At 73.3% G+C, this 56,538-nt stretch carries 49 protein-coding genes and 2 pseudogenes (2 of these 51 only partly in view); 15 read left to right on the forward strand and 36 right to left on the reverse strand.

Going from position 1 to position 56,538, the window contains the following annotated elements; translation table 11 throughout:
- From Ae505Ps2_RS25105 to Ae505Ps2_RS25125, 5 genes are all read right to left on the reverse strand, one after another.
- A protein-coding gene (locus Ae505Ps2_RS25105) for a translation initiation factor IF-2 N-terminal domain-containing protein (protein WP_075333147.1) crosses the window boundary here: on the reverse strand, window positions 1-3,212 show its 5' portion. It extends 292 nt beyond the left edge of the window; the window shows 3,212 of its 3,504 coding nt (coding positions 1-3,212); the start codon lies at window positions 3,210-3,212; the stop codon falls past the left edge of the window.
- A 166-nt stretch (window positions 3,213-3,378) separates the two neighbouring features.
- On the reverse strand, window positions 3,379-4,188 hold the full coding sequence (locus Ae505Ps2_RS25110; RefSeq protein WP_170917159.1) for a TIGR03936 family radical SAM-associated protein: 810 nt from the start codon (window positions 4,186-4,188) through the stop codon (window positions 3,379-3,381).
- A 41-nt stretch (window positions 4,189-4,229) separates the two neighbouring features.
- On the reverse strand, window positions 4,230-5,621 hold the full coding sequence (locus Ae505Ps2_RS25115) for an amino acid permease (RefSeq protein WP_212567706.1): 1,392 nt from the start codon (window positions 5,619-5,621) through the stop codon (window positions 4,230-4,232).
- 258 nt (window positions 5,622-5,879) lie between these two features.
- Complete coding sequence (locus tag Ae505Ps2_RS25120) at window positions 5,880-6,428, reverse strand: GNAT family N-acetyltransferase (protein ID WP_020627652.1); 549 nt, start codon at window positions 6,426-6,428, stop codon at window positions 5,880-5,882.
- Window positions 6,421-8,394 carry a TIGR03960 family B12-binding radical SAM protein gene (locus tag Ae505Ps2_RS25125; RefSeq protein ID WP_020627653.1) on the reverse strand — a complete coding sequence of 658 codons (1,974 nt, stop codon included), beginning with the start codon at window positions 8,392-8,394 and terminating at the stop codon, window positions 6,421-6,423. The genes Ae505Ps2_RS25120 and Ae505Ps2_RS25125 overlap by 8 nt, the downstream gene beginning before the upstream one ends.
- Window positions 8,395-8,580: 186 nt before the next feature.
- Here Ae505Ps2_RS25125 and Ae505Ps2_RS25130 point away from each other — a divergent pair, with 186 nt between their 5' ends.
- A complete protein-coding gene (locus tag Ae505Ps2_RS25130; RefSeq protein WP_233147473.1) occupies window positions 8,581-9,756 on the forward strand; it encodes an acyl-CoA dehydrogenase in 1,176 nt (391 codons plus the stop codon).
- Window positions 9,757-9,763: 7 nt separating this feature from the next.
- Here Ae505Ps2_RS25130 and Ae505Ps2_RS25135 read toward each other — a convergent pair whose 3' ends face one another.
- Entirely contained in the window at window positions 9,764-10,522 is a 759-nt protein-coding gene (locus Ae505Ps2_RS25135) for a helix-turn-helix transcriptional regulator (protein ID WP_075313031.1), read from the reverse strand.
- A gap of 189 nt (window positions 10,523-10,711) precedes the next feature.
- Here Ae505Ps2_RS25135 and Ae505Ps2_RS25140 point away from each other — a divergent pair.
- Window positions 10,712-11,041: pseudogene (locus tag Ae505Ps2_RS25140) on the forward strand (nuclear transport factor 2 family protein); the annotation flags it as partial.
- Between the two features lie 125 nt (window positions 11,042-11,166).
- On the opposite strand, the gene Ae505Ps2_RS25145 reads toward Ae505Ps2_RS25140, so the two are convergent.
- Both Ae505Ps2_RS25145 and Ae505Ps2_RS25150 read right to left on the reverse strand, forming a co-directional pair.
- Window positions 11,167-12,348 carry an acyl-CoA desaturase gene (locus tag Ae505Ps2_RS25145; protein ID WP_020627657.1) on the reverse strand — a complete coding sequence of 394 codons (1,182 nt, stop codon included), beginning with the start codon at window positions 12,346-12,348 and terminating at the stop codon, window positions 11,167-11,169.
- Between the two features lie 43 nt (window positions 12,349-12,391).
- Window positions 12,392-13,450, reverse strand: a complete 1,059-nt coding sequence (locus tag Ae505Ps2_RS25150; protein ID WP_083695107.1) for a ferredoxin reductase — start codon at window positions 13,448-13,450, stop codon at window positions 12,392-12,394.
- 87 nt (window positions 13,451-13,537) lie between these two features.
- Here Ae505Ps2_RS25150 and Ae505Ps2_RS25155 point away from each other — a divergent pair, with 87 nt between their 5' ends.
- Entirely contained in the window at window positions 13,538-14,338 is an 801-nt protein-coding gene (locus Ae505Ps2_RS25155; RefSeq protein ID WP_075311301.1) for a MerR family transcriptional regulator, read from the forward strand.
- Between the two features lie 70 nt (window positions 14,339-14,408).
- On the opposite strand, the gene dapA is transcribed toward Ae505Ps2_RS25155, so the two are convergent.
- The 12 genes from dapA to Ae505Ps2_RS25215 all read right to left on the reverse strand — a co-directional run bounded on the left by dapA (window position 14,409) and on the right by Ae505Ps2_RS25215 (window position 25,780).
- Window positions 14,409-15,287 carry a 4-hydroxy-tetrahydrodipicolinate synthase gene (dapA, locus tag Ae505Ps2_RS25160; protein WP_020627660.1) on the reverse strand — a complete coding sequence of 293 codons (879 nt, stop codon included), beginning with the start codon at window positions 15,285-15,287 and terminating at the stop codon, window positions 14,409-14,411.
- 78 nt (window positions 15,288-15,365) lie between these two features.
- Window positions 15,366-16,142: a hypothetical protein gene (locus Ae505Ps2_RS25165; RefSeq protein WP_075329676.1), complete on the reverse strand. Its 777-nt coding sequence runs from the start codon at window positions 16,140-16,142 to the stop codon at window positions 15,366-15,368.
- A gap of 75 nt (window positions 16,143-16,217) precedes the next feature.
- Window positions 16,218-16,742, reverse strand: a complete 525-nt coding sequence (locus Ae505Ps2_RS25170) for a GNAT family N-acetyltransferase (protein WP_075311299.1) — start codon at window positions 16,740-16,742, stop codon at window positions 16,218-16,220.
- A complete protein-coding gene (ndk, locus tag Ae505Ps2_RS25175; RefSeq protein WP_043281923.1) occupies window positions 16,739-17,149 on the reverse strand; it encodes a nucleoside-diphosphate kinase in 411 nt (136 codons plus the stop codon). The genes Ae505Ps2_RS25170 and ndk overlap by 4 nt, the downstream gene beginning before the upstream one ends.
- Before the next feature lie 45 nt (window positions 17,150-17,194).
- Entirely contained in the window at window positions 17,195-17,587 is a 393-nt protein-coding gene (locus tag Ae505Ps2_RS25180; RefSeq protein ID WP_075311297.1) for a Fic family protein, read from the reverse strand.
- Complete coding sequence (locus Ae505Ps2_RS25185; protein WP_051050452.1) at window positions 17,584-17,790, reverse strand: ribbon-helix-helix protein, CopG family; 207 nt, start codon at window positions 17,788-17,790, stop codon at window positions 17,584-17,586. The genes Ae505Ps2_RS25180 and Ae505Ps2_RS25185 overlap by 4 nt, the downstream gene beginning before the upstream one ends.
- Window positions 17,791-17,824: 34 nt before the next feature.
- Window positions 17,825-18,235, reverse strand: a complete 411-nt coding sequence (locus Ae505Ps2_RS25190; RefSeq protein WP_020627666.1) for a DUF4233 domain-containing protein — start codon at window positions 18,233-18,235, stop codon at window positions 17,825-17,827.
- The gene (locus tag Ae505Ps2_RS25195) at window positions 18,232-19,629 is read right to left on the reverse strand and encodes a folylpolyglutamate synthase/dihydrofolate synthase family protein (RefSeq protein ID WP_233147739.1); all 1,398 of its coding nucleotides are present in this window, start codon (window positions 19,627-19,629) and stop codon (window positions 18,232-18,234) included. The genes Ae505Ps2_RS25190 and Ae505Ps2_RS25195 overlap by 4 nt, the downstream gene beginning before the upstream one ends.
- Before the next feature lie 301 nt (window positions 19,630-19,930).
- Window positions 19,931-22,567: a valine--tRNA ligase gene (locus Ae505Ps2_RS25200; RefSeq protein ID WP_075311293.1), complete on the reverse strand. Its 2,637-nt coding sequence runs from the start codon at window positions 22,565-22,567 to the stop codon at window positions 19,931-19,933.
- Window positions 22,568-22,622: 55 nt separating this feature from the next.
- Complete coding sequence (locus Ae505Ps2_RS25205; protein WP_051050458.1) at window positions 22,623-23,966, reverse strand: acetamidase/formamidase family protein; 1,344 nt, start codon at window positions 23,964-23,966, stop codon at window positions 22,623-22,625.
- A gap of 45 nt (window positions 23,967-24,011) precedes the next feature.
- Entirely contained in the window at window positions 24,012-24,584 is a 573-nt protein-coding gene (locus Ae505Ps2_RS25210) for a hypothetical protein (RefSeq protein ID WP_139320212.1), read from the reverse strand.
- On the reverse strand, window positions 24,584-25,780 hold the full coding sequence (locus Ae505Ps2_RS25215) for an MFS transporter (RefSeq protein ID WP_075554048.1): 1,197 nt from the start codon (window positions 25,778-25,780) through the stop codon (window positions 24,584-24,586). Before Ae505Ps2_RS25215 ends, Ae505Ps2_RS25210 begins: the two co-directional genes overlap by 1 nt.
- Window positions 25,781-25,843: 63 nt before the next feature.
- Between Ae505Ps2_RS25215 and Ae505Ps2_RS25220 the strand changes: the two genes are divergently transcribed.
- Window positions 25,844-26,266 carry a PPOX class F420-dependent oxidoreductase gene (locus Ae505Ps2_RS25220; protein ID WP_075311289.1) on the forward strand — a complete coding sequence of 141 codons (423 nt, stop codon included), beginning with the start codon at window positions 25,844-25,846 and terminating at the stop codon, window positions 26,264-26,266.
- Window positions 26,267-26,361: 95 nt separating this feature from the next.
- Window positions 26,362-27,471 (forward strand): annotated as a pseudogene (locus Ae505Ps2_RS33730) (MFS transporter); the annotation flags it as partial.
- 983 nt (window positions 27,472-28,454) lie between these two features.
- Here the strand turns inward: Ae505Ps2_RS33730 and Ae505Ps2_RS25230 are convergent.
- The 9 genes from Ae505Ps2_RS25230 to Ae505Ps2_RS25265 form a co-directional block, all read right to left on the reverse strand.
- The gene (locus tag Ae505Ps2_RS25230; protein ID WP_075311285.1) at window positions 28,455-29,999 is read right to left on the reverse strand and encodes an alkaline phosphatase D family protein; all 1,545 of its coding nucleotides are present in this window, start codon (window positions 29,997-29,999) and stop codon (window positions 28,455-28,457) included.
- A gap of 66 nt (window positions 30,000-30,065) precedes the next feature.
- Window positions 30,066-30,212 (reverse strand): hypothetical protein, encoded by a 147-nt coding sequence (locus tag Ae505Ps2_RS32165; RefSeq protein WP_020625699.1) that lies wholly within the window; start codon window positions 30,210-30,212, stop codon window positions 30,066-30,068.
- A complete protein-coding gene (locus Ae505Ps2_RS25235; protein WP_075311283.1) occupies window positions 30,209-31,594 on the reverse strand; it encodes an OFA family MFS transporter in 1,386 nt (461 codons plus the stop codon). The genes Ae505Ps2_RS32165 and Ae505Ps2_RS25235 overlap by 4 nt, the downstream gene beginning before the upstream one ends.
- A 135-nt stretch (window positions 31,595-31,729) precedes the next feature.
- Window positions 31,730-33,019, reverse strand: coding sequence for an ATP-dependent Clp protease ATP-binding subunit ClpX (gene clpX / locus Ae505Ps2_RS25240; protein WP_075311281.1), 1,290 nt, complete (start codon window positions 33,017-33,019; stop codon window positions 31,730-31,732).
- A 171-nt stretch (window positions 33,020-33,190) separates the two neighbouring features.
- Window positions 33,191-33,853, reverse strand: a complete 663-nt coding sequence (locus Ae505Ps2_RS25245) for an ATP-dependent Clp protease proteolytic subunit (protein WP_051050275.1) — start codon at window positions 33,851-33,853, stop codon at window positions 33,191-33,193.
- 29 nt (window positions 33,854-33,882) lie between these two features.
- Entirely contained in the window at window positions 33,883-34,479 is a 597-nt protein-coding gene (locus tag Ae505Ps2_RS25250; protein ID WP_043280209.1) for an ATP-dependent Clp protease proteolytic subunit, read from the reverse strand.
- A gap of 294 nt (window positions 34,480-34,773) precedes the next feature.
- Window positions 34,774-36,252, reverse strand: a complete 1,479-nt coding sequence (gene tig / locus Ae505Ps2_RS25255) for a trigger factor (RefSeq protein WP_075554050.1) — start codon at window positions 36,250-36,252, stop codon at window positions 34,774-34,776.
- A 213-nt stretch (window positions 36,253-36,465) separates the two neighbouring features.
- Window positions 36,466-36,783, reverse strand: coding sequence for a hypothetical protein (locus tag Ae505Ps2_RS25260; protein WP_075311278.1), 318 nt, complete (start codon window positions 36,781-36,783; stop codon window positions 36,466-36,468).
- A gap of 74 nt (window positions 36,784-36,857) precedes the next feature.
- Complete coding sequence (locus Ae505Ps2_RS25265; RefSeq protein WP_020625706.1) at window positions 36,858-37,031, reverse strand: CsbD family protein; 174 nt, start codon at window positions 37,029-37,031, stop codon at window positions 36,858-36,860.
- A gap of 174 nt (window positions 37,032-37,205) precedes the next feature.
- On the opposite strand from Ae505Ps2_RS25265, the gene Ae505Ps2_RS25270 reads away from it, so the two are divergent.
- From Ae505Ps2_RS25270 to Ae505Ps2_RS25280, 3 genes are read left to right on the forward strand one after another with little or no spacing between them, the layout of a single operon-like run.
- A complete protein-coding gene (locus Ae505Ps2_RS25270; RefSeq protein ID WP_233147472.1) occupies window positions 37,206-37,790 on the forward strand; it encodes a sigma-70 family RNA polymerase sigma factor in 585 nt (194 codons plus the stop codon).
- Window positions 37,781-38,353 carry a hypothetical protein gene (locus tag Ae505Ps2_RS25275; protein ID WP_020625708.1) on the forward strand — a complete coding sequence of 191 codons (573 nt, stop codon included), beginning with the start codon at window positions 37,781-37,783 and terminating at the stop codon, window positions 38,351-38,353. Before Ae505Ps2_RS25270 ends, Ae505Ps2_RS25275 begins: the two co-directional genes overlap by 10 nt.
- Window positions 38,350-38,712 (forward strand): Asp23/Gls24 family envelope stress response protein, encoded by a 363-nt coding sequence (locus tag Ae505Ps2_RS25280; RefSeq protein ID WP_075311276.1) that lies wholly within the window; start codon window positions 38,350-38,352, stop codon window positions 38,710-38,712. Before Ae505Ps2_RS25275 ends, Ae505Ps2_RS25280 begins: the two co-directional genes overlap by 4 nt.
- A gap of 128 nt (window positions 38,713-38,840) precedes the next feature.
- On the opposite strand, the gene Ae505Ps2_RS25285 is transcribed toward Ae505Ps2_RS25280, so the two are convergent.
- The gene (locus tag Ae505Ps2_RS25285; protein ID WP_075554051.1) at window positions 38,841-39,659 is read right to left on the reverse strand and encodes a (2Fe-2S)-binding protein; all 819 of its coding nucleotides are present in this window, start codon (window positions 39,657-39,659) and stop codon (window positions 38,841-38,843) included.
- A gap of 501 nt (window positions 39,660-40,160) precedes the next feature.
- Between Ae505Ps2_RS25285 and gltB the strand changes: the two genes are divergently transcribed.
- Window positions 40,161-44,729, forward strand: coding sequence for a glutamate synthase large subunit (gltB, locus tag Ae505Ps2_RS25290; RefSeq protein ID WP_170917087.1), 4,569 nt, complete (start codon window positions 40,161-40,163; stop codon window positions 44,727-44,729).
- The gene (locus Ae505Ps2_RS25295; RefSeq protein ID WP_020624139.1) at window positions 44,722-46,173 is read left to right on the forward strand and encodes a glutamate synthase subunit beta; all 1,452 of its coding nucleotides are present in this window, start codon (window positions 44,722-44,724) and stop codon (window positions 46,171-46,173) included. Before gltB ends, Ae505Ps2_RS25295 begins: the two co-directional genes overlap by 8 nt.
- A gap of 94 nt (window positions 46,174-46,267) precedes the next feature.
- Here the strand turns inward: Ae505Ps2_RS25295 and Ae505Ps2_RS25300 are convergent, their stop codons facing one another.
- Window positions 46,268-46,522 (reverse strand): hypothetical protein, encoded by a 255-nt coding sequence (locus tag Ae505Ps2_RS25300; RefSeq protein ID WP_020624140.1) that lies wholly within the window; start codon window positions 46,520-46,522, stop codon window positions 46,268-46,270.
- A gap of 384 nt (window positions 46,523-46,906) precedes the next feature.
- On the opposite strand from Ae505Ps2_RS25300, the gene Ae505Ps2_RS25305 reads away from it, so the two are divergent.
- Window positions 46,907-47,305, forward strand: a complete 399-nt coding sequence (locus Ae505Ps2_RS25305) for a DoxX family protein (RefSeq protein WP_075311274.1) — start codon at window positions 46,907-46,909, stop codon at window positions 47,303-47,305.
- A gap of 102 nt (window positions 47,306-47,407) precedes the next feature.
- A complete protein-coding gene (locus Ae505Ps2_RS32785) occupies window positions 47,408-48,304 on the forward strand; it encodes a DUF2188 domain-containing protein (RefSeq protein WP_020624142.1) in 897 nt (298 codons plus the stop codon).
- 63 nt (window positions 48,305-48,367) lie between these two features.
- On the opposite strand, the gene Ae505Ps2_RS25315 is transcribed toward Ae505Ps2_RS32785, so the two are convergent.
- Window positions 48,368-49,528, reverse strand: a complete 1,161-nt coding sequence (locus Ae505Ps2_RS25315; RefSeq protein WP_020624143.1) for a PIN domain-containing protein — start codon at window positions 49,526-49,528, stop codon at window positions 48,368-48,370.
- A 54-nt stretch (window positions 49,529-49,582) separates the two neighbouring features.
- Here Ae505Ps2_RS25315 and Ae505Ps2_RS25320 point away from each other — a divergent pair, with 54 nt between their 5' ends.
- A complete protein-coding gene (locus Ae505Ps2_RS25320) occupies window positions 49,583-50,155 on the forward strand; it encodes a maleylpyruvate isomerase N-terminal domain-containing protein (protein ID WP_043278606.1) in 573 nt (190 codons plus the stop codon).
- Window positions 50,156-50,368: 213 nt separating this feature from the next.
- Window positions 50,369-51,493, forward strand: coding sequence for an alpha/beta hydrolase-fold protein (locus Ae505Ps2_RS25325; protein ID WP_075554052.1), 1,125 nt, complete (start codon window positions 50,369-50,371; stop codon window positions 51,491-51,493).
- A gap of 7 nt (window positions 51,494-51,500) precedes the next feature.
- On the opposite strand, the gene modA is transcribed toward Ae505Ps2_RS25325, so the two are convergent.
- Entirely contained in the window at window positions 51,501-52,298 is a 798-nt protein-coding gene (modA, locus tag Ae505Ps2_RS25330) for a molybdate ABC transporter substrate-binding protein (protein ID WP_075313024.1), read from the reverse strand.
- Between the two features lie 352 nt (window positions 52,299-52,650).
- On the opposite strand from modA, the gene Ae505Ps2_RS25335 reads away from it, so the two are divergent.
- Window positions 52,651-53,802 carry a hypothetical protein gene (locus Ae505Ps2_RS25335; RefSeq protein WP_075311272.1) on the forward strand — a complete coding sequence of 384 codons (1,152 nt, stop codon included), beginning with the start codon at window positions 52,651-52,653 and terminating at the stop codon, window positions 53,800-53,802.
- 28 nt (window positions 53,803-53,830) lie between these two features.
- Here the strand turns inward: Ae505Ps2_RS25335 and Ae505Ps2_RS34320 are convergent, their stop codons facing one another.
- The 3 genes from Ae505Ps2_RS34320 to Ae505Ps2_RS25350 all read right to left on the reverse strand — a co-directional run.
- A complete protein-coding gene (locus Ae505Ps2_RS34320; RefSeq protein WP_075311271.1) occupies window positions 53,831-55,087 on the reverse strand; it encodes a RecX family transcriptional regulator in 1,257 nt (418 codons plus the stop codon).
- Between the two features lie 2 nt (window positions 55,088-55,089).
- Window positions 55,090-56,142: a recombinase RecA gene (gene recA, locus Ae505Ps2_RS25345; RefSeq protein ID WP_020624149.1), complete on the reverse strand. Its 1,053-nt coding sequence runs from the start codon at window positions 56,140-56,142 to the stop codon at window positions 55,090-55,092.
- Window positions 56,143-56,401: 259 nt separating this feature from the next.
- Window positions 56,402-56,538 carry the 3' portion of a DUF3046 domain-containing protein gene (locus Ae505Ps2_RS25350; RefSeq protein WP_043278601.1) on the reverse strand. 58 nt of this gene lie beyond the right edge of the window, so only the last 137 of its 195 coding nucleotides appear in the window; its start codon lies off the right edge, out of view; its stop codon occupies window positions 56,402-56,404.

A 56,538-nucleotide genomic window follows, 5' to 3' on the forward strand; every position in this document is an offset into this window, starting at 1 on the left:
GGGGCCGCGTCCCGGGCCGGGGCCGCGGCCTGCGGGGCACCGGTGGGCTCGGCGACCACGGGGGCCGCGGAACCGGTCAGCTCCCCGCGCGGCTCGGCGACGACGGTCTCGTCGTCGGCCGGTGCGGGTGCGGGGGCGGCGTCGACGGTGGTGGTGTCGGCCGTGGCCGGCACGGAGACCCCGGTGGCTCCGGCGGCCGCGCCGTCGTCGCCCTTCGGGGTGCTGCCCGCGGCGACGGCCGCGACCGCCGCGGCGGCGTCGACGCGCTCGGTGTCGCCGGAGTCGTCCCGGGCACGGTCCCGGTCCCCGACGCGCCCGTCCGGACGGTCGGAGCCGTTGCGGTGGCCGGAGCCGTTGCGGTCGGCCTCCTGGCGCGCGGTGTCGTGGCGCGCGGTGTCCTGGCGACCCGGGTCCTGGCGGCCGGAGCCACCGTCACCCGGTTCGCCCTGGCCGGAGTCCCCGTTGCCGTTGCCGCCCCGACGCCGCTTGCGGCGGCCGCCGCCCTCGGAGTCGGCGTGGCCACCGTTCCCGGAGCCGCTGCCGTGCCCGTTGCCCGAGCCGTTCCCGTTCCCGTTCCCGGAGCCGTGCCCGTTCCCGGAACCGTTGCCGTGCTGGGCGCCGTTGCCGGAGCGGCCGTGCTGGTGGTCCGGCCCGGTGTCGGTCGAGACGATGACGCCCCGCCCGCGGCAGTGCTCGCAGGTGGTGGAGAAGTGCTCCAGCAGCCCGCCGCCGACCCGCTTGCGGGTCATCTGGACCAGGCCGAGCGAGGTCACCTCGGCGACCTGGTGACGGGTGCGGTCCCGGGCGAGGCACTCGGTGAGGCGGCGCAGGACCAGGTCCCGGTTCGCCTCGAGCACCATGTCGATGAAGTCGACGACGATGATCCCGCCGATGTCGCGCAGCCGCAGCTGGCGGACGACCTCCTCGGCCGCCTCCAGGTTGTTGCGGGTGACGGTCTCCTCGAGGTTGCCGCCGGAGCCGGTGAACTTGCCGGTGTTGACGTCGACGACGGTCATCGCCTCGGTCCGGTCGATCACCAGCGTGCCGCCCGAGGGCAGCCAGACCTTGCGGTCCAGCGCCTTGAGCAGCTGCTCGTCGATCCGGTACTCGGTGAAGACGTCGGACGGGCCGGTGTGGCGGTGCATCCGGTCGGCGAGCTCGGGCGCGACGTGCTCGACGTAGCCGGACACGGTGTCCCAGGCGTCGGCGCCGGACACGATCAGCTTCGAGAAGTCCTCGTTGAACTGGTCGCGCACGACCTTGACCAGCATGTCCGGCTCCTCGTAGAGGAGCGTCGGCGCCTTGGGCGCGCCGGGGCCGGTCTTGTTCGCCTTCTCCTTGACGACCTCCCACTGCGCCTGCAGCCGGCGGACGTCGCGTTCCAGTGCCTCGTGCGAGACGCCCTCGGAGGCGGTCCGGATGATCACGCCGGCGTCGGCCGGGACGATCTCCTTCAGCATCTCCTTGAGGCGCTTACGCTCGGTGTCGGGCAGCTTGCGGGAGATCCCCGCTGCGCCACCGGAGGGGACGTAGACCAGGAAGCGACCGGCGAGGGAGATCTGCGTGGTCAACCGGGCACCCTTGTGACCGACCGGGTCCTTGGTGACCTGCACCAGGACCTGGTCGCCCGAGGAGAGCGCCTGCTCGATCTTGCGCGCCTTGCCGTTGAGTCCGGCGGCGTCCCAGTCGACCTCACCGGCGTAGAGCACGGCGTTGCGGCCACGCCCGATGTCGACGAACGCCGCCTCCATCGACGGCAGCACGTTCTGCACGCGGCCGAGGTAGACGTTGCCGACCATCGAGCTGCCGGAGTTGCCACCGGTGATGAAGTGCTCGACCAGGATGCCGTCCTCGAGCACGCCGATCTCGGTGCGGTCGGCGCGCTGGCGGATCACCATCTGGCGGTCGACCGACTCGCGCCGGGCCAGGAACTCCGACTCGGACAGGATCGGCGGGCGGCGACGGCCCGCGTCGCGGCCGTCCCGGCGGCGCTGGCGCTTGGCCTCGAGCCGGGTGGAGCCGCGCACGCCCTGGACCTGGTCGTCGGAGGACGATCCGGAGTCCTGGCGGGACTCGCTGCGGGCCTCGCGGACCCGGGTGACGGTGTTGGGCGGGTCGTCCTCGGAACGGTCCTCGACCTCGGACCCCCCGCGACGACGACGGCGCCGCCGCCGGCGCGAGCCGCCCGAGGACTGGTCCTCGGAGTCGTCGGAGTCGTCCGAGGAGTCGGAGTCCTCGGAGCCGGCCCCGGTGGACCCGGAGTCCGCCCCGGAGTCCTCGGAGCCGGGGTCCTCGGAGTCGTCGGAGTCGTCGCCGCCGTCCTCGCCGAAGTCCTCGCCGCCCTTGCCGCGGCCACGGCCACGGCGGCCCCGGCGGCGACGACGGCGGTTGCCGTTCTCGTCGTCACCGTCGTCGTCGGAATCGGGCCGGTCCTCGGCCCGGTCGTCGGCGGAGTCCCCGGCCGGGACGTCCACACGGTCCGGGTCGCCGGCGTCGCCGGTGCTGTCGGCACTGGCAGCACTGCCGGCACCGTCAGCACTGTCGGTGCCGGCAGTGCCGTCGGTCACGGCGGCGTCGGTCGCGGCGGCGTCGGTCGCGGCGGCGTCGCGGTCCTTGCGGCGACGGCCCTTCCGTCCCTTGCGGGGGGCGCCGTCGCCGGGGCCGTCCTCGGCCTGCTCGGCCGCGGTGTCGCGGCCCACGGGCTCCGGGGTCGCGGCGGGAGCGGCACCCGGGGCGGCCGGGGCCTGGAACATCGGGACCGCGAAGACCGGGGCGAGCGCCGGTGCGGCCGCGCCACGGGCCCGGGCGGAGCCGGTCGTGAACGGGTCGGCGGGGGCCGCGGCGGCATCCGGGCCGGCGGCGGTGCCGGTGCCGGTGTCGGTGTTGCTGTCGGTGCCGGCACCGAGGTCGAGTGCGGCGAGCACCTCGGTGACCACCGGGTCGGGCGCGTCGGTGACGGCCGGCTCGGGGGCCCGGTCGGCCGACGCCGCGGCGGGCTCGGTGCCCGGACGCAGGGCGGCGACGACCTGCTCGGCCGTCGCCCGGGTGATGCTGGACTGGACGCTGCGGACCTCCTGGCCGAGCCCGGACAGGGCGGCGAGGACGTCTCGGCTCGCGGTCCCCAGCAGCTTGGCCAGGGCGTGGACCCGCATCTTCTCCGGCAGCTCGGAGAGCCCGCCGGTGTCACCGGCGGGCGTGTCGTTCACGGACATTCAGCTCCTTCGCCCCCGGGCGCCTCGCGTCGGAGGCGGCCACGCAGGGACCTTGCGCGTACGTTCCGCAGCACGCGCGGGTTGCGCGGTGCGGCACATCTGGTGTCGCTCCCCGATCTCCGGGGATGGTGCTCGACGCCGGACCGGAGGCGGTGCGCCGTCCGGGTCAGGAAGCGTCCGGCCGGGCCCGGGTCACCGGGACCGCACCGAGCGGATCCACCAGGTCGCCCGCGTCGTCGAGCAGGCCCTGCGCCAACCGGGTGGCCGTCACCGGTACCGGCGGCGCCAGGTCTGCGACGACGGTGAGCGCGCCCAGTACGTCATCGGGTCGAACGGTCGGTGTCGTCAGCCGTACGACCGCCGTCAGTATCGCACAGTCGGTGACCGGGGACGGCGAACCCGCCGACCCGGACGGGTCACGATCGCCCTCCGGGTCGTTCACCTGCGGTTCGACGAGCAGAGTGACGACGGCCGCACGCACGTCGATCTCCTTGCGGCCGGACGGGGTCAGCCGGGTCACCACGACCGACTCCTGCGCGGTGAACGCCTCGACCGCGGCCCGCACCTCCTCGACGGCGATGCCGCGGACCTCCAGCCGCCAGCGGGCGGCGTCGATCCGGTCGGCCAGCGCCGGCGGGACCGCGGTCGCGGCCGCGACGACGTCGAGCCCGTCGGGCAGCGCCTGGTCCATCGCCGCGCGGACCAGCTCCGGGTCGACCTCGCGGGTCAGGCCCATCTCGACGTACTCGGCCTCGCTGGCCGCACCGGTCGGGGCGGCCCCGACCCAGGACAGCCGCGGATGCGGGCTGAAGCCGTGCGAGTGCGCGACCGGGACGCCGGCCCGGCGGACGGCGCGCTCGAAGCTGCGGGCGACGTCGCGGTGCGACAGGAACCGCAGCCGGCCGCGCTTGGCGAAGCGCAGGCGGACCCGCTGCACCGTCGGGGGTGCCGGGTTCGCCGCCGCTCCTGCCTTCACGCGTGCCACGGCTCGGAGTCTAGAGACCGGGCCCGGTCCGGTCAGCCGCGGTGCGGCGGGTGCGGCCGGTCGGCGCGGACCGGGAAGGCGCCGGTGTAGCCCATCCGCTCCTGTGCGGCCTCGCGGACCCGGGTCCGCACCCGGAACCAGCCGATCGTCAGCAGCACCGCCAGCACCGGGATGGAGGCGACGGTGAAGGTCCCGACCGGGTAGTCGAAGCCCATCAGCACCAGCACCCCGAGCAGGAAGACCAGGACCGCGTAGCCGGTCCACGGCGAGCCGGGCAGCCGGAACGAGGGCCGGGTGAGGATGCCGGACTCGGTCATCCGCACGAACCGGATCTGGCAGAGCACGATCGTGGCCCAGCTGGCGAGGATGCCCAGCGAGGCGATGTTCAGCACGATCTCGAAGGCCTGCTCGGGGACCACCGCGTTCAGCCCGACGCCGAGCAGGGTGATCACCGCGGTCAGGCCGATGCCGCCGTAGGGCACGCCCGACTTGTTCATCCGGCCGGTGAAGCCCGGCGCCGACCCGTTCATCGCCATCGAGCGCAGGATGCGACCGGTCGAGTACAGCCCCGCGTTGAGGCTGGACAGCGCGGCGGTCAGAACCACCAGGTTCATCACGGTGCCGGCACCGGGCACGCCGATCGAGTCGAAGAACGTGACGAACGGGCTGACGCCCTCGCGGTAGGCGGTGTAGGGCAGGAGCAGGCCGAGCAGCACCAGCGAGCCGACGTAGAAGAGCGCGATGCGCGCGATCACGGAGTTGATCGCTCGGGGCATCACCTTCTCCGGGTTCTCGGTCTCCCCCGCCGCGGTGCCGACCAGCTCGGTCGCGGCGTAGGCGAACACCACGCCCTGGGTGATGACCACCGCGGCGAGCAGGCCGTTGGGCAGCAGACCGCCGTTGTCGGTGATCACCGAGATGCCGGTCTCGGCGCCCTGGATCGGGAACCGTCCCGCGAGGAACACCGTGCCCACCACCAGGAAGGCCACCAGTGCGATCACCTTGACCAGCGCGAACCAGAACTCCAGCTCGCCGAACAGCTTCACCGAGACCAGGTTCGCCGCCAGCACCACGACCAGGGCGATCAGGGCGATCAGCCACTGCGGGGCGTCGGAGAAGGCGCCCCAGAACTTCATGTAGAGCGCGATCGCCGTCACGTCGACGATGGAGGTGAAGGCCCAGTTGAGGAAGTACAGCCAGCCGGCCACGTAGGCCGCCTTCTCGCCGTAGAACTCGCGGGCGTAGGAGACGAACGACCCCGACGACGGCCGGTGCAGCACGAGCTCACCGAGCGCCCGCAGGATCAGGAACACGAACACGCCGCAGACCGCGTAGACCAGCGCCAGCGCGGGGCCCGCCGAGGCGAGCCGGCCGCCCGCACCGAGGAACAGTCCGGTTCCGATCGCACCTCCGATGGCGATCATCTGGAGCTGCCGTTTCCCCAGACCCTTGTGGTAGCCCTCCTCCTCGTGGGAGAAGTCCGGGCGGTTGCTGCCCGCCGGGTCGTGCGTCGTCGCCATGTGGTCCCCCCACGCCGGATCCGGACGCCGTCGCGCCCGGTGCGGCCAGACCCTAGTTCGACGTTTCCCGTGAGATCACGTGCCCCTGTGACCGTCGCGTATCCGATCCGGACACCACGGGACGGAGCCGACCGGACGGACGCGAACGCGAGGGCGGCCCCCTCAGTCGCCCAGGACCAGCAGGGTGTCACCGGCCGGCCGGAACCCGGCACGTCGGTAGAACGCGGCGCTGCCCGCGGTCGGGGCCAGCATCAGCCGCCGGTACCCACGGGCCCTGGCGTGGGCGACGACCGCGGCGAGCAGCGCCCGCGGCACGCCGGCCTCGGTGAACGCGGCCAGGACGAAGGCGTTGCCGACCTGCCCGCTGCGCGTGCCGCGGGCCCCGGGGCGGGGCATCTGGACGGTCTCCAGCACGTTGATCGACCCGACCGGTGTCCAGCCGGCACGGTCGCTGCCCGCCTCGGCCACCCAGAACGCGCGCCGCGGCTGCTCGACCCGCCACCAGGCGGCGAAGGACTCGGCGAACGAGGGGTCCTCGACCGGCCGCCCGGCGCGCTCCTCCAGCCAGAGCCGACGCAGCCTGCCGAGCGCGGCGACGTCGCGCTCGTCGGCGACCCGGACCCGCAGGCGTCTGCCGCCGTACTCCCAGGACGACCCGTCGGCGCCGGCGAGGGCCGGGTCCGGGATCGAGGACAAGCCGTTCTCAGTCACCCGGGCGTGCGTCCCCGAGCGACCCCGCGGCCGAGGCCGTCGGGTTGACCACGGTCAGCGGCAGCAGGGTGGTCCCGCTGGGGCCGACCTCGATGTCGGTCCCGGTGGACGGGCACACGCCGCAGTCGAAGCACGGCGTCCACCGACAGTCGTCCTGCTCGCGGCCGGCCAGCGCGTCCTGCCAGTCCTCCCACAGCCAGTCCCGCTCCAGGCCGGAGTCGAGGTGGTCCCAGGGCAGGATCTCGTCGGCCCCGCGCTCGCGGACGGTGTACCAGTCCAGCGACACACCCTGCGGCTCCAGCGCCTCGGCGGCGGAGTCGACCCAGCGGCGGTAGGAGAAGTGCTCGGACCAGCCGTCGAACCGGCCGCCGTCGCGCCAGACCTTCTCGATGACGGCGCCGACCCGGCGGTCGCCGCGGGCGAGCAGTCCCTCGATCAGCGATGGCTCGCCGTCGTGGTAGCGCATGCCGATGTTGCGCCCGATCCGCCGGTCGGAGTTGACGGCCTCGCGCAGCTTGCGCAGCCGGGCGTCGACGACCTCCGGGGCGCACTGGGCGGCCCACTGGAACGGGGTGTGCGGCTTGGGCACGAACCCGCCGATGGAGATGGTGCAGCGGACGTCGTTGCGCCCGGACGCCTCGCGGCCCGCCTTGATCACGCGGTGCGCCATGCCCGCGATCTCCAGGACGTCCTCGTCGGTCTCGGTGGGCAGCCCGCACATGAAGTACAGCTTCACCTGCCGCCAGCCCTGGGAGAACGCCTCGGCGCAGGTGCGGATCAGGTCGTCCTCGGAGACCATCTTGTTGATCACGCGGCGGATCCGCTCGGAGCCGCCCTCGGGGGCGAAGGTCAGCCCGGAGCGGCGGCCGTTGCGGGAGATCTCGTTGGCCAGGTCGATGTTGAACGCGTCGACCCGGGTGCTCGGCAGCGACAGCGAGGTGTTGGTGCCCTCGTAGCGGTCGGCGAGGCCCTTGGTGATCTCGGCGATCTCGGAGTGGTCGGCGCTCGACAGCGACAGCAGACCGACCTCGTCGAAGCCCGAGGCCCGCACGGCGGCGTCGACCATCTCCCCGACGCCCTGCAGCGACCGCTCCCGCACCGGGCGGGTGATCATCCCCGCCTGGCAGAACCGGCAGCCGCGGGTGCAGCCGCGGAAGATCTCGACGCTGGCCCGCTCGTGGACGGTCTCGGCCAGCGGGACCAGCGGCTTCTTCGGGTACGGCCACTCGTCGAGCTCGATGGTGGTGCGCTTCTGGACGGTGGCGGGGACCCGCTCGTCGACCGGGGTGACCGCGGCGATGTGGCCGTCCTCGGCGTAGGTCACGTCGTAGAGGGAGGGCACGTAGCAGCCCGGCGTCGACGACAGCCGCAGCAGCAGCTCCCGGCGCCCACCCGGGCGTCCCTGCGCCTTCCAGTCGCGCACGACGTCGGTGATGTCGCCGACGACCTCCTCGCCGTCACCGAGCGCGGCGACGTCGACGAAGTCCGCGACCGGCTCCGGGTTGAACGCCGCGTGCCCGCCGGCGACGACGACCGGGTGGGTCTCGTCGCGGTCGCGGGCGTGCAGCGGGATCGCCGCCAGGTCGAGCGTGGTGAGCAGGTTGGTGTAGCCGAGCTCGGTGGAGAAGGAGACGCCGAGGACGTCGAAGTCACCGACCGCGTGGTGGGCGTCGACGGTGAACGACGGCACCCCCGACTCGCGCATCAGGGCCTCGAGATCGGGCCAGACCGCGTAGCAGCGCTCGGCCAGCGCGTCGGCGCGCTCGTTGAGGACCTCGTACAGGATCTGGACGCCCTGGTTGGGCAGGCCGACCTCGTAGGCGTCCGGATAGAGCAGTGCCCAGCGGACGGCCGCGGAGTCCCACGGCTTGACCTGCGAGTTCCCCTCACCGCCGACGTACTGCACCGGCTTGGCGACGCGGGGCAGGATCGGCTCCAGGGCGGGGAAGACGGAGGTGGGTGCCACGCTGCACCAGGGTAGCCACCTCCGTTCGGGGCGAACCGGCGGGTCGTGTCCGACCGGACACGGACCGTCGGCCGCCCGCACACCGGCTGAGGCGCGGGTCACGGCGGCCCACGGGGCGGGAGACCTACGCTCGCCTCCCGACCCTGTTCCCCACGTGTGTCGTCCCCGAGCTCCCAGGAGACCCCCGTGTCCGTGACCGACGCCGAGCTGCACGCCCGGTTCCGCCCGCTGTTCGACCGGATCGCCGCCGGTGCGGTCGAACGCGAGCTGAACCGGCGCCTGCCCGTGGCGGAGATCGCCGCCCTGCGCGACGCCGGGTTCGGCGCCGTCCGGCTGCCGGTGGAGGCCGGCGGCGCGGGCGCCTCGCTGCGCCAGCTGTTCGGGCTGCTCGTCGAGCTGGGTGCGGCGGACTCGAACATCCCGCAGGCTCTGCGGACCCACCTCCTGTTCACCGAGCTGTGGTCGGCAGGCGCCGCGGACGACCCGGTGCTGCGCGGGCGGGTGGAGCAGATCGCGGCCGGACGGCTGGTCGGCAACGCCATCTCCGAGCGCGGCGGGGTGGTGCGCAACTCCGCCACCACGGTGCTCCGCCGCGACGGGGACAGGCTCCTGCTCGACGGCGAGAAGTTCTACTGCACCGGGACCCTCTACGCCGACCTGGTCGACGTCGTCGCCCTCGACGAGAACGGCGAGCGGGTGACCGTGCTGGTCGAGACGACCGCCCCGGGTGTCGAGCGGGTCGACGACTGGCGCGGCTTCGGGCAGAAGCTCACGGCCAGCGGCACCACCCGGTTCATCGCGGTGGAGGTCGACCCGGTCCAGGTGCGGCCCGCGCCGACCGACGTGCACCAGCCGGTCCGGCAGGCGTTCCTGCAGCTCGTCCAGCTCGCGGCACTGGCCGGGATCGCCCGGCGCGCCGCCGACGACGCCGCCGGCTACGTGCGCGACCGGCGCCGCAACTGGCCCTACGGCAACGCCGACCTGCCCAAGGACGACCCGCTGGTGCAGCAGGTCGTCGGCAGGGTCGACGCAGCCGCGTTCACCGTCGCCGCCGTGGTCGACGCCGCGGCGGCCTCGCTGGAGCGGGCGCTCACCGATCCCGGACACGGCCCGACGGCCGAGCTCGACGTGTACCGGGCCCAGTCGACCGTGCCCCAGCTGGTCCTGGACGCGACCTCGGAGCTGTTCGAGGTGGGTGGCGCCTCCACGGTCGACGTCGACCGGGCGCTGGACCGGCACTGGCGCAACGCCCGCACCCTCGCGGTGCACAACCCGATCGTCTACAAGCAGCAGGTGATCGGGGACTCGGTGCTGAACGGGACGGTGCCGGTGCTGTCGCTGTCCTCGGGTGTCGCGGGCTGAGCGGGGCTCAGCGGCCGGCGCGGCGGGTGAGGGCGGCGCGCGTCGCGTCGTCCGCGGGCAGGAAGGTCTCCAACGCCAGCTCGGCGAGGGTGACGTCGTGCGGTGCGCCGAAGGTCGAGATCACCGAGTGGAACGTCAACGTGCCGTCGTCGGTGTCGAGGACCAGCGGCAGCAGCACGTCCGAGCCCGGCGACGGCAGCGCGGTCTCCCCCGGTCCGGGGTAGCCCCGGCACTCGGCGAGCAGCGCGACGAGCCGCCGGTCCGCGGTCATCCGCACCTGCCGTTCGAGCCGGTGCAGCAGGTGCTCCCGCCACTGGGCCAGGTTGCGGATGCGCGGCGCGAGCCCGGCGGGGTGCAGGCAGACCCGGTGCACGTTCGGCGGCGGCCCGAGCACCGCCGGGTCGAGGCCGGTGAGCAGCGCCGAGGCCGCGGCGTTGGCGAGCCGGACGTCGCCCCACCGGTCCACGACGAGGGCCGGGTACGGATCGTGCCCGGCGACGAGCCGCGCCAGCGCGTCCCGCACGGGCGCGAGATCCGGGTCGTCGAGCGACCGCTCGGCGTAGGCGGGCGCGTAGCCGGCGGCCAGCAGCAGCGCGTTCCGCTCCCGCAGCGGGATCTCCAACGCCTCGGCGAGTGCGCCCAGCAGCTCCCGGCTCGCGCCCGAACGCCCGGTCTCGACGAAGCTGAGGTGCCGCGCCGAGACCCCCGCCGCCAGTGCCAGGTCGAGCTGACTGCGCCGGCGGCGGCCCCGCCAGAACCGCAGCATCTCCCCCGGTCCGGCGGTGCGGGCGGGGCGCGCGTCGGTGTCGCTCACCGGCCCGACGCTAGCCCGGCCCGGACGCCGCGACGACTACCTGCGGGGTAGGTGGATCCGATTACCCCGCAGGTCATCGCGCCGCGGCGCCGGCGGCAGCAGGCTCGGTGCCGACCGGACCACACCACCCAGGAGGTAGGGATGACCGACTTCACCACCCTCGCCGAGCGCTACGTCGCGACGTTCAACGAGGCCGACCCGGCGGCGCGGAAGGCCCGCGTCGCCGAGCTGTTCACCACCGACGTCCGCTACACCGACCCGCTCGCCGACGTCACCGGGCACGACGGCGTCGCCGGGTTCCTGGGCGCGGCCCGGGAGAAGCTGGCCGGGTTCGAGTTCCGGCTGGACGGCGAGGTCGACGCGCACCACGACCACGCGCGGTTCCGCTGGCAGGCGGCGCCGCCGGAGGTCTTCGCCTCGGGTGCCGAGCCCCCGGTGGTCGGGTTCGACGTCGTCGTGACCAACGGCGACAGCCGGATCGCGCAGGTGCACGGCTTCCTCGACGTCGTCCCGGACCTGTATGGCCCGCCCTGCGCCCACGACGGCGGCGGGCCGGGATCCGGTCCGCCGCCGCGGGACGAGCAGCGCGGCCGCGGTCAGCGCTTGCCGTTCGGCAGGGCCAGTCGGTTGATCGTGCCGAGCACCTGCATGTACTGCTTCCACAGCGGCCCGGTCGTGTACTCCAGCCCGTACTCCCGGCACAGCTCCCGTACCTCGGGGGCGATCTCGGCGTAGCGGTTGCTGGGCAGGTCGGGGAACAGGTGGTGCTCGATCTGGAAGCTCAGCTGCCCGGTCATCAGGTGGAAGAACCGGCCGCCGTCGAGGTTGGCCGAGCCCAGCAGCTGACGGACGTACCACTCGCCGCGGCTCTCGTCCTCGAGCTGCTCCTCGGTGAACTGCACCGCCCCGGTCGGGAAGTGCCCGCAGAAGATCACCGCGTGCGACCACACGTTGCGCACCAGGTTCGCGGTCACGTTGCCCGCGAGCACCGGCAGGAAGAACGGCCCGGCCAGCGCGGGGAACGCGACGTAGTCCTTCAGGATCTGGCGCCCGGTCTTGCGGCCGATCGACTTGACCTGCTCCCACACCCGGCTCAGCGGCTTCTGCCCCGCCACGACCTTCTCGACCTCGAGGTCGTGCAGCGCGACGCCGTACTCGAAGAACAGGCTGAGCAGGAAGTTGTAGAGCGGGTTCCCGAGGTAGTACGGCGTCCACCGCTGCTCCTCGGACAGGCGCAGGATCCCGTAGCCCACGTCGCGGTCCTTGCCGACGACGTTGGTGTAGGTGTGGTGCATGTAGTTGTGCGAGTGCTTCCACTCCGCCGAGGACGAGACGTTGTCCCACTCCCAGGTCGACGAGTGGATCTTCGGGTCACGCATCCAGTCCCACTGGCCGTGCATGACGTTGTGCCCGATCTCCATGTTCTCGAGGATCTTGGCGATCGAGAGCATGGCGGTACCGGCGATCCAGGCCGGCGGCAGGACACCGGCGAACAGCAGCGCGCGGCCGCCGATCTCCAGCGCCCGCTGCTTGCGGATGACGCCGCGGATGTACTCGGCGTCGGACGCGCCGCGCTCGGCGAGGACACGGTCGCGGATGGCGTCGAGCCGGCGGCCGAGCTCCTCGATCTGCTCGGCGGTCAGCTCGGTCGTGGCCTGCACGTCCTCGCGACGCGAGGAGGGCACGAGCTCCAGCACCGGGCGCTGCGGGTGCTGCTCGCGGCCGGTCTCCTCCGGGCCGGGCTCGAGGTGCGCGGGGTTCTCCAGGACGGCGGTCATGAGGACCTCCTTCGGTCGGAGCGGAAGATCAAGGGCGGAAGGATCAGGGAAGGTCGATGCGGGCGGGCCCGCACGCGGAGTTGATGCAGGTCTGGACGAGGTCGCCGGGCTCGCCGTGCGCCTCGCCGGTGCGCAGGTCGCGTACCTTGCCCTCGCGCAGCGGCAGCACGCACCCGAAGCAGATGCCCATCCGGCAGCCGCTGGGCATGAGCTTCCCGGCCGCCTCACCGGCTTCGAGGAGGCTCTGCCCCGGCTCGACGACGACGTCGCCGCCGCCGAGGTCGACGGTGCCGCCGGTGCCCTCGGTGGCGCGGGCCGGCGGGGTGAAGCGCTCGGCCACGATGCCGTCCCAGGCGCCCTCCAGGGCGTCGAGCAGGCCGTCGGGGCCGCAGGCGTAGACGGTGCGGTCCGCCCGGTCGGCGACGACGGTGTCGATCGTCGCGGGGTCGAGCCGCCCGGAGACGGCGCTGTGGCGCAGCACGACCCGCAGCGACGGGTGCCGCGCGGCCAGTCCGGCGAGCTCGGCGCGGAAGATCGTGTCCTCCGGCGTGCGGGCACCGTGCACCAGCACCACGTCGGGCATCGTCCCGGCGCGGTCGAGCGTGCGGAGCATGCCCATCACCGGCGTGATGCCGCTGCCCGCGGTGACGAACAGCAGCTTCTCCGGGAGCGGGTCGGGCAGGGTGAACTCGCCGGCGGCCTGCTCCAGCTCGACGATCGTGCCGATCGGCAGGTCGCGGACCAGGGTGGGCGACACGGCGCCGCCGTCGACCTCCTGCACGGTCACCGTGAGGTGCTCGGCGCCCTCCGGGGAGGTGAGCGAGTAGCTCCGGGTGAACCGGACGCCGTCGACGTCGACGCCGATGCCGACGTACTGGCCGGCGCGGTGCCCGGCCCAGGCCCACCCGGGTTCGATGGTCACCGAGACCGCCCGCCCGGTCTCGCGGCGACGGGCGACGACCCGGCCGCGCAGCGACGTCGTCGACCAGAGCGGGTCGACCAGGGTCAGGAAGTCCTCGGGCAGCAGCGGAGTCGTGAGAGCGCTCGCGGCGGCCAGCAGGCCCCGGCCCCGCGAGGTCGTGCCAGGAGCGGATCGGAACATGACATGAACTCTGCACCATCTGATGTCACATAGTAATCGCCCCCCTCTGATTCCCGTGTCACATGCTCGGCTGTTAATCTCCGTGTCATGGTCGAGGACCCGGAGACGGCGGACTGGCGCACCATCGACGAGCTGGCGCGGTCCAGCGGTGTCACGGTGCGCAACATCCGTGCCTACCAGTCCCGGGGGCTGCTGCCTCCGCCGCAGGTCAAGGCCCGCACGGGCTACTACGGCCCCGGGCACGCGGCACGTCTGGAGCTGATCCAGGACCTGCAGGACGAGGGCGTCAAGCTCGACACGATCAAGAAGCTGCTCGACACCACCGGCGGCTCCACCGAGCAGGTGGTGCAGTTCATCCGGACCGTGCGTGCGCTGTTCGCGCCCGAGGACCGGCAGATCGTGCAGCTCGCCGAGCTCGCCGAGCGGTACCAGAGCACCGACGTCGCCGTCGCCAAGCGCGGGGTCAAGATGGGCCTGCTGCGCGAGCTGGGCGACGACACCTACGAGGAGATCAGCCCGCGGCTGATGAACGCCGCGGCCGAGCTGACCGGGCTCGGCATCCCGATCACCCGCTCGCTCGACGTCGTGGAGCAGCTGCGCAAGCACGCCGACGCCGTCGCGAAGCTCTACGTCGACCTGTTCCTCGGCGAGATCTGGCAGCCCTTCGACGCCGAGGGCCGCCCGGACGACCAGTGGCCGCGCGTCTACGAGACGATCGAGCGGATGCGCCGCATCTCCGGCGAGGTGATGATCGCCGTGCTGGAGCTGGCCGTGGCCGAGCGGGTCGACGTCACCTTCGGCCGCGACATCGTGCGCAACGTGAAGACCACCAGCGCGGGGCCGACGACGGCGACGTCCGAGGACACCGGCGGGTCGGGCGACTCCTGAGGACCGGCGGCACCGGTCGGCAACCGCGGAGCGCACACAGCGCCCCGGAGCGCCCCGGGGCGCCCGGAGCTCAGGACAGCAGGCCCGCGGCCCGCAGCGCGGCGCGGACGTCCTCGTGGTGCCACTCGTCCAGCGGCACCAGCGGCAGCCGGATCCCGCCGGGGATGAGCCCCAGCTCGGTCAGCGCCCACTTCACCGGGATGGGGTTCGGCTCGGAGAACAGCGCCGCGTGCAGACCCGCGAGGTCGGCGTCGAGCGCGGAGGCGGTCTCGGCGTCGCCGGCGACGGCGGCCTTGCACATGCGGGCCATCGTCTCCGGGGCGACGTTCGCGGTGACCGAGATGTCGCCGTGGAACCCGGCGAGCATCGACGCGCGGGCGGTGCCGTCGTCGCCGGAGTACAGCGCGAAGTCGTCCAGGCCCAGCGCGACGAGCTCACGGACCCGGTCCAGGTCGCCCTTGGCCTCCTTGAGGCCGACGATGTTCGGGATCTCCGCGAGCCGGGCCACCGTCGACGGCAGCATGTCGCAGGCCGTGCGGCCCGGGACGTTGTAGAGGTACTGCGGGATGTCGACGGTCTCGGCGATCCGCTTGAAGTGCTGGTAGAGACCCTCCTGCGGAGGCTTGTTGTAGTACGGCGTCACGAGCAGCGCCCCGTCGGCGCCCGCCGCCCGCGCGGCGCGGGTCAGGTGGATGGCCTCGTCGGTGGAGTTCGCGCCGGTGCCGGCGATGACCGGGACGCGGCCGTTCGCGACCTCGATGGTGCGCCGCATGACCTCGGTGTGTTCGAGCACCGACAGCGTCGACGACTCACCGGTCGTGCCGACCGAGACGATCGCGGCGGTGCCCGCGTCGATCTGCCGCTCGACGAGCTCGCCGAGGGCCGTGTGGTCGACCTCGCCGCTGTCGTGCATCGGGGTCACGATCGCGACGATGCTTCCGGTGATCAAGACGGGCCTCCCTGGTACCGCTGCTCCTGCCGGTGCGACGGTAGCAAGCGGGACCGGTGACCCGGTGCGGCTTTCCTCTCAGCCCAGGGCGAGCCGGGCGGGCTGGACCGATCGCGTGATCCGGCGCACCGCCTGCACCGCGATCACCCCCGCGGCGACCGCCGCCACGACGGTCACGGCGATCGGCCGGTCGCCTGCCACGATGCCGAGCAGCGCCCAGCACAGCGCCCCGGCGAAGCCGGCGAACCCGGTGGTGGAGCCGACGACCGACAGCGCGACCGCGGTGAGGATCACCAGCAGCAGGATCGCCGCGACCTGCGGGAGCACCCCGTCCGACGGCAGCCCGACCGCGACGCCGGCCGCCATCAGGCCCAGCACGAGCGCGGCCGAGGACCAGCCGAGGTAGATCGCCAGCGGCAGCCGTGTCGCCAACCGTTCCGGCCACCCGTCGGCGACGCTGCGGGACAGTCGTCCGTACACGACGGCGAGCGCGAGGACGAGCAGGACCAGCAGCACCTCGGCGGTGACCACCCACCGGTTCGAGAAGGCCGCGATCCACAGCGGGTTGAGCACCGCGGTCGCCGCGACCCACCAGCCGATGCGGCGGTGCACCTCGCGGCCGCGCTGGCCGGGCAGCAGGGCGTAGCCGGCGTAGACCAGCACGCCCAGGTAGATCGGGCCCCAGATGGCGAACGCCCAGCCCGCGGCCAGCAGCGGGGTGTCGTAGTCGCGCGCGACGGCGCCGATCGCCGACCCCCCGAACGCCGACACGAGCACCTGCAGGATCGCCAGGACCGCCACGACCACCCCACGGACCAGATCCGCGGTCGTCGGGCGGGGGGTCAGCACGGTCATGCCCACATGGTGGACCGCGGCGGGGGCCTCTGCCATCCGGCTGTCGGGGGGAATCGATCACTCCCGCGGGCCGGGTCAGGCGAGCGGGAGGAAGAACAGGTGCACGTCGCGCGCGTCCTCCGGGGAGAGCCGCACCCCGTTCGGCAGCCTGCCGTACTCGACGAAGCCGCGTGCGGCGTAGAACGCGGGCAGCGGGGTGCCGCCGCGGGCGCCGAGGGTCAGCATCGCCAGGCCCGTCCCACGGGCGTGGGCGACGGCCGCTCCGAGCAGGACCGTGCCGAGACCACGTCCCTGCAGGTCCGGGCGGACCATGAGGCGTTGCACGTCGGCGCGGTGCGCGGCGATGCCGGTGTTCGGGACCAGGAGGACCGTGCCCATCGGGGCGGTCTCCTCCCCCAGTACGAACATCCGGGAGGCGCCGGAGCGGACGGCGTCGATGGTCTGCACCGCCAGTGCGCGGATCTCGTCCGGGTCGGCGCCGGGCACGAAGTCCACGGCGCCGCCGGCCTCGGTCACGGCGATCCAGAGATCACCGAGCGCGGCGGCGGCGCCGGGGTGGGGCTCGACGACCCGGCGGACGGCCGGGACGCCTGCGGTCACAGGTTCGGGAACCAGAGCTTGATCTCCCGGTCGGCCGACTCCGGGGAGTCCGAGCCGTGCACGAGGTTGGAACCGGTCTCCAGGGCGAGGTCGCCACGGATGCTGCCGGGGGTGGCCTTCTCCACCGGGTCGGTGCCGCCGGCGATCTGCCGCCAGGCGGCGATGGCGCGGGGGCCCTCGACGACCGCGGCCAGGACCGGGCCGGAGGTGATGAACGACAGCAGCTCCTCGAAGAAGGGCTTGCCGTCGTGCTCGGCGTAGTGCTGGGCGGCCAGCTCACGGTCCACCGTGCGCAGGTCGAGGGCGACCAGATCGAGGCCCTTGCGCTCGATGCGCGAGACGACCTCGCCGACGAGCTTGCGCGCGACGCCGTCGGGCTTGACCAGGACGAGAGTGCGTTCAGTCACGTGCGACAGGGTAGCGACGACCCGACCGGGGTCCGTCACCCACCGTCACTCGCCCGCCTCCTGGCTCCCGGTGAGCTCCGTCAGCGCGGCGGCGATCGCGGGCAGGTCCCGCAGGCTGCCCTCCGACACCGCGACCACCAGGTCGAACACGGCATCCTGGTCGGGCCGCGGCGGGCACCCGTTCAGCACCAGGAACACGGCGGTGGACGCCCATGCGAGTCGCTTGTTCCCGTCCACCAGGGCGTGAATGCCGCAGATGCTCTGCACCAGGGCCGCTGCCTTGAGGTGCAGGGTCGGGTACGCGTCCTGGCCGAACAGGACGGTCGCGGGCCGGGCGAGCGCCGACTCCAGGAGCCCGAAGTCGCGGACCACCGGCTCCTGCCCGAGTGCCTCCGCGGCGAAGCGCAGCACGTCGGCCAGGGACAGGTAGCGGGTCACGCCCGGCCGAGCCGGTCCAGGGCCTCTCGGAAGTTGTCGGTGACCCAGGCAGCCGCGCGGTCGACCTCGGCATCGTGGTCGTGACGGGCCACGTACTCCCGGACCGCCGCTCGGGCGACCTCCTGCATGGAACGCCCCTCGGCCTCCGCGCGAGCGCGCAGCGACTCGGACTCGGCGTCGGTCAGGCGCAACGTCATGGCCATGTCCCGACGATACCGGATGTGATACCGCCGCGGCTCAGTCCTGCTGCTGCGACGGCAACGTCCCCGCCGCCATCCGCCGGGCCACCTCGCGCCGCATCCACACCAGCACCGCCCAGACGACGATGAACACCGCCGCGATCACCACCAGCGACGGCAGGAACACCAGCGCCGCGACGAGCAGGGCCGCCTGCAGCACCAGCGCGGCGGTGAGACCCCACGGCCGTCGCTGCACCCCCGACGCCAGGATCATCGCGACGGCGATGCCCGCCACGACACCGAAGCCGAGCGCGGTCGATCCGGTGCCGAAGCGCGGGAGCACCAGCAGCGCCAGGAGGACGACGATCGCCTCCAGGATCAGCGTCGCGGCGAACACCCCGCGGGCGCCCTTCATCGGGTCGGTGGGCGGCGGCCGCACACCCTCGGGCACGCCCGGGACGTCGCTCACTCCGGCTCCTTCCCGAACAGTGCCCGCGCCTCGCCGACGGTGACGACCGACCCGGTGACGACGACGCCGACCCCCGACCCGCCCGCCTCCTCGGCGATCTCCCGGGCCTGCTCGAGCGCCTCGGCCAGCGACGGCTCGACGCTGACCCGCTCGGAGCCGAACACCTCGGCCGCGAGCGCGCCCAGCGCGTCGGGGTCCATCGCGCGCGGCGAGGAGTTGGTGGTGACGACGACCTCGTGCAGCGCGGGCTGCAGGCCCTCCAGGATGCCGCGGGCGTCCTTGCCCTCCAGCACCCCGATCACGCCGACCAGCCGGGTGAAGCGGAACTCGGTGCCGAGCGCGCCGGCCAGCGCCTGCGCCCCGGCGGGGTTGTGCGCGGCGTCGAGCAGCACGGTCGGCCGGTCCGGCCCGCCCTCGACGGGTTCGAGCCGCCCGGGTGAGCGGACGGAGGCGAACGCGGCGCGGACCGCGTCGGGGTCGAGGGGCTGCGCGGTGCCGGCGCCGACGAGCGCCTCGGCCGCGGCCAGCGCGACCGCCGCGTTCGACGCCTGGTGCTCACCGTGCAGCGGCAGGAAGATCTCGTCGTAGCGGCCGGACAGACCCTGCAGCTCCAGACGCTGCCCGCCGACGGCGATCTCCCGCTCGACCACGCCGAACTCGGCGCCCTCCCGCGCGACCTGCGCGCCGACCTCGGCGCAGCGCTCCAGCAGGATCTCGGCGACCTTCCGGTCCTGGGCGGCGAGGACGGCGACCGAGCCCTCCTTGATGATCCCGGCCTTCTCGCGGGCGATGTCGGTGATGTCGTCGCCGAGGTACTCGGCGTGGTCGAGCCCCACCGGCAGGACGACGGCGACGTGCGCGTCGGCGACGTTGGTGGCGTCCCAGCGCCCGCCGAGCCCGACCTCGATCACCGCGGCCTCGACCGGGGCGTCGGAGAAGGCGGCGAAGGCCATCCCGGTGAGCACCTCGAACTTGCTGAGCGCGGGCCCGTCGCCGCGCTTGGCGTCGACGAGCTCGACCAGCGGCTCCACCTCGCGGTAGGCGGCGACGTAGCGCTCGGGGGTGACCGGCCGGTTGTCGAGGTTGATCCGCTCGGTGGCGCGCTGCAGGTGCGGGCTGGTGTAGCGCCCGGTCCGCAGCCCGATCTCGGTGAGCAGCGCGTCGACCATCCGGGAGGTGGAGGTCTTGCCGTTGGTGCCGGTCAGATGCACGATCGGGTAGCCGCGCTGCGGGTCACCGAGGGCGTCGCACAGGGCCTGCATCCGGTCCAGCGACGGCTCCATCACCGACTCGGGCCAGCGCCGGTCGAGCGCCGCGTCGACGGCGAGGAACTCGGCGTAGCCGGCGACGGTGGACTGGGCCGGGACGACGTCGGGGTCCCCGCTGCCGCGGATCTCGTCGAGGACGGCCGCGATCACCGCCTCCTGGGCGTCCACCGGGGCGTCGCGCTCGTCGTCCGCGCCCCGTGCGGCGGCGTCCGACCGGTCCTCGCCGTCGTCGGCCTCGTCCCCGTCGTTCGCGTCGTCGGTGTCGGCGGCCCGGTCGGTGTCGCCGTCCGGGTCGCGGGCGTCCTCGGTGTCGCGGCCGAAGCCGCCCTCGGCCCACCGGTCCCCGCCGTAGGTCGGCGAGTCCTCCTCGGTGAAGTCGTTCCCGAGGTCGTGGCCGTAGTCGTCGTTCTCCCTCGCCACGGCGGGATCAGGCCTCCGGGAGCGCGGCGAGCCGCGCGGTGATGCGGTCGATGTCGGCGACGGCGGTCGCGTGCCGGGCACGGATCCCGTCGACGACCTCGGCCGGCGCCTTCTCGGTGAACTTCGGGTTGCCCAGCTTCTTGTCCGCCTGGTCACGCTCCTTCTCCGCGGCGGCGAGGTCGCGGCCGAGCCGGGCCCGCTCGGCGGCGACGTCGATCGCCCCCGAGGTGTCCAGCTCGACGGTGACCGGGCCGCCCGAGGTGGCGATCTCCAGGCTCGCGGTGGTGGAGAAGCCGTCACCGGCCGGGTCGAGGCGGGTGAGGAACCGCAGCGCGCGCTCGTGCGCGGCCAGCCCGGCGTCGCCGAGACCGGTCAGGCGGGCGGCGACGGCCTTGCGGTCGGGCAGCCCCTGCTCGGTGCGGAACCGGCGGACCTCGGTGATGACCTTCTGCGCGTCGGTGACCCGGGCCGTGGCGGCCGGGTCGACCGGCGCACCGGTGTCCCCGGCCGTCGGCCAGGCCGCGGTCACGACGGTCTCGCCGCCGGTCAGCGCGGTCCACAGCGCCTCGGTGACGAACGGCGCGATCGGGTGCAGCATCCGCAGCAGCGCGTCGAGGACGTGCCCGAGGATCGCCCGGGTGCCCGGCTCGGTGGCCGGGTCGTCGAGCTGGGTCTTGCACAGCTCGACGTACCAGTCGGCCAGCTCGTCCCACGCGAAGTGGTAGAGCCCCTCGGTCGCCTTCGCGAACTGGTAGCCGTCGAGCAGCTCGTCGGTCTGCGCGCGGACCTCGGCCAGGCGGCCCAGGATCCAGCGGTCGGCGTCGGTGCGGTCGGCCTCGGCGGGCAGCGGCAGGGCCGGGTCCGCCCCCTTGGACAGGGCGAACCGGGTGATGTTCCAGAGCTTGGTCGTGAAGTTCCGGGACCCGGCGACCCACTCCTCCGACAGCGACATGTCGGTGCCCGGGTTGGAGCCGCGGGCGATGGTGAAGCGCAGCGCGTCCGCGCCGTAGGTGTCGATCAGCGCGAGCGGGTCGATGACGTTGCCCTTGGACTTCGACATCTTCTTGCCGTGCTCGTCGCGGATGAGCCCGTGCAGGTAGACGTCGCGGAACGGGGCCTTCCCCATCACGTAGGTGCCGAACATCATCATCCGGACGACCCAGAAGAACAGGATGTCGTAGCCGGTGACCAGGACCGAGTTCGGGTAGTACTTCGCCAGGTCCGGGGTCTGCTCCGGCCAGCCGAGCGTGGAGAACGGCCACAGCCCGGAGGAGAACCAGGTGTCGAGGACGTCGGGGTCCTGGCGCCAGCCCTCGCCGGACGGCGGCTGCTCGTCCGGCCCGACGCAGACGACCTCGCCGGCCGGGCCGTACCAGACCGGGATGCGGTGTCCCCACCACAGCTGCCGGCTGATCGTCCAGTCGTGCATGTTGTCGACCCAGTCGAAGTACCGCTTGGCCTGCTCCTTCGGGTGCAGGACGGTCTCGCCGGAGCGGACGGCGTCCCCCGCCGAGCGGGCGAGCGGCTCGACCTTGACGAACCACTGCAGGCTCAGCCGCGGCTCGATCGGGACGCCGGTGCGCGAGCAGTGCCCGACCGAGTGCAGGTACGGCCGCTTCTCGGCGACGATGCGCCCCTGCGCGCGCAGCTCCTCGCGGATCGCGGCGCGCGCCTCGAACCGGTCCATGCCGTCGAAGCGGGTGCCGGTCCCGGCGATGGTGCCGGTCTCGTCCATGATCGTCGGCATCGGCAGGTCGTGGCGGCGGCCGACCTCGAAGTCGTTCGGGTCGTGCGCCGGGGTGATCTTGACGGCTCCGGAGCCGAACTCCGGGTCGACGTAGTCGTCGGCGACGACCGGGATCATCCGCCCGGTGATCGGCATCTCGATCTCGGTGCCGACCAGGTGCGCGTAGCGCTCGTCGTCGGGGTGGACGGCGACCGCGGTGTCACCCAGCATCGTCTCGATCCGGGTGGTCGCGACGACGACCGAAGCGTCGCCGTCGCCGTAGCGCATCGAGACGAGCTCGCCCTCGGTCTCGATGTGGTCGACCTCGATGTCGGAGATCGCCGAGCGCAGCGCCGGGGACCAGTTGACCAGGCGCTCGGCCCGGTAGATCAGCCCGTCGTCGAACATCTTCTTGAAGACGGTGGCGACCGCGCGGGACAGGCCCTCGTCGAGGGTGAAGCGCTCGCGGGACCAGTCGACGCCGTCGCCCAGGCGCTCCATCTGCCCGAGGATCGAGCCGCCGGACTCGGCCTTCCACTGCCAGACCTTCTCGACGAACGCCGCACGGCCGATCGCGTGCCGGTCCGGCTCCCCCGCGGCGGCCATCCGGCGCTCGACGACCGACTGGGTCGCGATCCCGGCGTGGTCCATGCCGGGCAGCCACAGCGCGTCGCGCCCCTGCATCCGGGCGCGCCGGGTCAGGACGTCGATGAGCGTGTGGTCCATCGCGTGGCCCAGGTGCAGGCTGCCGGTGACGTTCGGCGGCGGGATGACGATGCAGAACGGGTCGGCGTCCGACGACGGGTCGGCCCGGAAGTACCCGGCGTCGACCCAGCGGCGGTACATGTCGCCCTCTACCTCGCCCGGGGTCCACTTGGCGGGCAGGTCGGCGGTACGCGCTGGCAGGGTCTCGGTCACATGTCAAGTCTACGAGTCGACGGCGACCCGGTTCCCGGCCCCCGGACCGCCGCGCTCAGGACCGGAAGTGCGCCTTGGGGATGACCCCGTGCACCCCGACCGTCCGGTCCACCACCTGCGAGACCGCGAAGTCGGCGGCCGCGGAGAGGTAGGCGTACGCCGTCGCCCGGTCCATGCCCCGGTCGTCCTGCAGGAAGTCGAGTGCGTTGACCACGGCCCGGCGCATCGCGACGTCGAGGTCGGTCCCCTGGCCGCCGGTGCTCCCGTCCGGGTCGGAGAGCCCGATGGGCACCCAGGCGTCCGGGGTCTCGCCGAACGGGTAGCCGAAGGCCACCGAGGGGGCCGTGCCCTCCCCCGGCCGGCAGACGGTGAGCCGGAACGTGGCACGCAGTGAGCCCTCCAGCGCGGTCAGCGCGACCTCCCCGTCGCCCATCGCGAGGTGCGGGTCGCCGACGTGGAACAGCGCCCCCTCCGCGCGGACCGGCAGGTAGAACGCCGAGTCCGGGCCGAGCAGCCGGATGTCGATGTTGCCGCCGCCCAGGGTCGGCGGGATCGAGTTCAGCTCGGGGGCGTTCTCGGCGTCCGCCGCGGCGTGGGCCACCCCCATGGTGCCCATGAACGGGCGCAGCCCGAACGACACCTCCTGGCCCTCGCCGAAGGGCAGGTAGGCCTCCGGGCCGTCCGCGCCGTCGCGGACGGCGGTGAAGACCGAGACGTTGCCGTAGCGCGCGGGGTCGCCGGTCGCACGTCCGTCGGCGGCCGGTGGCGGCATCACCTCGTCGAGGGTGATCCCGGCGGGCGGCGCGCCGGACGCGGTGCGGCCGAGCGCCCCCTTCCCGTGTCTGCTGGAGACCACGCCGTAGGGCACCCGGGGCACCGCGGACAGGGTCTCGACCTTGAGGACGTCGCCGGGGCGCGCGCCCTCGACGAACACCGGGCCGGTGATGACGTGCGGGCCGTCGGCGTCGAAGTCGCGCGGGGTGCGGCGGTAGTCCCTGGCGACCGCGACGGCGTCGGACAGCACGCCGTCGGCCGCGACCCCGTGGCGCCCGAACCAGGCGACCGGGTCCCGGCCCTGGTCCTCCAGGATGCCCTCGTGGGAGACGGTGTCGATGGTGACCGTCTGCCCCGACCGCATCGTGAGCACCGGGGCGGCCCCGATCGCCGGGACGTAGCCCCAGCGCACGTCCGCCGGGTCGGACCCGAGGTAGTGGTCGCCGGGGATGTCGCCCACGCCGGGCTGCAGCGGCCCGTCCGGCAGGGTCGCGGCCACCGGGGCGGGGGCCACGGAGGCACTGCAGCCGACCAGTCCCCCGGCAGCGGTCACGGCCGCGGCCGCACGGAGGAAGTCGCGCCGGCCGAGTGCGGCGAGCAGCGGGCGGGGATCGGGGGGAGCCATGTCCACACCCTCACCCGCGTCCGTTACGTCCGGATCACCGCGCGTTTACGCCCGACCCGTGGGCAGCAGCAGGCACCAGGGCCGCGGCCATCCCAGCACCGCCGCGACGGCCGTCGGGTCCGCCCGGCGGAGCAGGCCCGGATCGAGGGCCCGCACCCGGCCGGAGCCGGGCTCGTAGACGCGCCACCGGCCGTCGTCGTCGATGCCCAGGACCAGAACCCAGTGCCGCGGCAGCCACCGGGACCCGACCAGCAGCGGGACCGGGCCGACGGCGGCGGGCACCGCGGCGAGCGCGTCGCGGGTCGCCGGGCGGATCCGGAACGGTCCGGCGGCGGGCGCGTGCCGGCGCAGCCACGCCCGCATCCCCCACGGCGTCGTCCCCAGCGCACGCGGCCAGAGCCGGTTGGCCTGGCGGTGCGCCGTCCGCTGCGCGGCGGCGAACCGGCCCGCCACCGCGCCGGGCCACCCCGAGCCGGTCAGCGCCGCGGTCACGACCAGCACCGACGGACCGCAGGTGACGCCGTCGACCTGGCCGCCGAGCAGGGTTCCGACGGGCGGGTACCGCGACGCCTCGTCGTCCACACCCCGGAGCCTGCCCGCCCCGGGCGCGGACGGCATCACGGCGCACCGTGGCGGCGGTCCAGCCGCACCGAGACCAGGGCCAGGACGACCGCACCGACCACCAACACCGCGCCGACCAGCGGCGGGGCGGTCAGTCCGAGGCCCCCGGCGATGGCGAGCCCGCCCAGCGCCGGGCCGAGCGCGTTGCCGACGTTGAACGCCGAGGTGTTGGTCGCGCTCGCCAGCGTCGGCGCCGCCCCGGCCAGCGCGAAGACCCGGGCGTTCAGCGGGGCCGACGCGACGAAGGCGACGAACCCGAGCCCGACCGCGATCGCCGGTGCTGCTCCGGGCAGCGTCGCCGTGGTCCCCAGCAGTGCGAGCAGGGTCGCGGCACCGCACAGCGCCCCGAACAGCGTCGGCCACGGATGACGGTCGGCCAGGCGACCCCCGAGCAGGATCCCCCCGATCGAGCCCAGCCCGGCGCCGAACTGCACGACGGGCACCCACCCCGGGGCGAGCCCGGCCACGAACACGAGCAGCGACGCGAGGTAGGCGAGCATCGCGATCATGCCCGCCTGGTAGAGCGCGGTCGTGCCCAGCGCGACCCACAGCCGGAGCCTGCGGAAGGCGACGAGCTCGGCGGACAGTCGTCGCGGCGGCTCCCCGCCCCCGCTGCGCGACACCAGGGCCCCCACCCCGGCCACCCCGAGCAGGGCCAGCGCCGCGATCGCCCAGAACGTCGCGCGCCAGCCGAACTGCTGACCGAGCACGGTGCCCAGCGGGATGCCGACGACGTTCGACACCGTCACCCCCGCCAGCAGCCGGGACAGCGCCCGCGCGCGGTCACCCGGCCCGACCGAGGACACGGTCACCACCGCCGCGACCGCCCAGAACCCGCCGGTGGCCACCGCCGTCAGCACCCGGACCGCCATGAGCAGGGGGTAGCCGGTGCACAGTGCCCCCACGACGTGCAGCACGGCCACGGCGAGCAGCATCGCGACGAGCGTCGTGCGCCGGGGCAGCCGCAGCGTCGCCACCGCCGCGGCCGGGGCCCCGACGACCATCCCGACCGCGAACCCGGAGATCAGGTACCCGGCCGCGGGGATGTCGACGCCGAGGTCCGCGGCCACCTCGGGCAGCAGGCCGGTGAGGACGAACTCGCTGGTCCCGAGGACGAACACGCAGAGCGCGAGGACCGTGACCACCCGCGGTACGGGGCGGCGGTGGACACCGGCGGTCGTCGTGCTCGCCATGTCCGCACCCCAGCACGGTGACGACGCCACCGTCATCCGGTTTCCGGGCCTAGGCTCGCCCGCATGACCGTTCTGACCCCCGAGGTCGTCGAGTTCCTCACCCACGGCACCCGCACCGGCATGCTCGGCTGGACGGCGAAGGACGGGCGTCCGCTCGTCGCGCCGGTCTGGTTCCTCGTCGAGGACGACGCGATCGTGTTCAACACCGGCGCCGACTCCGCGAAGGGCAGGGCGATCGTCCGCGACCCGCGCGTCGTGCTCACCGCTGACCTGCCCGAGCCGCCGTACGCCTTCGTGCAGGTGCAGGGTGTGGCCGAGACGAGCGGGGACCCCGACGAGCTCCTGCGCACCGCCACCGCGCTGGGCGGGCGCTACATGGGCGCGGACCGGGCCGAGGAGTTCGGCCGGCGCAACGGCGTGCCGGGCGAGCTCCTCGTCCGGATCCGCCCGACGAAGGTGATCGCGCACCTCGACATGACCGCCTGAGTTTGACCTGAAGCCGGGTTCAGCCCGCAGGGTCCACCTCCGGACGATGACTTCCGGGAACCGCACCGGTCCGTCCCCCGAGAGGACGGTGGACCATGACGCAGCTCGACCTCCGGCACGGCACCCAACGGGTCTTCGCACACCTGCTGGTGAGCACCCTGGTGGTGTCGGTCGTGAACTTCACGGTGTGGTTCGCCGTGACGTTCTGGGTGTTCCTGGAGACGGGGTCGGTCGCGGCGACCGGCATCATCGCCGGGATCTTCCTGGTGGCGACGGCGCTGACCGGCATCCCGTTCGGCGGGGTCGTCGACCGGTTCGGCACGCGCGCGGTCATGCAGGTCTCGGCGGCGGTGTCGGCCGTGGTCTACGCGCTGTGCCTGGCGCTGCTCCTGCTCGCGCCCGCCGACGCCTTCCGCGATCCCACGAGCCCGCTGCTGTGGACGCTGGTCGTCGCGCTGATGCTGGGGGTGATCGCCGGGAACCTGCGCACCATCGCGCTGCCGACGCTGGTCACCCTGCTCGTCCCGGCCCCGGTCCGGGACCGAGCCAACGGGCTGGTCGGCACCGCGACCGGGGTGTCCTTCCTGGTCACCTCGGTCGCGTCCGGGCTGCTCGTCGCGGTCGACGGGATGCGCACGGTGCTCGTCGCCGCGCTCGTCGTGCTCGTCGCGTCGCTGCTGCACCTGGCCCGGGTCCGGATCCCGGCCGTGCCCGCACCGGCCGGTCCGGCCGTCGCCGTGACCGTCGACGAGCGGGGCGGGCTCGACCTGCGCGGCACCGTCCGGCTCGTCGCGAGCGTGCCGGGGCTGCCCGCATTGATCGCGTTCTCCTGCGTGAACAACCTGCTCGGCGGGGCGTTCATGGCGCTGATGGACCCCTACGGCCTGTCCATGATGTCGGTCGCGGCCTGGGGGCTGCTGTGGGGCGTGCTGTCCGCCGGGGTGATCGTCGGCGGGCTGCTCGTCGCCCGGATCGGGCTGGGCAGCCGCCCGGTCCGGACCCTGCTGCTGGTCAACACCGTGCTGTGGGCCGCGACGATGCTGTTCCCGCTGCACGCCTCGATCGTCCTGCTGGCCCTGGGCATGGCGGTGTTCATGCTGCTCATGCCGTTCGCCGAAGCCGCCGAGCAGACCGTGCTGCAGCGGGTCGTGCCCTACGGGTGGCAGGGCCGGGTCTTCGGGTTCGCGCAGAGCGTGGAGCAGGCCGCGTCGCCGCTGACCGCATTCCTGCTGGCGCCGTTCACCGAGCTGGTGGTCGTGCCGTTCATGAGCGACGACGGCGCCGGTGCGGCCGCGATCGGGTCGTGGTTCGGCACCGGCACCGCGCGTGCGATCGCCCTGGTGTTCGTCGTCTGCGGCGCCCTCGGCGTGGTCCTGACCCTCGCCGCCCTGGCGAGCCGCCCCTACCGGCGGCTCTCCGCCGCCTACTCCGCCGCGCCCGCCACGGACCCGGACACCACCTCCGACACCGGTGCGCGCACGGCCGGGGCCCCGGCCACCCCCGTCGCGGTCCCGACGCCCCCGGCCGTCTTGGCCGCGACGTCCACCGCCCCCCGCACCCGCCGTCGCGGACCGGCGGCCCACGGACCCGGACGCCGCCCCTCCGGCGTGACCCGCCGCCGCCCCGCAACCACACCCCCTGGCCGGCGTCCACACCCGTTGCACCGGGTGTGGACGCCGGCCAGGGGGTGTGAACGCGGCCGACCGGCCGGGGATGCGGCGGTCGCTGCCGGTCGAGGGCCGGAGGCCGCCGGGCGCGGCGGAGTACCGGACCGCGACGGCACCCCGGGGTGGCGAGCATCGTCGGGCGCGCCGGGGTGCCGGGCGCCGCCGAGGCGGCCGGAGGGGCCTCGCGCACCCCGCGAGTGGCTGACGCACCCCCCGCGACGGGTGCGGCGACCTCGGGTGGGGTGCGGCGACCTCGGCTGGGGTGCGGCGACCTCGGGTGGGGTGCGGGGCTCTCGGGTCGGGGTGCGGCGCCGTCCAGCGGTGGGCGGCCGGTCATCAGGCCGCGGCAGGCCCCCGGGGACGGCGGGGACCCGGGGCACCACAGCGACCGGGCCACGACGGCGACCGCCCAGGCCCGTTCTCGCCCCTCCGGCCGTCCCGCCCCTCCGGCTGCCCCGGCCCGTCCCGCCCACCCCTCCGACACCGGCCGACCACCGGTCACCGGTCCCCCGGCGACAGCGTCAGGTCCGGCGGAGCGTGGTCGTCCAGAGGGAGACACCGGTCTGGTCGCGCAGGTGGACCTCCAGGGTCGCGCCGTCCGGGGCGACGTCGAGCTCCCCGAAGTGCTGGAACCCCTCCAGCGGGCTCGCGCCCTGCCGGGACGGTCCGCGCACGAACTCCGCCCGCGGGCCGAACGTCGGGTCGAGCTCGTTCGGGCCGAAGGCCCCGGCGTGCAGCGGGCCCGACACGAACTCCCAGAACGGGTCGAAGTCGGTGAACGCGGCGCGCTCGGGGGCGTAGTGGTGGGCGGCGGTGTAGTGCACGTCGGCGGTCACCCACACGACGTTGCGGACCCGCCGCCGGCGGATCCCGGCGAGCACCCCGGCGATCTCCGACTCGCGCCCGCTCGGCGGTCCGGGCACGCCGTTGGCGACGGCCTCCCAGGCGGTGTCGCCGTCGGGCACCAGGACCCCGATCGGCATGTCCGAGGCGACGATCTTCCAGGTCGCCCGGGACGACGCGAGCGCGTCGACGAGCCAGCGGGCCTGGGCCTGCCCGAGGATCCGCTCGCCACGGCCGGTGTTGGCGGAGTTCGCGCTGCGGTAGGTGCGCATGTCCAGCACGAACACCTCGACGTGCGGGCCGAACGGCATCCGCCGGTACACCCGTCCGTCGACGGCGGTGCGCGGGTCGACCGGCTGCCACTCGTGGAACGCGCGGAACCCGCGGGCCGCGAGCACGTCCACCCGCTTCTCGGTGTAGCGCTCCCCCACCTCACCGGTGAGGATCTCGCCGGGGTACCAGTTGTTGGTGACCTCGTGGTCGTCCCACTGCACGATCTGGCCGACCGAGGCGGCGAAGCGGCGCAGGTTGTCGTCGCGCAGGTTGTAGGCGAACTGGCCGCGGAACTCGGCGAGGGTCTCGGCGACCTTCGCCTTCGCCTCGGTCATCTCGTTGCGCCACACCCGGCCGTCGGGGAGCGTGACGGTCTCGGTGAGCGGGCCGTCGGCGTAGACGGTGTCGCCGGAGTGCAGGAACAGGTCGGGCTCGCGGTCGGCCATGGCGGAGAAGATCCGCATGCCGCCGGTGGCGCGGTCGATGCCCCAGCCCTGCCCGACGACGTCGCCGGACCACTGGATGCGCACCGGCTCGCCGCGGCCGGGGACCGCCCGGAAGGAGCCGGCCAGCGGGGCGCTCGCGGGGCCGCCGTCGAGCGGCTCGGCGACGACGCGGTAGTGCACCCGCCCCCGCGTCGCCGGGACCCGCAGCTTGCCGGTGAGGTCGGTGGCCGGGGTCAGCACCGGGCCGGGGATGCGCAGTGCCCGCCGGAAGTCCGGCGAGCCCGCGACCTCGACGACCATCCGCGACGGCCGGTCGGCCCGCGTCCAGACGAGCCCGGAGCCGGGCCGGACGTCACCGGCCGCGACACCGTGGGTCAGCAGCGGCCGGCCGGAGCGGACCAGCGCGGGGGCGGCGGCACCCGTGCCCGGCAGGACGAGGGCCGCGGCGCCGGCGAGACCACCGGCGGCCGCGGTGCGGAACAGGGAGCGTCGGGAAAGAGCCACGCCCGCCGTTCTAACCCGGACGGGTGAGGACGATCCGGACCGTCCGGGTGAACGGGAAGCGAAGTCTCAGCCGAACAGCGCGGGGATCTTCAGCACGAGCTCGTAGAGCCCGTAGGCGAACGGCACGCCGACCCACAACCAGGCCAGGACGGCGCCGACCCACTGCACCGGCCCCCAGGTCGACGACCCGCCGGTCTCGGCAACGCTGCTCACGCGGTCTCCTTCTGCTGTGTGGGGCCCTGGGCGGCCGCCGCCGTGGGCTCGTGGAACTTCCCGTCGACCGGCTTGATCAGCTCGTTGCAGACGAACGCGATGACCAGCAGGACGATCATGATGACGAACGCGGTCGTGTACCGGGCGGGGCCCTCGACGCCGGCGTCGATCCGCGCGTCGGCGATCGCGTTGACGATCAGCGGCCCGAGGACGCCCGCGGTGGACCACGCCGTCAGCAGCCGGCCGTGGATCGCGCCGACCTGGTAGGTGCCGAACAGGTCCCGCAGGTACGCCGGGACGGTGGCGAACCCGGCGCCGTAGAACGACAGGATCAGCACCGCGGCGACGATGAACAGCGCCCGCGACTGGTTCGGGATCAGCGTGATCAGCAGGTACAGCAGCGCGCCGACGCCCAGGTAGATGCGGTACATGTTCTTGCGGCCCAGCACGTCCGACAGCGACGACCAGGCGATGCGCCCGGCCGAGTTCGCCAGCGACAGGATCGCGACGAACCCGCCGGCCGCCGCGGCGAGGGTGGCCGTGGCGCCGTTCTCGGCGAAGAAGTCCTGGAAGATCGGTGAGGCCCGTTCCAGGATGCCGATGCCCGCGGTGACGTTGAAGCACAGCACCACCCACAGCAGCCAGAACTGCGGCGTGCGGATCGCGTTGTTCGCCGAGACGTTCCCGGTCGAGATCATCCCGCTCTTCCTGGCCGTCGACGGGTCCCAGCCCGGCGGCGTCCAGCCCTCGGCGGGCACCCGGATGAGGATCCAGCCGACCGACATGAAGACCAGGTAGATCAGGCCCATCGTGAGGAACGTGGACCCGATGCCGGAGGACGTGGCGTCGTCACCGGAGCCGCCGAACGCCGACAGCAGCGAGTTGGTGAGCGGGGTCGCGATGAGCGCGCCACCGCCGAAACCCATGATCGCCAGGCCGGTGGACAGGCCGGGGCGGTCCGGGAACCACTTGATCAGCGTGGAGACCGGCGAGATGTAGCCGATGCCCAGGCCGATGCCGCCGACGAAGCCGTAGCCCAGCACGACCAGCCAGTACTGCTCGGCGTAGAGGCCGAGACCCGAGATGAGGAACCCGGCGACGAAGCAGCTCGACGCGACGACCATCGCCCAGCGCGGGCCGTTGCTGTCGACCTTCGTGCCGAACAGCGCCGAGGACAGCCCCAGCATGATGATGCCGAGGGTGAAGGGCAGCGCCGTGGCGACGCCCGACAGGTCGAGCGCGGTCGCCAGCGGGGTCTTGAAGACGCTCCAGGCGTAGACCTGGCCGATCGCCAGGTGGATGGACAGCGCCGCCGGTGGGACGAGCCAACGGCTCCATCCGGGTGGAGCGACGATGCGCTCACGCGTGAGAAATCCGGACATCTCGCCCCTCCGTCGACTGTTGACGGAGCAACGCTAAGTAGTGCGGAAGGGTGCGGCAACCCGAGCCGGTCTCGATACGACAACGCCGGTCCCACCTGCTGGTGGGACCGGCGTCGGGTCGGTGCGTGCGGCGGCTCAGGCCGAGCGGTCGCGGCGCTCCCGGCGCTGCGGCTGGCGCGGGACGATCGTCGGGTTGACGTTGTCCTTCACCGTCTGGGCGGTCACGACGACCTTCGCCACGTCGTCGCGGCTGGGGATGTCGTACATCACCGGGAGGAGGACCTCCTCCATGATCGCCCGCAGGCCACGGGCGCCGGTACCACGCAGGATCGCCTGGTCGGCCACGGCGTCGAGGGCGTCCTCGGCGAACTCCAGCTCCACGCCGTCCATCTCGAACAGCTTGCGGTACTGCTTCACCAGGGCGTTCCGCGGCTCGGTCAGGATCTTGACCAGGGCGTCCTTGTCGAGCGAGGTCACCGAGGCGACGATCGGGAGCCGGCCGATGAACTCGGGGATCAGGCCGAACTTGATCAGGTCCTCGGGGAGGGTCTCCGCGAAGCGCTCCGCGGAGTCCAGGTCCTTCTTCGAGCGGATGTCGGCGCCGAAGCCGATGCCGGACTGCCCGACCCGCTCGCCGATGATCCGCTCCAGCCCGGCGAAGGCGCCGGCCACGATGAACAGGACGTTCGTCGTGTCGATCTGGATGAACTCCTGGTGCGGGTGCTTGCGACCGCCCTGCGGCGGGACGCTCGCGGTGGTGCCCTCGATGATCTTCAGCAGCGCCTGCTGCACGCCCTCGCCGGACACGTCACGGGTGATCGACGGGTTCTCCGACTTCCGCGCGATCTTGTCGACCTCGTCGATGTAGATGATGCCGGTCTCGGCGCGCTTCACGTCGTAGTCGGCGGCCTGGATGAGCTTGAGCAGGATGTTCTCGACGTCCTCGCCCACGTAGCCGGCCTCGGTGAGGGCGGTCGCGTCGGCGATGGCGAACGGGACGTTGAGCATCTTGGCCAGCGTCTGCGCCAGGTAGGTCTTGCCGCAGCCGGTGGGGCCGAGCATCAGGATGTTCGACTTGGCGATCTCGATGCCGTCGGAGGCGTCGCCGCCCGCGGCACGGCTGCGCTCGCCGGCCTGGATGCGCTTGTAGTGGTTGTAGACCGCCACCGACAGCGTGCGCTTGGTGGTGGCCTGACCGACGACGTACTGGTCGAGGAACTCGTGGATCTCGGTGGGCTTGGGCAGCTCGTCGAGCTTGACCTCACCGGCCTCGGCCAGCTCCTCCTCGATGATCTCGTTGCAGAGATCGATGCACTCGTCGCAGATGTAGACGCCGGGGCCGGCGATGAGCTTCTTGACCTGCTTCTGGCTCTTCCCGCAGAACGAGCACTTGAGCAGGTCCCCGCCGTCGCCGATGCGTGCCATAGGTGTCGATCCCCAGTCCTGGTCCGGCGTTCTCGCGTCGCGCCCGTCGCCCCGTGCCGGGTTGACGGTACCTGCCCGCGGCCCGCACGGGGACCGGAAGCGGTGTCCGGTTCCCCGGCGGGTCGCCGGGCGGTCACCGGCGGCCGGATCCGGCCGCCGGTGACCCGGGTGTCACTTGCCGCCGGCGGTACCGGACAGCTTGCGGCTCTGCACGATCTCGTCGACCAGGCCGTAGTCCTTGGCCTCCTCGGCCGTGAGGATCTTGTCCCGGTCGATGTCCTCGCGCACCTGCTCCGCGGTCCGGTTGGAGTGCCGCGCGATGACCTCCTCCATCCGCTTGCGGATGCGGGAGATCTCCGCCGCCTGGATCTCCAGGTCCGACACCTGGCCGTACACGCCCTGGGTGGCCGGCTGGTGGATCAGGATGCGGGCGTTCTCGACCGCCATGCGGCGGCCCGGGGTACCGGCGCACAGCAGCACGGCCGCCGCCGACGCCGCCTGCCCGAGGCAGACGGTCTGGATGTCGGGCCGGATGAACTGCATCGTGTCGTAGATCGCCATCAGCGACGTGAACGACCCGCCCGGCGAGTTGATGTACAGCGAGATCTCGCGGTCCGGGTCGAGCGACTCGAGCACCAGCAGCTGGGCCATGGTGTCGTTCGCCGAGGTGTCGTTGATCTGCTCACCGAGGAAGATGATGCGCTCCTCGAAGAGCTTGTTGTACGGGTTCGACTCCTTGACCCCGTAGCTGGTGCGCTCCACGTACGACGGGAGCACGTACCGGGAACGGGCCGGGTCCGGCGCCCAGCCGCCGGGGCCGCGCAGGTCGGTCATCGACTCCGGGTGGCGCGGGTCGAAGGTGCTCACTGGGCGCTCCCGTTCTGCTCGCCGATCCGGCCCGCGTGCGTGACGACGTGGTCGACGAAGCCGTAGTCCTTGGCCTCCTGCGCGGAGAACCAGCGGTCGCGGTCGGAGTCACGCTCGATGGTCTCGACCGACTGACCGGTGTGCTGGGCGATCAGCTCCGCCATCTCCCGCTTGGTGCGGCGGAACTGCTCGGCCTGGATGGTGATGTCGGCTTCCGTGCCGCCGACGCCGGCGGACGGCTGGTGCATCATGATCCGCGCGTGCGGCAGCGCCGAGCGCTTGCCCGGGGTGCCCGCCGACAGCAGGAACTGCCCCATCGACGCGGCCATGCCCATCGCCGTGGTCGCCACGTCGCACGGGATCAGGTTCATCGTGTCGAAGATGGCCATGCCGTCGGTGACCGAGCCACCGGGCGAGTTGATGTAGAGCTCGATGTCCTTGTCCGGGTCCTCGGCCGCGAGCAGCAGCATCTGCGCCGCGATGCGGTTCGAGATCTCCGCGTCCACCTGCTGACCGAGCACGATGATGCGCTGCTGGAGCAGGCGGTCGTACACGGAGTCGGACAGCGACATAGCGCTGATGCCGGACCGCATCTGCGGCCCGGTGCCGCGGCCCGCGGACGGGCCGGTGTCCTGCTGGCTCACTTCACCCTGCTTTCCGAAGTCGGGCCCGCTCCCGCGGCGCGGACGCCGTGGGAGGGGGTCCCGGAGTCTTCCTCTGGATCGCTCTCGGTTCTCCGGTGTCGGGTCTTGCGAACCCGTTCACGGTCCGGTGGGGACCGGTTCGGGGCCGACCCTACGCGGAGCGGGGGCCCCGCGTAGGGAACGACGCCCGATGTTCGCCGACAGCGCACGGCACGTCGTGCGAGGCCGGGTGACGACGGCCGGTCAGGCCTTCGCGTCGGCCTTGTCGGAGGCCTTGTCGGAGGCCTCGTCGCTGGTGGTCTCCGCGGTGGTGTCGGCGGTGTCGGCGGCCTCGTCGGCGGTGTCGGCGGCACCGTCCACATCGGTCGCGGGGACCTCCTCGACGGTGGTCTCGTCCTCGTCCGGCCCGAGCAGGTCGGACAGGTCGACGACCTCGCCACCCGGGAGGGTGACGGTCGCCGCGCGCACGGCGGTGATCAGCGCCTTGGAGCGGCGCACGTCCTGGTAGATCACGCCGAGCTGGCCGGCCTGCTGGATCTGCTGGACGAACTGCTCGGGGGCCATGCCGTACTGCTGGGCCTGGTACATGATCCGCTCGGTGAGCTCCTGGTCCCCGACCGAGATCTCCTCGCGGTCGGCCAGGGTGTCGAGCACGAGGCGGTAGCGGACGGCCTTCTCGGCCTCCTCGCGCGTCTCGGTGTCGAACTGCTCGCGGGTCTTGTCCTGCGAGGAGAGGAACTCGCCGAACTTGTCCTCGTCGTGGTCGAAGGCGTGCACCGCGTCGTGGGTGCGGGTCTCGACCTCGGCCGCGACGACCGACTCCGGCAGCGGCACCTCGGTGTCCTCGACGAGCTTGTCCAGGAGACGGTCGCGGGCCTGCGCGGCCTGCTCCATCCGCTTGGACCGGCCCAGGCGCTCGCGCAGGTTCTCGGTCAGCTCGTCGAGGGTGTCGAACTCCGACGCCAGCTGGGCGAACTCGTCGTCGGCGTCGGGGAGGTTGCGCTCCTTCACGGTGGTCACCTTGACGGTGATCTCCGCGTCGGAGTCCGCGTGCTCGCCGGCGACCAGCTTCGAGGTGAAGGTCTTCTCCTCGCCGGCCGACATGCCCTCGATGGCCTCGTCGATGCCGTCGATGAGACCGCCCTGGCCGACCTCGTAGGAGAAGCCGGTCGTGGTGGCCTCCTCGATCGGCGTGCCGTCGACGGCGGCGGAGAGGTCGATCTGGACGTAGTCGCCCTTCTGCGCCGGGCGGTCGACACCGGCCAGGGTGCCGAAACGGGCGCGCAGCTGGTCGAGCTGCTCGGTGACCTCGTCCTCGGTCACCTCGGTCTCGTCGACCTCGACGGTCAGGCCGTCCAGGTCGGGGAGGGTGATCTCGGGGCGGACGTCGACCTCGGCGGTGAACGCGATGCGCTCGCCGTCGGCGATCTCGGTGACCTCGATGTCGGGCCGGCCGATCGGCTTGACGTCCTCGGACGTCACCACGGCCTCCTGGTACTTCACCGGGATCGCGGCGTTCACGACCTCGTCCAGGACGGGGCCACGGCCGATCCGGGCCTCCAGGATGCGGGCCGGCGCCTTGCCCGGGCGGAAGCCGGGGATGCGGACCTGCTGGGCGATCTTCTTGTACGCGCGGTCGAAGTCGGGCTTGAGCTCGTCGAACGGCACCTCGACGTTGATCCGGACGCGCGTCGGGCTGAGGTGCTCGACGGTGCTCTTCACGGTGGAACTCCTTGGGGCGGTACGAGTGATGCATCGGGCCGCGGCTCGCGCGGCCCCCGGTCGGTGGCCCCGCCCGCCGGCGCCGGACGATCCCGGCTCTCGCGCCGGGCGTCCCGTGCCACCGGCCGCCGGGTACGTGGGACGCGCCCGGTGACGGCGGGGCTCGCGCGAGTTTAGGCGAGCCCGGTCACCGTGCGACGGCCCGGGCGCGGGTCACGGTGCGGCGGGGCCCTCGACACCGCCGGCCGCACCGACGCCGGCGACGGTCACGTCCACGGCCAGGGTGTCGTCACCGAGGACGGCGCGGACCCGGTCGGCGACCTCGTCGGCGACCTCCGCGAAGGGCCTGCCCAGCCGGAGGACGACGGCGATCTCGACCGGGTCGGCCAGCCGCACACCCTGGACCCGGTGCCCGGGCAGGTACGACGCGATCGCGCCGAACGGGCCGCCGTCGAGGCGCAGCACCGAGGGGTGGGCCAGCACGGCGTCCGCGACGGCCTGCGGGCCGGGTCCTGCGGCGGGGTCGGTCACGGGGCCGGACCTTAGCGACAGACGACGGCGGCGGCACCCCGCTGTGGGGTGCCGCCGCCGTCGTGGTGCGCGGGTCAGCTCTTGAAGGTGTCCTTGAGCTTCTCGCCGGCCTGCTTCAGGTTGCCGGTGGCCTGGTCGGCCTTGCCCTCGGCCTGCAGGTCCTTGTCGTCGGTCGCCTCGCCGGTGGCCTCCTTGGCCTTGCCACCCAGCTCCTCGGCCTTGTTGCTGATCTTGTCTCCGAGACCCATGGAACTCACCTGCTTCCCGGTCGCGTGTCCGGCGGGCGGGGGTGCCCGCCGGTCGCTACCGTCCTCGACGAGTGGGGACTACCCCCACCTTCCACCGCTCACACCCCGACGGGGCCGTCCATGGTGAACGCGCAGGTCAGCGGCCCACCGGCCGCCCGACCACCGAGCCCTGACGTGCCGTCGGCACAGCCGGCACGGGTGCCGTCGCGGGCCGAGCTGGACGAGACCACGCTGGTCGTCCGGGCCCAGGACGGCGACGTCGGCGCGTTCGAGGAGCTGGCCCGCCGCCACCAGAACGCCCTGTTCCGGGTCGCGGTCCGGGTCCTCGGCGACGCCACCGACGCCGAGGACGCCCTGCAGGACGCGCTCATCGACGCCTGGCGGCGGATCGGCACCTTCCGCGGCGAGGCGGCCTTCTCCACCTGGATGTACCGGATCGTCACCCACCGCTGCACCGCACTGGCACGGCGGAGACGACGGACCGACCCGCTCCCGACCGACGACGGTCCGGGCGCGCCGGCCGACGACCGCTCCCCCACCCCGGAGCGGGCCGCCGAGGTCGACGCGGAGATGGCGGCACTGTCGCGGGCGGTCGCGTCGCTGCCGGAGGATCAGCGCACGGCGTGGGTGCTGCGGGAGCTGGAGGGGCTGGGCTACAGCGAGATCTCCCAGATCACCGGGGCGGGCGAGACCGCCGTCCGCGGCCGGATCCACCGGGCGCGCGGAGCACTGGCGGAGAGGATGCGGGCATGGCGGTAGGGAGGACCGGGGCGGACCGCGTCGAGCCGCTGGCCTGCGGCCGGGACGCCGCCGACGTCTGGGACCACGCGGAGGAGGGCGTGCTCGACGAGCACGAGCTGACCTGTCCGCACTGCGTGCGCGCACGCGCCGACCACGACCGGCTCGGCGGGCTGGTGGCGAGGATGGCGGCCGAGCCGCTGCGGCCGCCGCCGTCGGTGCTGGAACAGGTGATGGGCGCGGTCGTCGCGGACCTGCGCCCGCACGAGCTGCTCACCCTCGGCCCGGACGCGTGGCTCGGCAGGCCAACCGCCGAGGCGGCGCTGCGCCACGTCGTGGACACGATGGACGGGCTGCGGGCCCGCCGCTGCCGGATCGAGCAGCTCCGCGACCCGGACGGTTCCGCGGACGGCCCGCCCGCGGTGTGGGTGCGGGTGACGGTCGCCGCGCGGTTCGGCGTCGACCTCGCGTCGGTCACCGCCCGCGTCCGGCAGATGATGATCTCGGCCGGGGACCGCACGCTCGGCGTGCCGATCGCCGGGGTGGACATCCTCGTCGAGGACCTCTGGGAGGAGCCGGCATGAGCGGGCCGACGACGGTGTCCGTCTCCGACCTGGCCGTCGCGCGGGTGGCGGCGCGACGGGTCCGGCGGGTCCCGGGGGTCGTGGCGCTGATGGGCGACGTCGCGCACACCCTGCTGGGACTGGCCGCGGACTGGCTGCCCCGCGACCCGGTGCCCGAGGAGCTGCGGGTGCAGGGCCTGGTCGCGTCGGTGCACGGGCACGAGGCCGAGATCCGGGTGACGGTGGGTGTGCGGTTCGGCACGAACTGCGCCGAGCTGGCCGAACGGGTGCGCCGGGAGGTGGCCGAGGAGGTCGCGACGGTGTGCGGCCTCGACGCCCGGGTGCGGGTCACCGTCGCCGACATCGTGCTGCCGGCCTGAGCTCCGCCCGGCGCCGCCCTGGCACGCCTGCGCCGCCTGCGCTGCCTGCGACCCGGGGCGCTGCCGGGCCGCGCCGGAGGACGGGGCGGTGCCGGGGGGCGGTGTCCGGGGGCGGTGCGGTGTCCCGGTCAGGCGCGGCCGGCGAGCACGCAGTCGCCGCAGGTCCCGCCGCCGGGGGCGCGGACGTAGAGGCAGCAGGAGCGGCGCCGGAACGCCCACTCGGTGTCCGGGTCGGTGTCGTCGAGACGGAGCAGGCGCCCGGTCGCCCCCGAGGGCAACGGCCCGCGCAGCACCGGCTGGTCGACGAGCGCGTCGAGCAGGGCCAGGTACCGACGCCGGTCCGGGCGCCGCACGGCCTCCATGACCCGCGCCGCCCCGCCGATCGAGGACACCACGTTGCCGCGCAGCACCCGCGGCGACACCGCGGCGCGGACGGCGACGGCGGCGTACAGCGGCTCCAGATGGGCGTCGGCGAGCTCCCGGGCGAGCAGGTCCGCGGCGCCCGCCGGGTCGACGGCGACGTCCGGGGTGGCGATGCCGGTGGCCCCGGCGGGCAGGGCGGCCGCCCACGGGTCGGCTGCGCCCGGGTCCCGGCGCAGCTCCCCGAGCGACGGGAGGACACCGTGCAGGGCCACGGCCGCGAAGGGCATGGACACGATCCGCGCCGCGAGCCCCATCACCGCGACCGATGCCCCGACCCGCCGGTCCCCGCCGAGCGCGGTGGTGACCTCGTCGATCCGCCGGCCGAGCGGGTCCGGGCCACCGACCACGGGCGCGGCGTAGAGCGCGTCCCACCGGACGGTGCCGGACGCGGCGGGCGTCGCCACCGCGAACCAGGGACCGATCGTGGCGACATCGGCGAGCACCGCGGCGACCCGTTCGTCGGACACCCGGTCGGGTGAGGACGGCGGCGGCCCGGCGGCGGGCGTGTGCGGCGACGCGTTCATCGCGCCCAGTCTCCCCCGGTTCCCGGGACGCGGCGCGTAACGACCCGCTCCCGCACGGCGATCCCACGCAGTAGACGGCACTTCCCGACGGATGGTCACGCTCGGCTCACCGTCCGGACACGGGACGGCAACGTTGACCTGCTCGCATGGTCAGCGATCCACATCACGGGACAGGTGGGCCGCTCTCAGTAGCGCACCACGGTTGCGACGTGCGACTCTGTGCACTCGCCAGACCGCACTCGCCGGGGTGTGCGGTCGAACCGTGCCGCAGGAACGGCCGGGTACTGGAAGTCAGCGCCCGGCCGCTCGGCGTGCCCGGAGGAAGATTCCGTCCGCCGGTCACCCACCCGGCGGCACGGTGCACCTGAACGGCCCTCGTCGCACGTCCCACTCGGGCTGCGCGCTGTACTCTGAGAACCCTTTTCGGACCGCAGCGAGCTTGCCTGTCCGGGTCGTCCGATGCGGGTGGCTCCAGGTGCACCGAGACGACAGGAGGAGCAGTTGGCCGCGATCAGTGACCAGACGCGTCGCCCCTCGCCCGGTGGGCTCTACGCCGCCGATCACGAGCACGACGCCTGCGGTGTGGCCATGTTGGCCGACGTCACCGGCAAGCGCAGCCACGCCATCGTGCAGAAGGCCATCGAGGCCCTGCTGCGACTGGAGCACCGCGGTGCACGTGGCGCCGAGTACAACACCGGTGACGGTGCCGGGATCCTGATCCAGGTCCCGGACGCGTTCTACCGCGAGGTCACCGACTTCGACCTGCCCGCGGAGGGCGCCTACGCCACCGGCATCGCGATGCTGCCGCGTGACGAGGCCGAGGCCGCCGCGGCGATCGAGCGGATCGACGCGCTCGCCGCCGAGGAGGACCTCACGGTCCTCGGGTGGCGCGAGCTCCCGACCGACCCCGACGCCGCGGACCTGGGCTCCATCGCCCGGAACGCCATGCCGGGCTTCCGGCAGCTGTTCGTCGGTGGCGTGGAGCTGACCGGGGACGCCCCGGAGAGCGCGCCCGCCGGCATCGACCTGGAGCGCCGCGCGTTCTGCTTCCGGAAGCGGGTCGAGCACGACACCGAGACCTACTTCCCGTCGCTGTCGCCGCGCACCGTCATCTACAAGGGCATGCTCGCCGAGCCGCAGGTCGCGGCGTTCTACCCCGACCTGAACGACGAGCGCGTGACCTCCGCGCTGGCGATCGTGCACTCGCGCTTCTCGACGAACACGTTCCCGGCGTGGCCGCTGGCGCACCCGTTCCGCTACGTGGCGCACAACGGTGAGATCAACACGCTGCGCGGCAACCGGAACTGGATGGCGGCCCGCGAGTCGCTGCTGGAGTCCGCGAACCTGCCCGGCGACCTGTCGCGGCTGACCCCGATCGTCACCCCGGACGCGTCGGACTCGGCCACCTTCGACGAGGTCCTGGAGCTGCTGCACCTGTCCGGTCGCAGCCTGCCGCACGCGGTGCTGATGATGATCCCGGAGGCCTGGGAGCACAACACCGAGCTGGACCCCGCCCGGCGGGCGTTCTACGAGTACCACTCCACCCTGATGGAGCCGTGGGACGGACCGGCCCTGGTGGCGTTCACCGACGGCACCCGGATCGGTGCGGTCCTCGACCGCAACGGCCTGCGCCCGGCCCGCTACTGGGTCACCGAGGACGGCCTGGTCGTGCTCGCCTCCGAGGTCGGCGTGCTGGACGTCGCGCCCGACAAGGTCGTCCGCAAGGGCCGCCTCGAGCCGGGCCGGATGTTCCTCATCGACACCGAGCTCGGCAAGATCGTCGACGACGACGAGGTGAAGGGCGCGCTGGCGGCCGAGCACCCGTACGCCGACTGGCTGCACGCCGGCCTGATCCGGCTCGACGAGCTGCCCGCCCGTACCCGCGAGACCCCGACCCACGAGACGCTCAACCTGCGCCAGCAGGCCCTCGGCTACACCGAGGAGGAGCTCAACGTCCTGCTCCGCCCGATGGCGGTGTCCGGGGCCGAGCCGATCGGCTCGATGGGCAACGACGCGCCGCTCGCCGCGATCGCCGAGCGCCCGCGCCAGCTCTACGACTACTTCATCCAGCTGTTCGCCCAGGTCACCAACCCGCCGCTGGACGCGATCCGCGAGGAGCTCGTCACCTCGCTGTTCAGCCAGCTCGGGCCGGAGCAGAACCTGCTCGACGCGACGCCGGCGCACTGTCGGACCATCGTCGTGCCGTTCCCGGTGCTGACCAACGACGACCTGGCGAAGATCGTCCACATCAACGACGACGGGGAGTTCCCCGGCTTCGCCTCGCACGTCGTCCGCGGCACCTTCACCGCCCGCGACGGCGGCAAGGGCATGCTCTCGCGGCTGGCCGAGATCAAGCAGGAGGTGTCCCGCGCGATCGAGAACGGGGCCCGCCTGATCGTGCTGTCCCAGCGCGGGGTGGACGCCGAGCACGCGCCGATCCCGTCGCTGCTGCTCACCGGCACCGTGCACCACCACCTGGTCCGGGAGCGCTCGCGTACCCGGGTCGGGCTGGTCGTGGAGTCCGCGGACGCCCGCGAGGTCCACCACATCGCGCTGCTGCTGGGCTACGGCGCCTCCGCGGTGAACCCGTACCTGGCGATGGCCACGGTCGAGGACCTCGCCGAGCGCGGCGACATCCCCGGCGTCGACGGCCCGACCGCGGCGAAGAACCTGGTCAAGGCGCTCGGCAAGGGTGTCCGCAAGACCATGTCGAAGATGGGCGTCTCGACGGTCGCGTCCTACACCGGTGCGCAGATCTTCGAGGCCGTCGGCCTGGGCTCCGAGGTCATCGACGCGGCCTTCCGCGGCACCGCGTCGCGGATCGGCGGCGTCGGCTTCGACGTCCTCGCCGAGGAGGTCCTGGCCCACCACCGGCGCGCCTACCCCGCCGACGACGTCCGTGCCTCGCACCGGGCGCTGCCGGTCGGCGGCGAGTACCAGTGGCGCCGCGAGGGCGAGCTGCACCTGTTCAACCCGCAGACCGTCTTCAAGCTGCAGCACTCCACCCGGGCCGGGAAGTACGAGGTCTTCAAGGAGTACACGAAGGCCGTCGACGACCAGGCGAAGCGGCTGATGACGCTGCGCGGCCTGTTCCGCTTCAAGGACGGGCGCGAGCCCGTGTCGATCGACGAGGTCGAGTCGATCGAGTCGATCATGACCCGGTTCGCGACCGGCGCGATCTCCTACGGCTCGATCTCCCAGGAGATGCACGAGACCCTGGCGATCGCGATGAACCGCATCGGCGGCCGGTCCAACACCGGTGAGGGCGGCGAGGACCCGGACCGCTTCACCCCGGACCCCAACGGCGACTCGCGGCGCAGTGCGGTCAAGCAGGCGGCGTCCGGCCGGTTCGGCGTCACCTCCGAGTACCTGGTCAACGCCGACGACATCCAGATCAAGATCGCCCAGGGCGCCAAGCCCGGTGAGGGCGGTCAGCTGCCCGGCAGCAAGGTCTACCCGTGGATCGCGACCACTCGGTACTCGACGCCGGGCGTCGGCCTCATCTCGCCGCCGCCGCACCACGACATCTACTCGATCGAGGACATCAAGCAGCTCATCCACGACCTGAAGAACGCCAACCCGCGGGCCCGCATCCACGTGAAGCTGGTGTCCCAGGTCGGCGTCGGGACCGTGGCGGCCGGTGTGTCCAAGGCGCACTCCGACGTCGTGCTGATCTCGGGCCACGACGGCGGCACCGGCGCCTCGCCGCTGTCCTCGATCAAGCACGCCGGCGGCCCCTGGGAGCTCGGCCTGGCCGAGACCCAGCAGACGCTGATGGCCAACGGGCTGCGCGACCGGATCACGGTGCAGGCCGACGGCCAGCTCAAGACCGGCCGTGACGTCGTCATCGCGGCGCTGCTCGGCGCCGAGGAGTACGGCTTCGCGACCGCCCCGCTGGTCGTGTCGGGCTGCATCATGATGCGCGTCTGTCACCTCGACACCTGTCCGGTCGGCGTCGCGACGCAGAACCCGGAGCTGCGCAAGAAGTTCAACGGCAAGGCCGAGTACGTCGTGAACTTCATGCGGTTCGTCGCGCAGGAGGTTCGCGAGATCCTCGCCGAGCTGGGCTTCCGCTCGCTCGACGAGGCGATCGGCCGGGCCGACGTGCTCGACGTCGACACCGCGGCCCAGCACTGGAAGTCCAAGCACCTGGACCTCTCGCCGATCTTCAAGATCGCCGACGTGCCGGACGACGCGCCGCGCAAGCGGACCCGCGAGCAGGACCACGGCCTGGACAAGGCGCTGGACAACACCATGATCCAGCTGGCCGAGGGCGCACTGCGCAACGGCGACCGGGTCCGGCTGGACCTGCCGGTGCGCAACGTCAACCGCACCGTCGGCACGATGCTCGGGTCCGAGCTGACCCGGGCACACGGCGGCAAGGGCCTGCCCGACGACACGATCGACATCACGCTGACCGGCTCGGCCGGCCAGAGCTTCGGTGCGTTCGTGCCCAAGGGCATCACGCTGCGGCTGGTGGGCGACACCAACGACTACTTCGGCAAGGGGCTGTCCGGTGGCCGGCTGACCCTGCGGCCGGACCCGTCGTCGCCGTTCCCCGCCGAGGAGAACGTCATCGCCGGCAACGTGATCGGCTACGGCGCGACCTCGGGCGAGATGTTCATCCGCGGTGTCGTCGGCGAGCGGTTCTGCGTCCGGAACTCGGGTGCGGTGGCCGTCGTCGAGGGCGTCGGTGACCACGGCTGCGAGTACATGACCGGTGGCCGGGTCGTCGTCCTCGGGCGGACCGGGCGGAACTTCGCCGCCGGCATGTCCGGTGGCGTCGCCTACCTGCTCGACGTCGACCGCAACCGGGTCAACCCGGAGATGGTCGACCTCGACCCGCTCGCGGACGAGGACCGGTCGATCGTGCACGACCTCGTCGAGCGGCACCACGCCGAGACCGGCTCCGCGGTGGCGCACGCGCTGCTCACCGACTGGGACAACGCGGTCGAGCGGTTCGGCAAGGTCATGCCCAAGGACTACAAGCGCGTGCTGCTCGCGACGGAGAACGCCGAGCGCGAGGGCCGCGATGTCAACCAGGCGATCATGGAGGCTGCTCATGGGTGACCCCAAGGGCTTCATGACCACTCCCCGGCAGACGCCGACCCGGCGGCCGGTGGACCTGCGGCTGATGGACTGGCGCGAGGTCTACGAGGACTTCCCGAAGCAGACCCTCGAGAAGCAGGCCGGGCGCTGCATGAACTGCGGCATCCCGTTCTGTCACCAGGGCTGTCCGCTGGGGAACCTCATCCCCGAGTGGAACGACCTGGTCTACCGCCGGGACTGGCGCGAGGCGATCGAGCGGCTGCACGCCACGAACAACTTCCCGGAGTTCACCGGGACGCTGTGCCCCGCCCCGTGCGAGGCGGCGTGCGTGCTCGCCATCAACGACGACGCGGTCACGATCAAGCAGGTCGAGATCGAGATCATCGACAAGGCGTGGGACGAGGGCTGGGTGCCCCCGATGGTCCCGGAGGTGAAGACCGGGAAGAAGGTCGCCGTCGTCGGGTCCGGGCCGGCCGGGCTGGCCGCCGCCCAGCAGCTGACCCGGGTCGGGCACGACGTCGTCGTGTTCGAGCGGGCCGACCGCATCGGCGGGCTGCTGCGCTACGGCATCCCCGAGTTCAAGATGGAGAAGGCGCGCCTGGACCGGCGCCTGGAGCAGATGGTCGCCGAGGGCACCCACTTCCGGGCCTCGGTCGACGTCGGCACCGACATCACCGTCGAGCAGCTGCGCGCCGACTTCGACGCGGTCGTCCTCGCCGGCGGCGCGACGGCGTGGCGCGACCTGCCCGCCGAGGGCCGCGACGCCGAGGGCGTCTACCAGGCGATGGAGTTCCTGCCGTGGGCCAACCACGTGCAGCAGGGCGACCTCGACGCACCGCCCATCTCCGCCGAGGGCAAGGACGTCGTGATCATCGGCGGCGGTGACACCGGCGCCGACTGCCTGGGCACCTCGCACCGTCAGGGTGCGCGCTCGGTGACCCAGCTGGAGATCATGCCGACCCCGCCGGAGCACCGCACCGAGAACATGCCGTGGCCGACCTACCCCATGGTCTACCGCGTCTCCTCGGCCCACGAGGAGGGCGGCGAGCGGCTGTTCTCGGTCAACACGACCGAGTTCGTGAAGGACGCCGACGGCAAGCTCGCCGGCATCCGGATCGTCGAGGTGAAGCGCGGGGAGTCCGGCTTCGAGCCCGTCGAGGGCACCGAGCGGGAGCTCCCGGCGCAGCTGGTGCTGCTCGCGATGGGCTTCGTCGGCCCGGAGAAGGGCGCCCTGCTGAACGACCTCCAGGTCGACCTCGACGAGCGCGGCAACGTCGCCCGCGACGAGCGCTACATGTCCTCGGTCGACGGCGTGTTCGTCGCCGGTGACATCGGCCGCGGCCAGTCGCTGATCGTGTGGGCCATCGCCGAGGGCCGCTCCGCGGCAGCGGGTGTGGACGAGTGGCTCACCGGCCGCTCCGTCCTGCCCCGCCCGATCAACCCGGGTGACCGGCAGATCGCCTGACGTCGTACGCACCCCGAGGGGCCCGGCCGCACCGGCCGGGCCCCTCGCGTGTGTCCGGGTGTATGTCGGGGCGTCCGTCCGGATGTCCGTCCGGTCAGTCCATGCGGATCAGCTCGAAGGCGTCGTCGCCGATCCAGATCCGCACGCCCTCGGCGTCGTCGGAGATGTAGCCGTCCTCCTCCTCGCCGAGCTCGCGGATCGCGCCGAGCGCGAGCCGGTCGAACTCGACGACGCCGTCGCCCACGTCGACCGGCCGGTACTCCCGGGCCAGCAACGCGGTGCGGCACTCCGTCGCCAGCCACGCCGCGTTCTCCGTACCGACCTCGACCCGCCACCGCTCATCACGCATGTGACCAGTATGGCCTGCGTCACTCCGTCCGTCGCCGGTCTTCTACCGGCGGTCGTGACGCACTGCTCCTCATCGGACGCCCACCGCGAGCTGCTCCCGCCCGTCGCGGGCGCGGCGCCGCTCACGGTGGCGGGCAAGACAAGGACCACTGCACCCACAACCCGACGGCAGGTCGGGCGTTGAACCCCGTGACCGGCATCTGCAGAACCGGGAGCCCCTGTCGATGCCGGGCACCATCGGGTCATCGGGTACCGCGGCCACGCGCCGCGGGCCCGATGCCCGGTGGTGTAGTCCCCGCCCGCGCGACCGATGAGATCGCCGGGGCCCGCCGGTCATAGGTGGTGAGCGCCCCGGAGCCGCCGGGGCCGTGCTCACGGAGGCACCATGACCACCCCCTCCCCCACCCGCCGCATGCCGGTCGCCGCGCACCGCGCACTGTGGGTGCTCCAGATCCTGCTCGGACTGTTCTTCGTCCTGGCCTCTGCCCTGCCGAAGTTCTGGGGCGACCCGTTCGCCGTCGCGATCTTCGACGGGATCGGCCTCGGCCAGTGGCTGCGCTACGTCGTCGCCTTCCTCGAACTGGCCGGCGGGATCGGGCTGTGCATCCCGCGCCTCGCCGCCCCGGCCGCCACCGGGCTCGTCCTGCTGATGATCGGTGCGGCGCTCACCCAAGCCTTCGTCCTGCACGGCGGGGTACTCGTCGTCACGCCCCTCGTCCTCGGCGCCCTGGCTGCCGTGATCGCGGTCACGCGACGGAACGAGACGCTCACCACGCATCGCTGACCTGCGTTTACGCTCAGCGATCGTCGGGCATGCCCAACGGGAGAAGACCGTTCCGGATACCCCGGTTCGCCCAGTCAGTCCCGTACAGGGGAGGAACCCGCCATGGCCGACCGCCACGTCAAGCCGGTCGACGACGGCTGGACCGTCGAGAAGGAAGACGCCCGACGCCCGAGTGCCCGTACGAGCACCCAGGCCGAGGCCATCACCCGGGCGGTGGAGATCATCGCCAACGACGGCGGCGGCAACCTCGTCGTCCACGGTACCGACGGCTCGGTGCGCGAGCGCCGCTCCATCGAGCCCGACGCCGACGCCGGCACCGCCACGAAAGCCGCCGCGGGCGCCACCGCCGCCGCGGTCAAGGACACCGCGTCGAAGGCCGCGGACACGACCGGGAAGGCCGCCGACTCGATCGGCTCCGACACCCGGACGACCGCCAAGAAGGTCGCCGGCGAGACCGGTGACGGCGTTTCGAAGGCCGCCGACGCAGTCAAGGAGGGCGCCGACACGGTGGCCGCCGAGGCGCGCAAGGTCAACACGAACGGCAAGGCCCCGAAGAACGCCGGCAAGGCCGCGGCCCGGGCGGCCAAGGCCACCGGTGAGCAGCTCGCCGGCACCGCCGAGCGGACCGGCAAGCAGGTCGCCGGCGAGGCCCGGGCGTCCGCGGAGCGATCCGCCGAGACCGTCAAGGCCGTCGCCGACCAGGGCGCCGAGTCCGCGGTGCGCACCGCGGACCGGGCCGCACGGGTGAGCGCTCGCGTCGAGGACGACCTCGACGACCAGGGGGCCCGCCTGGCCCGCAGGCTGTACGAGAACGGTGAGCGTGCCGCCTCGCAGCTCGACGACTTCGCCCTGCGCGTCTACAAGCCGCTGAACCCGATCCGGTTCACCAGCCGCGTCGCCGCCGGGGCGGTCGCCACCGCGTTCGGCGTGACCGGTGCGGTCACCGCGCGCGCGGGCAAGCTGTTCCAGCGCGGGACCCACAAGGCCACCGGCCGCTGAGTCCCCGCAGTACCACGACGGTGCCCCCGCCGACCTCGTCGGCGGGGGCACCGTCGTGTGTGGTCAGGACGTCGGGCGCAGCACGTAGTCGCCGGTGTCGTCGCTCCACTCCATCTCGATGAGATCCCGGGCGCGGGCCGCCTTCGCGAAGGACAGGAAGCTGCCGAAGCCGTAGCGCTTCTCGGAGAAGTCCGGCACCCGCTTCCGGAGCTGGTTCTTCAGCCCGGACAGCTGCGGCGGGTCCCCGGCCGCGGCGATCTCCCGCACCACGTCGACGAGCAGCGCGAACGCGTCGTGGTCGGCGTCCGGGTCGTCGGGCAGCGCCACCTCGGGGTCGCCCTGCGCCGCACCGGTGGTCAGCGTGACCGCGCCGCGGTCCTGCAGGTGGCGCAGCAGCTCGCCGAAGCCGCGGAACCCGTGGTCGGACTCGTCGAAGGTCGGGTCCTTGCGCAGGATCGCGCGCTTGAGCCGGGACGCCAGGACCGGACCGTCGGCCTGGCGGGTCAGCCCGCCGAGGGTGCTGACGACGAGGCCCGCGAGGTCGCGCTCCTCGGCCCCGGTGGTGGCGGTGTCGTCGCTGCCGTCGGAGAAGGTGACGTCGAACGGGTCCGGCGGGACGACCGGAACCGGTTCCGGCTCCGGGGTCGCGACCGGGGCGGGCGTCGGGACCGGTCCCGCGGCCGGAGCCGGTGCGGGGCGGGGGCTCCCCCGGCGACGACGCGGCGGCGCGGGCGCCTGGGTCGGCTCGACACCGGGGAGCCGGTCGTAGAACAGGAACTCGTCGCAGGCGGGCGGCAGCAGCGCCGAGGTCGAGGACTGCACGCCGATCCCGATGACGCGCTTGTCCAGCTCACGCAGCTTGTGCATGAGCGGGGTGAAGTCGGAGTCGCCGGTGCCGATGGCGAAGGTGGTGATGAACCCCCGCTCGTAGGCGAGCTCTATCGCGTCGACGGCGAGCTTGATGTCCGCCGCGTTCTTGCGGGAGCCGCCGATCCGCTGCGGGATCTCGATGAGCTCGACCTGGGCGCGGGCCATCAGGCGGCGGTCCTCGTCGAAGGAGGACCAGTCGGCGTAGGCGCGGCGGACGACGACCCGCCCGCGCTCGGCGAGCGCGTCGGCCACCGGGCCGAAGTCGAACGGCACGACCCCGAGCCCGTCGCGGGCGCCGATCGCGAGGTTCTCGTAGTCGAGCAGCAGTGCGATGCGTTCGTCCTCGTGGGCCACCGCGGAATCCTAATGCGCTGGCCCGGGCGGCCGCCCGCAGGGCACGCTGCACCGATGCGCGCGGAGGACGTCGAGGACGCGGTGGCGGTCCTGGTCCGGGCCCTGGAGCCGGTGCCCGACGACGGCTGGTCCGCCCCGGCCGGACCGCTGGAGTGGTCGTGCCGGGACACCGCGGTGCACGTCGCGGACGACCTGTTCGGCTACGCGGCCCAGGTGGCGCTCGCCCCCTCCGACCGCTACCCGCCGTTCGAGATCGTGGTGCCCGAGGGCGTCGGCACCGCCGGGCTGCTGCAGGTCGTCGCGACGGGCGGGGCGATGCTCGCCGCGGCCGTCCGGACCGCGCCGCCGGGGGTGCGCGGCTGGCACCCGTTCGGCGACGCGGACGCGGCCGGGTTCGCGGCGATGGGCGTCGTCGAGGTCCTGGTGCACACCCACGACATCACCCGCACGACCGCCCCGGGGTGGACGCTGCCCCCGGAGCCGTGCCGGGACGTGCTCGCCCGGCTGTGGCCCGGCGTCGACGCGGGCGACGACCCGGCCGGGGCGCTGCTCCACCACACCGGCCGGGCGTCGTGGCGCGGTGTGCCCGCCCCCGTCCGGTGGCGCTGGCACGGCGCGCCGCGCTGAGGGCGGTCGGTTCCCGCCCGGCCCCTCACCGGCTGCTCTGCCCACCGGCCGGCCTCTCACCGGCTGCCCTGTGATCGTCGACGCCACGTCCGCGGCGACCGGACCGGCATCACCCGTCGGGACGGTGAACTCAGCGGATCCTCACCGGGTTCTCACCCGGGCCTCACGGCGGCACGGGATGATCTCGCGGGCACGACACGAGGAGAACCGTCCATGGACGCCGGCACCACCGGGATCGACGCGGTCCCGATCACCACGTGGCCGTTCGTGACGGGGTTCGTCCTCGCCGGAGTGGTGGTCCTCGTGCTGGTCGTCCTGGGGGTGCGGCGGGCCGGGCGGTCCCGGCACCGGTCGCTGCGGATCCTCGCCCGGCTGGGCGCGACGGGCGTCGTCGCGGTGGTGCTGCTGGCGAACACCCTGGTCGGGGTGAACGCCGCGCTGGACTACCTCCGGACCGTCGGTGACGTGGCCGGGACCGGACCGGCCGAGGGGATCGGGGTCGCGCAGCTGCTGCTGAGCCGGAAGGTCCCGGCGACCGGTCAGGTCGTGGAGGTCCCCATCCCGGGGACGGCGTCGCACTTCGCGGCCCGGCCCGCGGTCGTGTGGGTGCCGCCCGCCTGGTACCAGCGACCCCGGCCGCAGCTGCCGGTGATCGTGCTGCTGCACGGGACCCCCGGACGTCCGGTGGACTGGGTGGGCTCCGGGGGCGCCGCCGACGTCGCCGATGCCTGGGCCGCCCAGCACCACGGGGTCGCGCCGATCCTGGTGATGCCCGACGTCAACGGCACCTACACCGCGGACTCCGAGTGCGTCGACTCCCCGACCGCGAAGGTCGAGACCTACCTGACCCGCGACGTGCCGCGGGTGGTGAGCAGGCTGTTCGGGACCCGGCCACCGGGACCGGCGTGGGCGGTCGCGGGACTGTCCGAGGGCGGCAGCTGCGCGGTGATACTGGCACTGCGCCACCCCACGGTCTTCGCCACGTTCGGCGACTACGCCGGGCTGCTCGGCCCTCGGGTCGGGGATTCCAACGGCGGGGTCCCGGACACCGTCGCCGAGCTGTTCGGCGGGTCGCAGGCCGCGTTCGCCGCGCACGACCCGGCGACGCTGCTGGCCGCGAACCGCGCCCCCGGGATCGCCGGCTGGTTCGAGGCGGGCGACGCCGACACCGACCCGGCCGCCGCCGCACGCACCCTGTCGGCGGTGGCGACCCGGGCCGGTGTGGAGAACCGGCTGGTGATCGTGCCCGGGGGTGGGCACGACTTCGACCTGTTCTCCCAGGCGCTGGCGGACTCCTACCCCTGGCTCGTGGGACGGGTGTCGGTCCCCGCGCCCTGACCCGGGGTCACGGGGCGCCGAAGCCGGCCGCCCCGAGGACCTGACGGCCCTCGTCGCCGTTCACGAACTGCACCCACTTCTGCGCCAGCTCGGCGTTCCTCGTGTTCTTCAGGACGACGATCGGGTACTCGTTGACCGCCTGCGACGCCTGCGGGATGTCGACCCCCTGCGCCTGCCCGCCGGACGCGGTGACGTCGGTCCGGTAGACGAGCCCGGCGTCGGCGTTGCCGGTGGTGACCTTCTGCAGCACCGACTTGACGTCCTGCTCCTCGGAGACCGGCCTGATGTCCACGCCGGCGGCCTGCTCGACCTTCTCCGTCGCCGAGCCGCACGGCACCTGCGGGGCGCAGACCACCGTCCGCAGGTCCGGCTTCGTCAGGTCCTGCAGCGACGCGATCCGCTTCGGGTTCTGCGGCGCGACCGCGATCTGCAGGGTGTTGGTGGCGAAGACCTCGGGCTGCCCCTGGGCGTTGCCCGCGTCGGTCACCTTGGTCATGTTGTTCTGGTCGGCCGAGGCGAACACGTCGGCCGGGGCGCCCTGGTTGATCTGCTGGGCCAGGGCCGAGGACCCGGCGAAGTTGAACACCACGTCGGTGCCGGGGTTGGCGGCCTCGAACTTCTTCTCCAGGTCACCGAAGGTGCCGGTCAGCGACGCCGCGGCGAACACCGTCAGCGTGCCGCCCTGCGCCTGCCCGCTCGGCTGGGCGGCGGTCCCGCCGTCACCGTCTCCCCCGCCGCAGCCCGCCACTGCGAACAGCGCCGTCACCGCCAGCGCGGCCCCGGCCACTCGTCCTCGGATCCTCACGAACACCCTCCCGGGATCGACACCTCGCGCCGTTCATGGATCACGAACTGCGGCTCGGCGGGCATCTTATGCACGCAATCGCCCACTGCACACCACCGATCGGCACGCAGGGCCGGTTCTCCGCGCCGTGGCCCGGTCGCCGACTCTCAGTGATCGCTCAGCGTTCTCTGGGGTTGCTCTGCGCAACGACCGGAAGGCTCCACCGCGGCGGCGGATCATGCCGCCACGACGCAGGAGGACGACGGCGCATGGTGCTGGAGACGCTGGTCCCGCCGGGGGCCGTGGCCCCGGGTACGACGGCGGGGGCCACCGGCGGGCGGGACGGGGCCACCCCGGATCCGGCGGTGCGGCGATGAGCGCGGTCGAGACCACCGTCGAGATCGCTCCGGCGTCGGGGCCCTCGCGGCGACGCCGGCGTCGGCGCCGGGCGGGCGCGGCCCTGGCGGTGCTCGTGGTGCTGCTCGGCGGCGCGGGGGCCGGGATCGGCGCGGTGACCCTGGCCGCGCCCCCCGGGACCGGTCCGATCGAGGCGACCGCCGAGTGGGCCCGCGACCACGGGCTGAACTGGCTGGTGACCGGTCTGGAAAAGCTCCAGTACGCCGCGGACGCGCCGTCCGAGGGCGGTACCCCGGCCGGTGGGATCCCGCGGGCTCCGGGTGCGCTGCCCGACCCGGCGACGACACCGCCGCTCGCCCCGGTCGCGGCCGGTGCTCCGCTGCCCGGGGAGGGCGTGTGGCAGACCGTGGTCGCCGACCACGGGCGGCCCGCGGTGCAGGTGACCACCCTGCGGGTCGACGACACCCACACCTCCTACCTCGCCGGGGTGCTGCGGATGGATCCCGCGCTGGTGCGGGGCACCCTGCATCCGGGCGTCGGCGAGCCGGCCGGGCACTGGCGTGCGTCGACGTCGCTGGCCGGACGGGCCGGTGACGGGGTGGCGGTGGCGTTCAACGGCGGGTTCAAGCTGTCCGACCCCAGTCACAACGGCTACTACGCCGAGGGCCGTACGGTCGCGCCGCTGCTGCCCGGCAAGGCCAGCCTGGTCCTGCACACCGACGGCCGGGCCGACGTCGGGGCCTGGGGTACCGAGGTCGGGATGGGACCGGACGTCGCGAGCGTGCGGCAGAACCTGCTCCCGCTCGTCGACGACGGCGCGGTGAACCCGACGTGCGCCACGGGCGGCACCGCGGAGTGGGGCAGCACGATCGGACAGAACGCGTTCGTCCACCGTTCCGGGTTCGGCGTGACCGCCGACGGCACCGAGGTCTACGTCGCCGGGCCGGCCCTGTCGGTGTGCACGCTGGGCAGGCTGCTCGCCGACGCGGGGGTGGTCCGCGGCATGGAGCTGGACATCAACCCGGCCTGGGTCAGCGGGACCTACTTCCACGACCGGCCCGGGCACGCCCCGCAGGGGTTCTCGCTGTTCCCGGCCGAGCAGGTGCCGCCGACCCACTACCTCACGCCGACGATGCGCGACTGGTTCGCCTGGTACCTGCGGTCGTGACCGGCCGGCGGGTCCCGCCGGGGACGGGTCAGTCCTCGGGCGGGGCCTCACCCAGCTCGTCGGCGTCCGCACCGGCGGCGGCGATCTCCTCCTTGACCACCCCGTAGGCGACCCCGGGGCCGTAGCCCTTGCGCGCGAGCATGCCGACCAGCTTGCGGGCACTGGACTGCCGCTCCTCGCGGCTCCCGACGGGCAGGCTCCGCAACCGCCGCACGACGAGCTCACGGGCCCGGTCACGTTCGGAGGCGTCGTCGATGCCGGTGAGTGCCTCGTCGGCGATCTCGCGGTCGACGCCCTTGCGGTGCAGCTCCATCGCGATCGCCCGCTTGCCGAGGCCGCGGTGACGGTGCCGGGACCGGACCCACTGTTCGGCGAAGGCCTGGTCGTCGACGAGGCCGACCTCGTCGAACCGCTCGAGGACGCGGTGCGCGACCTCGTCGGGGATCTCCTTGCGGCGCAGCGCGTCGCCGAGTTCCTTGACCGTGCGGGCGCGGTCGGTGAGCAGGCGCAGGCAGATGTCGCGGGCGCGGCTCTCCTGCTCCTGCGGTGTCTCGACGCGCGGGGTGCGCTCCTCGCTCCGGCGGCTCCCCCGGCCACGACCCTCGCCGCGACGACGGCCACGGGAGGCGGCGCCCGTCTTCTCGGTGCCCGTCGCTTCGGTGCCCGGCCCAGCAGGTCCGGTGCTCCGGGACAGGTCGGCCGCGGCGTGCGGAGTGGTCGTGGCCGCCGCGGTACCCGCACCGGTCACGGCCGCTGCGGTGGTCGGGCGCCGGCGGGGGGTCGCACGGTCGCGGCGGGCTCCGCCGCGGTGTGTGCCCCGTCCCGAGAGCTCCTCGAACGAGACCACGCGGGGCGCGCCGGATCCGTCGCCACCACCGTCCGTGCCGCTGCCCGCAGCGGGGCCGGGGGCGGGGTCGTCGAAGGTCAGCCTGCGGACCGGGGCGGGCTCCGCCACCCCGTCCGTCGCAGCGTCGGCCGCCGGATCCGTCGGCCGGGCCGCCGACGGGTCGGTGATCGTCGGGGGGGACCCGTCGGTGCCGCTGAGCGTCGCGAAGGAGACCTGGTGCGGACTCGTGTCCCACCCGGGGACGGACGAGGGCTCCGCAGCGGGCTCCCCCGGCTCGTCGCCGGTCGGATCGACGGTCCGGATCGCAGGCGGATCCGGTGCGTCGGCACCCGACGGGGTCACGCCGAACAGGTCGTCGAGCGGGACGGTGCGGGGCCCGGTCGGCTCCGCACCGTCCCGTCCGGACGTGCCTCCGGACCCGTCGTGGTCGCCGGTCACGCTCAGAAGTCGACCGGGGCCGGGAGGGGCTCGACCGGGCTGGTCTCCTCGGCGTCGACGACCGCGCCGATCCCCAGCTTCTCCTTGATGCGCTTCTCGACCTCGGCGGCGACGTCCGGGTTCTCCTTGAGGAACTTGCGGGCGTTCTCCTTGCCCTGCCCCATCTGGTCGCCCTCGTAGGTGTACCAGGCGCCGGACTTGCGGATGATCCCCTGCTCGACGCCCACGTCGATCAGCGAACCCTCCTTGGAGATGCCGACGCCGTAGAGCACGTCGAACTCCGCCTGCTTGAACGGCGGGGCCACCTTGTTCTTCACGACCTTGACCCTGGTCCGGCTGCCGACCATGTCGGTTCCGTCCTTCAGCGTCTCGATGCGGCGGATGTCCATGCGGACCGACGCGTAGAACTTCAGCGCCTTACCACCGGTCGTGGTCTCCGGGGACCCGAACATCACGCCGATCTTCTCGCGCAGCTGGTTGATGAAGATCGCCGTGGTGCCGGAGTTGCTGAGGGCACCGGTGATCTTCCGCAGCGCCTGGCTCATCAGCCGGGCCTGCAGACCGACGTGGCTGTCACCCATCTCGCCCTCGATCTCGGCACGCGGCACGAGCGCGGCCACCGAGTCGATGACGATGATGTCGAGCGCGCCGGAGCGGATCAGCATGTCCGCGATCTCCAGCGCCTGCTCACCGGTGTCCGGCTGGGAGACCAGCAGGTCGTCGGTGTCGACACCGAGCGCCTTGGCGTACTCCGGGTCGAGCGCGTGCTCGGCGTCGATGAACGCGGCGACACCGCCCGCGGCCTGCGCGCTCGCCACGCAGTGCAGCGCGACCGTGGTCTTACCGCTGGACTCCGGGCCGTAGATCTCGACGACCCGGCCGCGCGGGATGCCCCCGACGCCGAGCGCGACGTCGAGCGCGATGGAGCCCGTGGAGATGGCACTGATCGGGACGCGGGCCTGGTCGCCCAGGCGCATCACCGATCCCTTGCCGTGGTTCTTCTCGATCTGGGCGAGGGCGAGTTCGAGCGCCTTGCCGCGGTCCGGAGCGGACATCTCTTGACTCCTCGCTGGTGGTCGACGGTCGGGTCCTGCTGGTGTCTTTCGGGGAGGCACACCACAACGGTATGGGGTACCCCTGACAGTTTCGGGCCCGGATCGGCGCCTGTGGACAACTCGTCCGACACCACGCCGCAGGACCGGTACCGCAAGCCCTGCCGGAACCGTAGACGAACACGCGTTCGATCCGACACCGCGACACGCCGACCGGGCGCCCACGGGAGCCGAGCGGTCAGCACGACCGCCCGGAACGCCGCTACCGCCGTGCGGGTGGGACCTCGTAGGCCGCGCACACCGCGCGCCAGATCCGGCGCAGGTCGACGCCGGCCTCGATCGCCTGCTCGACGGTCCGGCCGCCGAGCTCGGAGAAGACGTGGTCGCGGGACAGCGACG

This window comes from Pseudonocardia sp. Ae505_Ps2, from assembly GCF_001932425.1.
Lineage (GTDB): Bacteria > Actinomycetota > Actinomycetes > Mycobacteriales > Pseudonocardiaceae > Pseudonocardia.

Excerpts from the sequence above, each read along its gene's own strand:
- Ae505Ps2_RS25235 (WP_075311283.1), bottom strand. The coding sequence starts at position 31,594 with ATGTCCGGATTTCTCACGCGTGAGCGCATCGTCGCTCCACCCGGATGG.
- Ae505Ps2_RS25155 (WP_075311301.1), top strand. The coding sequence starts at position 13,538 with ATGGTCGAGGACCCGGAGACGGCGGACTGGCGCACCATCGACGAGCTG.
- Ae505Ps2_RS25215 (WP_075554048.1), bottom strand. The coding sequence starts at position 25,780 with ATGGCGAGCACGACGACCGCCGGTGTCCACCGCCGCCCCGTACCGCGG.
- Ae505Ps2_RS25220 (WP_075311289.1), top strand. The coding sequence starts at position 25,844 with ATGACCGTTCTGACCCCCGAGGTCGTCGAGTTCCTCACCCACGGCACC.
- Ae505Ps2_RS32785 (WP_020624142.1), top strand. The coding sequence starts at position 47,408 with ATGGCCGACCGCCACGTCAAGCCGGTCGACGACGGCTGGACCGTCGAG.
- Ae505Ps2_RS25295 (WP_020624139.1), top strand. The coding sequence starts at position 44,722 with ATGGGTGACCCCAAGGGCTTCATGACCACTCCCCGGCAGACGCCGACC.
- Ae505Ps2_RS25320 (WP_043278606.1), top strand. The coding sequence starts at position 49,583 with ATGCGCGCGGAGGACGTCGAGGACGCGGTGGCGGTCCTGGTCCGGGCC.
- Ae505Ps2_RS25285 (WP_075554051.1), bottom strand. The coding sequence starts at position 39,659 with ATGAACGCGTCGCCGCACACGCCCGCCGCCGGGCCGCCGCCGTCCTCA.
- Ae505Ps2_RS25335 (WP_075311272.1), top strand. The coding sequence starts at position 52,651 with ATGAGCGCGGTCGAGACCACCGTCGAGATCGCTCCGGCGTCGGGGCCC.
- Ae505Ps2_RS25115 (WP_212567706.1), bottom strand. The coding sequence starts at position 5,621 with ATGATCGCCATCGGAGGTGCGATCGGAACCGGACTGTTCCTCGGTGCG.
- Ae505Ps2_RS25150 (WP_083695107.1), bottom strand. The coding sequence starts at position 13,450 with ATGTTCCGATCCGCTCCTGGCACGACCTCGCGGGGCCGGGGCCTGCTG.
- Ae505Ps2_RS25185 (WP_051050452.1), bottom strand. The coding sequence starts at position 17,790 with ATGGCCATGACGTTGCGCCTGACCGACGCCGAGTCCGAGTCGCTGCGC.
- Ae505Ps2_RS25325 (WP_075554052.1), top strand. The coding sequence starts at position 50,369 with ATGGACGCCGGCACCACCGGGATCGACGCGGTCCCGATCACCACGTGG.
- Ae505Ps2_RS25300 (WP_020624140.1), bottom strand. The coding sequence starts at position 46,522 with ATGCGTGATGAGCGGTGGCGGGTCGAGGTCGGTACGGAGAACGCGGCG.
- Ae505Ps2_RS25280 (WP_075311276.1), top strand. The coding sequence starts at position 38,350 with ATGAGCGGGCCGACGACGGTGTCCGTCTCCGACCTGGCCGTCGCGCGG.
- Ae505Ps2_RS25305 (WP_075311274.1), top strand. The coding sequence starts at position 46,907 with ATGACCACCCCCTCCCCCACCCGCCGCATGCCGGTCGCCGCGCACCGC.
- Ae505Ps2_RS25275 (WP_020625708.1), top strand. The coding sequence starts at position 37,781 with ATGGCGGTAGGGAGGACCGGGGCGGACCGCGTCGAGCCGCTGGCCTGC.
- Ae505Ps2_RS25210 (WP_139320212.1), bottom strand. The coding sequence starts at position 24,584 with ATGCCGTCCGCGCCCGGGGCGGGCAGGCTCCGGGGTGTGGACGACGAG.
- Ae505Ps2_RS25205 (WP_051050458.1), bottom strand. The coding sequence starts at position 23,966 with ATGGCTCCCCCCGATCCCCGCCCGCTGCTCGCCGCACTCGGCCGGCGC.
- clpX (WP_075311281.1), bottom strand. The coding sequence starts at position 33,019 with ATGGCACGCATCGGCGACGGCGGGGACCTGCTCAAGTGCTCGTTCTGC.
- Ae505Ps2_RS25250 (WP_043280209.1), bottom strand. The coding sequence starts at position 34,479 with ATGCGGTCCGGCATCAGCGCTATGTCGCTGTCCGACTCCGTGTACGAC.
- Ae505Ps2_RS25245 (WP_051050275.1), bottom strand. The coding sequence starts at position 33,853 with ATGACCGACCTGCGCGGCCCCGGCGGCTGGGCGCCGGACCCGGCCCGT.
- Ae505Ps2_RS25165 (WP_075329676.1), bottom strand. The coding sequence starts at position 16,142 with ATGACCGTGCTGACCCCCCGCCCGACGACCGCGGATCTGGTCCGTGGG.
- Ae505Ps2_RS25145 (WP_020627657.1), bottom strand. The coding sequence starts at position 12,348 with ATGACCGCCGTCCTGGAGAACCCCGCGCACCTCGAGCCCGGCCCGGAG.
- Ae505Ps2_RS25135 (WP_075313031.1), bottom strand. The coding sequence starts at position 10,522 with ATGCTGCGGTTCTGGCGGGGCCGCCGCCGGCGCAGTCAGCTCGACCTG.
- Ae505Ps2_RS25265 (WP_020625706.1), bottom strand. The coding sequence starts at position 37,031 with ATGGGTCTCGGAGACAAGATCAGCAACAAGGCCGAGGAGCTGGGTGGC.
- recA (WP_020624149.1), bottom strand. The coding sequence starts at position 56,142 with ATGTCCGCTCCGGACCGCGGCAAGGCGCTCGAACTCGCCCTCGCCCAG.